Consider the following 56,165-nt stretch of genomic DNA (forward strand, 5'->3'; position numbering starts at 1 on the left):
GATCCGCAGTTGCGCCGCTGGGTGCGAAATCCCGCTTGATCGCGGGGGCTTAGCGTCTAGTCTGGCACAACAAATGCCAGTGCGGGGTTCCCGCCCAACGAGTGCATGTGGATGTCGCCAGCCCCCGGGTCGCCCCAGCCCGCCGAGCCGTCTGCCGTTCTCTCCGTCAAAGGCCTGAGCATCGCGGTCCACGGCCGTGAGCGCTCCACGACGCTGGTGGAAGACGTTTCCTTCTCGCTCGCGGCGGGCCGCACGCTTTGCCTCGTGGGTGAAAGCGGCTGCGGCAAGAGCCTGACCTCGCTCGCCATCATGGGCCTCCTGGCCTCCCCGCCGCTCACGATCACGCAGGGCGAGATCCTGTTCGAGGGCCGCGACCTGCGCGGGCTCGACACCCGCGAGCGGGCGGACCTGCGCGGCGACCGCATGACGATGATCTTCCAGGAGCCGATGACGTCGCTGAACCCGGCCTTCACGATCGGCGACCAGATCGCCGAGGTGGTGACGCGGCACCGCGACGTCACGCCCGAGCAGGCCAGCGGGGTCGCGCTGGAAATGCTCAGGAAAGTGCGCATTCCCGCGCCCGAGAAGCGGCTCGGCGAGTTCCCGCACCAGCTCTCGGGCGGCATGCGCCAGCGCATCATGATCGCGATGGCGCTGGCCAATGCGCCGCGCCTGCTGATCGCGGACGAGCCCACCACGGCGCTGGACGTCACCATCCAGGCGCAGATCCTGTCGCTGGTGCGCCAGCTCCAGCGGGAGACCGGCTCGGCCATGCTGCTGATCACGCATGATCTCGGCGTGGTCGCCGAAGTCGCGGACGACGTGGCGGTGATGTATGCGGGCCGGGTGGTGGAGCGCGCGCCGGTCGACAAGATCTTCGACGATCCGCAGCACCCCTACACGATCGGGCTGATGGGCTCCCTGCCCTCGCTCACCGGCCGCGACGAGCGGCTGGCCACCATCCCGGGCAGCGTGCCCGCGCCCGAGCGCATGCCGAAAGGCTGCCGCTTCGCGCCGCGCTGCCCCTTCCGCATCGAGGCCTGCGACGCCGCCCAGCCTCCCCTGATCGAGGTGGCGGCGGGCCACGAGGCCGCCTGCATTCGCGCGCCGCTCGAACTGCACGTCACGGAGGCCGCGTGAGCGCCATCCTGCAGGCCGAGGGCCTGAAGAAATACTTCAAGACCGGCGGAGGGCTGTTCAGCCAGGCCACCGTGGTGCGGGCCGTCGATGACGTGTCGTTCTCGGTCGAGAAAGGCGAGACCCTCGCGATCGTGGGCGAGTCCGGCTGCGGCAAGTCCACGGTCGGGCGCATGCTGATGCGGCTGATCGAACCGACCGCCGGAACGGTCCGGTTCGAAGGCCAGGACCTCGGCGGCCTGGGCGAAACCGGCCTGCGCAAGCTGCGCGGCGACATGCAGATGGTGTTCCAGGACCCATTCTCTTCGCTGAACCCGCGCATGACGGTGGCCGACATCGTCGGCGAGCCGCTCTGGCTCCATGGCCAGGGCTCCACCCGCGAGCGGCGCGAGAAGACGCTGGAGCTGCTGCGCACCGTCGGGCTGCGGCCGGACCTCGCCGATCGCTTCCCGCACGAGTTCTCGGGCGGCCAGCGCCAGCGCATCGGCATCGCGCGCGCCTTGGCGAGTTCGCCGCGGCTGGTGATCGGCGACGAGCCCGTGTCCGCGCTTGACGTATCGATTCAGGCTCAGGTCATCAACCTGCTGGAAGACCTCAAGGAACGCTTCGCGCTGACGCTGATCATCATCGCGCACGACCTCGCGGTGATCCGGCACATGAGCGACCGCGTGATCGTGATGTATCTCGGCTCCATCGTGGAGGTCGCCCCCACGGCGGCGCTCTACGCCGAGCCGCTGCACCCCTACACGCGGGCGCTGTTGAGCGCGATCCCGCTCCCCATCCCGGGCCACCGCGCCGAGCGCAAGCTGCTGGAAGGCGACATCCCGAGCCCGGCCAATCCGCCATCCGGCTGCCGCTTCCACACCCGCTGCCCCTATGCGCAGAAGCGCTGCACGGACGAGATTCCGTTGCTCCGCGACGCGGGCGGGCGCACCGTGGCGTGCCATTTCTACGAAGACCTGCCGCCCGAAACGGCGGGCCGGGCCCTTGGCCCCGCCGATAGCCCCGCCAAGGCGAAGCGGCTGGCGCTCTACAAAGATCACCGCCGGCGCCAGGACGCCGTCGTGACGGAGAAAGCTTCCGCAAGCATGACGGAAGCGGGAAACAGGGGAAGATGATGAGCAAGACCGCCTATCGCCAGAGGCTCACGGGCCTCGTCTCCGCCACGGCCCTCGCGGCCGGGCTCGTCGCCTTCGCGGGCGCCGCGCAGGCGCAGCAGTCGCTGCGCATCGGCCTCGCCGAGGATGCGGACGTGATGGACCCGCACCAGGCCCGCACCTTCGTGGGCCGCATCGTCTTCACGTCGCTCTGCGACAAGCTCGTGGACGTGACGCCGGACCTGAAATTCGTGCCGCGCCTCGCCACCTCGTGGGAGTGGGCGCCGGACAACAAGTCCCTCACCTTCAAGCTGCGCAGCGGCGTGAAATTCCACGACGGCGAGCCCTTCGACGCCGAAGCGGTGAAGTTCAACATCGAGCGCGCCCAGACGCTGCCGGAGTCGCGCCGCAAGAGCGAGATCTCGTCGGTGTCCTCCGTCGAGGTCATCGACCCGATGACCGTGAAGCTCGTGATGAAGCAGCCGGACGTGACCGTGCTGGCGCAGCTCTCCGACCGCGCCGGCATGATGGTGTCGCCGAAGGCCGCCAAGGAGCTCGGCGCGAACCTCGGCACGAAGCCGGTCTGCTCGGGCCCTTACAAGTTCGTTGAGCGCGTCCAGAACGACCGCATCGTGCTGGAGCGCTTCGCCGACTACTGGAACAAGCAGGCCTTCTCGTTCGACAAGATCACGTTCCTGCCGATCCCCGACTCCACCGTGCGGCTCGCGAACCTGCGCTCCGGCGACCTCGACATGATCGAGCGGCTGGAGCCCACCGACGTGAAGACCGCCAAGGCGGACGCGAACCTGACCACGACCTCGGCGGTCGGCCTCGGCTATCAGGCCATAAACATCAACGTCGCCAACGGCGACCGGGCCAAGACGCCCATCGGCCAGGACGCTCGCGTGCGCCAGGCCTTCGAGCTGACGCTGGATCGCGACGCGATCAACCAGGTGGTGTTCGAGGGCCAGTTCAGCCCCGGGAACCAGTATTTCTCGCCCAAGAACTTCTACTACACGGCCGGCGTGCCGATCCCGGCGCGCAACGTCGACAAAGCCAAGGCGCTGCTGAAGGAAGCCGGCGTGACCCCGCCGGTGAAGTTCGAGGTCACCATGTCCAACAGCCCGCGCTCGCAGGCCGTGATGCAGGTGGTGCAGTCCATGGCGGCGGAGGCCGGCTTCGACATTTCGCTGCGGGCCACCGAGTTCGCCACGATGCTGAACGAGGGCACCAAGGGCAACTTCGCCGCGAATCAGTATGGCTGGTCCGGCCGGCCCGATCCGGACGGCAACATCCACGCCTTCGTGACCTGCAAGGGCAATTTGAACGACTGGAAGTACTGTAATCCGGAGATCGACAAGGTCTTGGACGAGGCCCGCACGCTCTCGGACGTGAACGAGCGCAAGAAGCGCTACGACGCGGCCGAGACGATCCTCGCCAAGGACCTGCCGATCATCGTGATCTATCACGAGAGCTGGATCTGGGGCGTGAAGAAGAGCGTCACCGGCTTCCAGCCCCACCCGGACGGCATGATCCGCCTCGAGAACGTGAAGAAATCGTGAGCCTGACGGTTCTTTGCACTGTCTTCGCGCGCCCCTTCTCCCCCCGGGAGAAGGCAGCCGCGGAGCGGCCGGATGAGGGACTGACGGCCAGTGTCCCTCCCCATCATTGCGAGCGCAGCGAAGCAATCCAGGCGGTCGGCGTCGGGCTCGATGACCTGCCTCTGGATTGCTTCGTCGCTCCGCTCCTCGCAATGACGAGTGTACGGGACCAACACGCATGCTGAGCTTCATCGGGCGGCGCATCCTGATCGCGATCCCGACCATCATCCTGGTCTCGATCTTCGTGTTCACGCTGCAGAAACTGCTGCCTGGCGATCCCATTCTGGTGCTGGCCGGCGAGGAGCGCGATCCGGCCGTGATCGAGCTCCTGCGCGAGAAGTACCGGCTCAACGATCCGCTGCCGGTGCAGTACATCGCCTGGGCCGGGCAGGCCCTGCAGGGCAATCTCGGCATGTCGCTGCGCACGGGCGTGCCGGTGTTGCAGCTCATCAAGGACAAGCTGCCCGTGACCCTGCAACTCGCCGCCATGGCGATGAGCTTCGCGCTGCTGATCGGCATTCCGGCCGGCGTGATGGCGGCGGTGCGCAAGGGAAGCGCCTGGGACTATGGGGCCACCGCGCTGGCGCTGTGGGGACTATCGATCCCAAACTTCTTTCTCGGCATCCTGCTGATCTTCCTGATCTCGGTGCAGCTGAACTGGCTGCCGGCCTCCGGCTACGTGCCGCCCAGCGAGAGCCTGTCGCAGAACCTGAAGACCATGATCATGCCGGCCTTCGTGCTCGGCAACGCGCTGGCGGCCTCCATGATGCGCCACACCCGCAGCGCCATGCTGGGCGTGCTGAAGCAGGACTATGTCCGCACCGCGCGGGCCAAGGGTCTGCTGGAGCCGCGCGTGATCCTGAAGCATGCGCTGCGCAACGCGCTGATCCCGGTGGTGACCATCGGCACGCTGCTGTTTGGCGAGTTGCTGGCCGGCGCCGTGCTGACCGAGCAGATCTTCACCATCCCGGGCTTCGGCAAGCTGATCGTGGACGCCGTGTTCAACCGGGACTACGCGGTGGTGCAGGGCGTCGTTCTGTGCACCGCCATCGGATATATCGGCCTGAACCTGCTGGCGGACGTGCTCTATGTCGTCCTCAACCCCCGCCTGAGGGCCCGCTGATGACGCTCGCGCTCGACACGGCCGAACAGGCCGCCGTTCCGGCCCCGCGCAGCCGCGTCTGGGGCAAGCTCTTGCGCAACCGCTCGGCGCTGATCGGCGGAACCGTCGTGGTCGCCTTCGCGCTGATCGCATTCCTGGGGCCGCTCGTGATGGCGGCCGACCCGATCAAGACGTCGTGGTCGCTGGTGCGCAAGGCGCCCTCCTGGCTGAACTGGTTCGGCACGGACGACCTCGGCCGGGACGTGTTCGCCCGCGTGGTTTACGGCGCGCGCGCCTCGCTGCTCGCCGGCATCGTGTCGGTGACCATCGCGGTATCGATCGGCGGGCCGCTGGGGCTGATCGCCGGCTATTTCGGCGGCTGGATCGACGCCATCATATCGCGCTGCACGGAGGCGATGCTCGCCTGCCCGTTCCTGATCCTCGCCATCGCGCTCGGCAGCGTGCTGGGGGCCAGCCTCACCAACGCGATGATCGCGATCGGCATCGCGGCCGCGCCGATCTTCACCCGCCTGACGCGGGCGCAGACGCTGGCGGTGAAAACCGAGGACTATGTGGAAGGCGCCCGCGCGATCGGGCTGCCGGACCGCTGGATCCTGGCGAAATATATCGTTCCCAACATCTTCGCGCCCATTCTCGTCCAGGCGACGCTGATCATCGCGCAGGCGATCATCGCGGAGGCGAGCCTGTCGTTTCTCGGGCTCGGCCAGCAACCGCCCGCGCCGAGCTGGGGGTCGATGCTGAACACGGGCAAGAACTTCCTGCAGCAGGGGCAGTGGTGGATGTCGATGTTCCCGGGCGTCGGGATCTTTTTGACCGTGCTCGGCTTCAATCTGCTCGGCGACGGGTTGCGCGACGCCCTCGATCCGCGCGAAACATGATTTTTAGCCCCCCGAAAACTTAGGCGTACCTCCTCATGTTCACCACCCGCCCCGAGATTTTGGGGACATTCGGCGTCGTCACCTCCACGCACTGGATCGCCTCGGCGGTCGGCATGGCGGTTCTGGAAAAGGGCGGCAACGCCTTCGACGCCTGCGCGGCGAGCGCCTTCGTGCTGCAGATCGTGGAGCCGCATCTGTGCGGGCCGGCCGGCGAGGCGCCGGCGATCTTCTATTCCAAGCGCACCGGCAAGGTGGAGGTGCTGTGCAGCCAGGGCGTGACGCCGGCCGCCGCCACCATCGAGGAATACAAGCGCCGCGGGCTCGACATGATCCCGGGCTCCGGCCTCCTCGCCACCGTGGTGCCGGGCGCCTTCGACGGCTGGATGCTGCTCCTGCGCGAGCACGGCTCGCTGCCGCTGCGCGACATCCTCGCGCCGGCGATCGGCTACGCCCGCGACGGCCACCCGATGCTGCCGCGCGTCGCGGACGCGATCGCCGCGCAGGCGGAGTTCTTCACCAAGGAATGGCCGACCTCGGCCGCGACCTGGCTGCCGGGGGGCTCGCCCCCCAAGGCGCGGGCGCTGTTTCGCAATCCCATGCTGGCCATCACGTATGACCGCATCCTGACGGAGGCCGAGAGCGCCGGGGGCGACCGCGTGGCGCAGATCGAGGCGGCGCGCCACTCGTTCATGAAGGGGTTCGTGGCCGAGGCGATCGACCGCTTTTGCCGCACCACCGAGGTGATGGACGCCAGCGGCCAGCGCAATGGCGCGGTGCTGACCGGCCAGGACATGGCCGAGTGGCAAGCGAGCTTCGACGAGCCGCAGACCTATGACTACCACGGCTGGACGGTGTGCAAGCAGCGGCCCTGGGGTCAGGGTCCTGCCCTGCTGCAGTCGCTGTCGCTGCTGAAGGGCTTCGACATCGGCAAGATGTACCCGACTGGGCCGGACTACATCCACACCGTCGTGGAGGCCATGAAGCTCGCCTATGCGGACCGCGAGGCCTATTACGGCGACCCCGATTTCCACGACGTGCCGATCGACCGGCTGCTTTCGGACGCACACGCCGATGAGCGCCGCAACCTGATCGGCGACACGGCCTCGATGGAGCTGCGCCCCTCCGTGCTGCCCGGCTTCGAGGAGCAGGTGCGGCGCACGCTGGAGAACCTGGCGCGCACACGCGGCCACGGCACCGGCGTCGGCGCGGGCGAGCCCACGATGGCGCACCTCAAGACCGCCAAGCGCGGCGACACGGTGCATATCGACGTGATCGACCGGTGGGGCAACATGATCTCGGCCACGCCCTCGGGCGGCTGGCTGCAATCCTCGCCCGTGATCCCGGAGCTCGGTTTCCCGCTGAACTCGCGCGCCCAGATGTTCTGGCTCGAGCCCGGCCTGCCGACGAGCCTGGAGCCGCGCAAGCGCCCACGCACCACGCTGACGCCCTCGCTGGCGCTGGAGGACGGCCGCCCCGCGCTGGTGTTCGGCACGCCGGGCGGCGACCAGCAGGACCAGTGGCAGCTCTCGCTGTTCCTGCGCCGGGTGCATCACGGCTTGAACCTGCAGGAGGCGATCGACCTGCCGCTGTTCCACACCGGGCATTTCCCGTCGTCGTTCTACCCGCGCGAGGCGCGGCCCGGCCATCTTATGGTGGAATCCACGGTCGGCGAGGCCACCATCGCGGAGCTGCGCCGGCGCGGCCACGCGCTGGAAGTCGCCGAGCCCTGGACGGTGGGCCGGCTTACGGCCGCCGAGAAGGACGACGCCGGCCTCCTCCACGCCGCCGCGACCCCGCGCCTGATGCAGGCCTACGCGATCGGCCGCTGAGCGCCTCGCCGTCATTGCGAGCCGGAGGCGAAGCAATCCAGTCTAGAGGCTGGGCCTTAAGCCCTACGCCCGGCCTCTGGATTGCTTCGCTGCGCTCGCAATGACGGCAGGGTGGCGCAACGGTCGCGCCCCTCGCCGTCATCCCCGGCGACCTGCGCAGCAGGTTGGGAAGGGGATCCAGGGGTGAGCGCCTTTGCCCCTGGATCCGCTTCCCGGCGCTTCGCGCCGCCGGGGTCGACGGAGAGAACGAGCCCTAGAGCTTCAGATCCACCCAGATCGGTACGTGGTCGGAGGGCTTCTCCCAGGCGCGGACGTGCTTGTCGACAACGCAGGTCTGCAGCTTGTCGGCGGCCTGCGGCGACAGGAGCAGGTGGTCGATGCGGATGCCGTTGTTCCGCTGCCAGGCGCCCGCCTGGTAGTCCCAGAACGTGTACTGGCCGTCGCGGTCGTCGCAGGCCCGGAAGGCATCCGTGAAGCCGAGCGCCAGCAGCTCGCGGAACTTGGCGCGCGTGCGGGGCAAAAACAGCGCGTCGGTCTCCCAGGCGGCCGGGTTGTGCACGTCGCGCGCGGTCGGGATGACGTTGTAGTCGCCGGCCAGCACCAGGGGCTCCTCCAGCGCCAGCAACCCCTGCGCGTGGGCGGTGAGCCGATCCATCCAGGCGAGCTTGTAGTCGTATTTCTCGGTCTGGGGCGGATTGCCGTTGGGCAGGTAGATCGACGCCACCCGCACCGCGCCCGATTCGGTCGGGATCTCGGCCTCGATGTAGCGGGACTGCACATCCTCGTCGCCGCCCGGCAGGCCGCGCATCACCTCGAACGGGCGCTTCGACAGGATGGCGACGCCATTATAGGTCTTCTGCCCATGCGTGGCGACGTTGTAGCCCAGCGCCTCGATCTCGGCCGCCGGAAACGCCTCGTCGACACATTTGATCTCCTGCAGGCAGACCACGTCCGGATCGCACTGCTTCAGCCAGTCGACGAGATGGCCGATCCTGGCCTTGACCGAATTGACGTTCCAGGTGGCGATGCGCATGCAGGGCTCCGTCGATGCTGGGTGCAGGTTTCGCATCGCGGCGGCATGGAGGCAATCCGGGCTTTGCGGGCCGGAGCACGGGAGAGACGCGGAGCATGCCCACCTGGTTCGTCACCGGCCACGCAATCGTCTCGGATGACGATTGCATCGCGGACGCGCAGGGCCGCATGCCGGCCGCCCTGCGCAACGAGGCCGACTGGGCGCTGTTCCAGGCCGAGCTCGACCGCTCGGACCTGACCGTGCTCGGGCGGCTCGGCCACGAGGCGCACGGCAATCCCAAGCGCCGGCCACGCATGGTCGTCTCGGCCGCCGCCGCCGGGCTGGAGCGCCGCGCCGATGCGTGGTGGTGGAACCCCGCCGAGGTGGATTGGCCGGAAGCGGCGTCCCGCGTCCTCCCGGCCGGCGGGCGGATCGCGGTGCCGGGCGGCCAGGGCGTGTTCGACCTTTTCCTGCGGCTCGGCTACGACGCCTTTCACCTCACGCGGGCGATCGGGGTGCGCGTGCCGGGTGGACGCCGGCTGTTCGGGACGGCGGCCCCAAGCGAAACAGCCGAATCCGTGCTGGCGCGCCATGGCCTCGCGGCCGGCCCCGCGCAGGTGATCGACCCGGCCGGTCCGGTGATCCTGACGGATTGGCGGCGAGGCTGATGCGCCGCATGTATGCTCCCTGCCGAGCCATCCGAATCGAACCATGCGCCCTGCCCTGCTAAATCCGCTTTTCGCGCCCGTCGCGACACTCCCCGGCGTCGGGCCGAAGATGGCGCTGCTGTTCGACATACTGCTCGGCGAGCCGGGCCGCGGCGCGCGCGTGCTCGACCTCCTGTTCCACCTGCCGCACGGCGTCATCGACCGCAGCGCCAAGCCGCGCATCGTCGAGGCGCCGCTCGACACGATCGTGACGCTGGAGGTCACCGTCGAGGAGCATCGCCCGCCGCCGCCGAACAGGCGCAACGGGCCCTACCGGGTCATCGCATCGGACGGCACCGGCGACGTCGCGCTGGTGTTCTTTCACGCCAGCCAGCGGCGCATGGAGCAGCTGCTGCCGCTGGGTGAAAAGCGCTGGATCTCCGGCAAGCTGGAGCAGTGGGACGGGCGGCTGCAAATGGTGCATCCCGACCGCGTCGTGGACGCCGCCGGGCTCGCCGCCATGCCGGCCTTCGAGCCCGTCTACGGCCTAACGGCTGGCCTTGGCCCTCGCGTGGTCGCCAAGGCGGCCGCGGCGGCGCTGGAAAACCTGCCCGAGCTGCCAGAATGGCAGGACGAGGCCTGGATGCGGGCGCGCCGCCTGCCCACCTTCGGTCACGCGCTCGGTGACCTCCACCGGCCGATCTCGGCCGCCGCGCTGGCGGCGGACGTCAAGGCCAGGCAGCGGCTCGCCTATGACGAGTTGCTGGCGAGCCAGCTCGCGCTGCTGCTGGCCCGCCAGCACATGAAGAAGGCCGCCGGCCGCTCGCAGGTCGGCGACGGCCGCATTGCGGGCCGCATCCTGGCCGCCCTGCCCTTCTCGCTCACGGGCGCGCAGACGGCCGCGCTGGAGGACATCCGCCGCGATCTCGCGACGCCCGAACGCATGCTGCGGCTGCTGCAGGGCGACGTCGGATCGGGCAAGACCGTAGTGGCGCTGCTCGCCATGGCGAGCGTGGTGGAGGCCGGGCGGCAGGCGGCCCTGATGGCCCCCACCGAGATCCTGTCACGCCAGCACTACGAGAAGCTGAAGCCGCTGGCCGAAGCCGCCGGGCTGCGCACCGCGCTGCTGACGGGCCGCGACAAGGGCACGAGCCGACGCACCACCCTGGAGGCGCTGGCGGCCGGGGACATCGACATCCTGTTCGGCACGCATGCGCTGTTTCAGGAGGAGGTCGCCTTTGCGGATCTCGGCATGGCGGTGGTGGACGAGCAGCATCGCTTCGGCGTGCACCAGCGCCTCGCTTTGTCGCGCAAGGGCGAGGCCGTGGACGTGCTGGTGATGACCGCCACTCCCATTCCGCGCACGCTGGTGCTGTCCTATTTCGGCGACATGGACGTCTCGGTGCTGCGCGAGAAGCCGGCCGGCCGCCAGCCCATCGACACCCGCATCGTGCCGCTCGACCGGCTGGACGAGGTGGTGGCCGGCGTCGGCCGGGCGATCGAAACAGGCGCGCAGGCCTATTGGGTGTGCCCGCTCGTGGAGGAGAACGAGGAGCTCGACCTCGCCGCCGCCCAGGAGCGCTTCGAGACGCTGACCCGCATTTTCGGGCCGCGCGTCGGGCTCGTGCACGGCCAGATGAAGGGCAAGGAGAAGGACGCCGCCATGGCGGCCTTCGCGGCGGGCGAAACCTCCGTGCTGGTCGCCACCACGGTGATCGAGGTCGGCGTGGACGTGCCGAACGCCACCATCATGGTGATCGAGCACGCCGAGCAGTTCGGCCTGGCGCAGTTGCACCAGCTGCGTGGCCGCGTCGGCCGGGGCTCCGGCAAATCGAGCTGCCTGCTGCTGTATCGCGGCCCGCTCGGCGAAGTCGCCAAGGCGCGGCTGGAAACCATGCGCCGCACCGAGGACGGCTTCGAGATCGCCGAGGAAGACCTGAAGCTGCGCGGCGAAGGCGACGTGCTGGGCACGCGCCAGTCCGGCATGCCCGGTTTTCGCCTCGCCATCCCGGAGCTGCACGGCGAGCTGCTGCAGGCCGCTCGCGACGACGCCAAGCTGGCGCTCGCGACGGACCCGGACCTCGCCGGCGACCGCGGCCAGGCCCTCCGCGTGCTGCTCTATCTGTTCGAACGCGACGCCGCGATCCGGCTGCTCCGGGCGGGGTAAGGCGCGCGGCCTTCGTCAACTCAGTATTTTAAGGCTCGACTCTCTCCGTCATCCCCGGCGGCGCGAAGCGCCGGGAAGGGGATCCAGCGGTGAGCGCCTTTGCCCCTGGATCCCCTTCCCGACCTGCTCCGCAGGTCGCCGGGGATGACGGCCCATCCAGTCGGACGCTTGCTTTCAACGTTGAGGCCACCCTCCCGTTATTGCGAGCGAAGCGAAGCAATCCAGAGGTGCGGCGTCGAGCTTCATGCCCGGCGCCTGGATTGCCGCGTCGCTGCGCTCCTCGCAATGACGGGGAGGATTCCGGGCTCATCCCGACCTGCTCCGCAGGTCGCCGGATGAAGGCCCATCCAGTCGGACGCTTGCTTTCAACGTTGAGGCCACCCTCCCGGCATTGCGAGCGCAGCGAAGCAATCCAGGGGCCCGGCGTCGAGCTCCATGCCCGGCGCCTGGATTGCCGCGTCGCTGCGCTCCTCGCAATGACGGGGAGGATTTCAGGCCGAGCGGCCGTACACGTCCGTGATGCGGACGATGTCGTCCTCGCCCGTGTAGCTGCCGACCTGGACCTCGATCAGCTCCAGCGGGATCTTGCCCGGGTTGGTGAGGCGGTGGACGCAGCCGAGCGGCAGGTAGACGGACTCGTTTTCCTGCAGCAGCAGGACCTCAGCGTCGCGCGTGACCTCGGCGGTGCCGCGCACCACGACCCAGTGCTCGGCCCGGTGGAAGTGCTTCTGCAGCGACAGCTGGGCGCCGGGGCGCACCATGATGCGCTTCACCTGGAAACGCGTTCCGATGTCGACGCGCTGGTACCAGCCCCAGGGGCGGTGCATGCGCAGGTGCTCGGTCGCCTCGGCGTGGCCGGAAGCCTTCAGGCTCTCGACGAGATCCTTGACCTGCGGCGAGGCGGCACGACTCGTCACCAGCACGGCGTCCTGGGTGGTGACCACCACCACGTCGTCCAGTCCGAGAACCGCCGTCAGCATGCCTTCGCTGTGCACAAGGCTGTTGTTGGCGTTGCGCACATGGACGTTGCCGGAGAGCGAGTTGCCGTTGGCGTCGCGCTCGGAATTGGCCAGCACGGCGTCCCATTCGCCGAGGTCCGACCAGCGGAACGACACAGGGAGAACGGCGGCCTTGCGGGTGTGCTCCAGAACCGCGTAGTCGATCGACTTCTTGGGCGCGGCCGCAAAGGCCTCGGGGGCGAGGCGCAGGAAATCGAGGTCGCGGGTGGCTTGGGCGACAGCCGCCTCGGCGGCGCGGCGCATGTCGGGCGCGAACTGGCTCAACTCGTCCAGCATCACGTCGGCGCGGAACAGGAAGTTGCCGCTGTTCCAGAGATAACCCTGCTCGACATAGGTCTTGGCCGTGGCGAGATCGGGCTTCTCGACGAAAGCCTCCACGGCAAGCGCGCCGCCCGAACCGGTGGCCCGCGACGGGCGGATATAGCCATAGCCGGTGGCCGGGCCGGTGGGCGCGACGCCCAGCGTCATGATGAACCCGTCCTGCGCGCCCTTGGCGGCTTCCATGCAGGCGGCCGTGAATTCTGCGGCGTCCGGGATGAGATGGTCGGACGGCAGGATCAGGACGAGACCGCGCTTGTGGCGGGCGCCCGCCAGAACGGCCGCGACCGCGACGGCGGGGCCCGAGTCACGGGGCGACGGCTCCAGCACGATCTCGGCCTGCGTGTCGATCTCGCGCAGCTGCTCGGCGACCACGAAGCGGAACTCGTCGCTGGTGACCATGATGGGGGCCGCGAAGCAGTTCGCATCGGACACGCGCTTGACCGTGTCCTGGAACATCGAGAGCGGGCCGGTGAGCGGAATGAACTGCTTTGGCATGCATTTGCGCGACGCAGGCCACAGACGGGTGCCAGACCCTCCACACAGAATGACGGGTGTGATCAACGCGTCGGAAACGGCCTGCGGCATGACGATCTCTCTTGCAATGGTCGCGGTCGAACGCCGCTTTCGGCCGGACGATAGGCTCGAATTCTCTGGAATTCGTTTCGGCTTATTGGACAAGATGCACCTAAAGCCTACGTCTATTGGGGGCGTCTACTGCGCAGCTTCGAGCGGCGCCTCCGCCTCCGGGACATGCCGGCGAGTCTTCGCGGCTTCGGCGAGCTTGGCGAGGCGACGCTGGCCGTCGGGCTGGATCAGGCCGGCCGACATGATCAGCTTGGCGCCCTCGTCCACCGAGATGGATAGCTCGATCACCTCGGCGCGCGGCAGGTAAAAGAAGAAGCCGGTGGTCGGGTTTGGAGTGCACGGCATGAACACGGCGACATGTTCGTCGCGTCCCGGCATGCTCTCGGCCAGCTCGCCCTGCGGCGGGGTTGAGAGAAACACGATCGACCACATGCCCTTGGCCGGGAACTGCACGAGGCCGACGGTGCGGAACGAGGTGCCGGACTGCGAGAACACGGTCTCGAAGATCTGCTTCACGCTCTTGTAGAGCCCGCGCACGACCGGCATTCGTCCGAGCAGCGTCTCGCCGAAATCCAGCAGCGAGCGGCCGACAAGGTTGGCGGTAAGGAAGCCCAGCAGCGTCAGCCCGAACAGCGCGACAATGAGGCCAAAGCCCGGGATCGGGTATTTCAGATAGGTCTCGGGCAGGTAGGCGACCGGGATGAACGGCTTCACCCAGCCGTCCACCAGGTTGATGAACCACCAGGTGATGTAGGCCGTGATAGCCAGCGGCCCGGCCACCACGATGCCGGTGAGGAAATAAGCTCGCAGCCGATGCCGCGCCGTTCGTTTCGGCGGCGGAACGGGCGCGATGAAGGGCGACGCCGCCAGGCTCGGCTCGGGGGTCTTGGCCGGCTGGGTGGTCATGCGAACGGTTTCTCCTGCGCCAATGCGTCGCCGCATCCTGCGAAATGGCGGCCGATTGCGCAATGCACAAGAGCGGGGCTTGGACGGGCGCAGGTGCGGCGGCGGCGTTGAAGAGCTCCCCGTCATCCCCGGCGGCGCGGAGCGCCGGGAGGGGATCCAGGGGTGAGCGCGGCCGCTCTGGATCCACTTCCCGACCTACTGCGCAGGTCCCGGGGATGACGGCGAGCAGGAGGGCGAACGGGAACTGGATCGGGCCCGCCGCTACTCCACGGTGACCGACTTGGCCAGGTTGCGCGGCTGGTCGACGTCCTTGCCGAGCGCGACGGCGGCGTAATAGGCGAGGAGCTGCACCGGGACCGCGTAAACGATCGGGGCGAAGTCCGGCCCCATGGCGGGCATCACCACGCTCTCCAGCCCGGAGAGGCCGGACTCGGCGGCCGCGTGCTCGTCCGAGATCAGCACGATGCGGCCGCCGCGCGCGGCGACTTCCTGCATGTTGGAAACGGTTTTCTCGTAGATGGCGTCGCGCGGCGCGATCACGATCACCGGCATGGTCTCGTCGATCAGCGCGATGGGGCCGTGCTTCAGCTCGCCGGCCGCATAGGCCTCGGCGTGAATATAGGAGATCTCCTTGAGCTTCAGCGCGCCTTCCAGCGCCATCGGGTAGCTGGTGCCGCGGCCGAGATAGAGCACGTCCGTGACCTTGGAGATGTCGCGCGCCACCTGCTCGATCGCGGGCTCATGCTTGAGTGCATCGGCCATCAGGCCGGGCGTGGCGATGAGCTCGGTGACGAGGCGCAGGCCCTCGGCTTCCGACAGCGTGCCGCGCTCCAGGCCGGCCGCCACCGCCAGGCAGGCCAGCACGGTGAGCTGGCACGTGAACGCCTTGGTGGAGGCGACGCCGACCTCGACGCCCGCCAGCGTGGGCGCGACCACGTCGCTTTCGCGCGCGATCGAGGAGGTCGGGACGTTGACGACGGAGAGGATCTTCTGGCCGTTCTCCTTGGCGTAGCGCAGGCTGGCCAGCGTGTCGGCCGTTTCGCCGGACTGCGAGATGAACAGCGCCAGCCCGTTCTTGGGCAAGGGCGCCTCGCGGTAGCGGAACTCGGAGGCGACGTCGATCTCCACCGGCAGGCGGGCGAAGCGCTCGAACCAGTATTTGCCGATTATGCCCGCGATATAGGCGGTGCCGCAGGCCGTGATCGTGATGCGGTCGAGATCGCGCCAGCTGAACGGCGTCTCGAACGGCAGGCGCACGCGCCCGGTCGCCATGTCCATGTAGTGGGCCAGCGTGCGGCCGACTACTTCAGGCTGCTCGTGGATCTCCTTGGCCATGAAGTGCTTGTGCGAGCCCTTGTCGACCAGGAAGGCTCCGGCCGCGCTCTTTAGCTTGGCGCGGGTGACGACGCGGTTGTTCTCGTCGCGGATCTCGGCGCCGTCGCGGCGCAGGATCACCCAGTCGCCCTCTTCCAGATAGGTGATGGTGTCCGTGAAGGGCGCGAGCGCCAGGGCGTCGGATCCGAGATACATCTCGCCCTCCCCCCAGCCGATCGCCAGCGGCGCGCCGCGGCGGGCGCCGATCAGCAGGTCCTCCTCGCCCTCGAACACGAAGCCGAGCGCGAAAGCGCCGCGGAACCGGCGCAGCGAGGCCGCAACGGCCGCGATGGGGTCGTTGGTGCGGCGCATCTCGCGGGTGACGTACTGGGCGACGACCTCGGTGTCGGTCTCGGACTCGAACCGGACGCCGTCGGCCTCGAGCTCGGCGCGCAGCTCGCGGAAATTCTCGATTATGCCGTTGTGCACCACCGCGAGCTTGTTGGTGGCGTGGGGATGGGCGTTGCGCTCCGTGGGCTTGCCATGCGTGGCCCAGCGCGTGTGGCCGATGCCGATGAGCCCGTCCAGCGGCTGCTCGCGCAGGCGCGCTTCCAGGTTGCGCAGCTTGCCCTCGGCGCGGCGGCGCTCGAGATGGCCGTGCTCCAGCGTGGCGACGCCGGCGGAGTCATATCCCCGGTATTCCAGGCGCTTCAGCCCGTCCACGATCATGGAGGCGACCGGCGTTGTTCCCAGAATTCCGACGATGCCGCACATATGGCTGCTCCATGCCCGTTGACCCTGCGCCGAGGCTTAAGCTCTCGGCCCGCGTCGCGCAAAATCACTTTGGGTGACACTTGGTAACGGAACCGTCTGCATGGGCGGCGACGAGCCCTTCTCCCCGGAACGGGGAGGAGGTGGCCGAGCGCAGCGAGGTCGGATGAGGGGGATGCCGGGATCGGACGCGAGAACCCTCATCCGGCCCTTCGGGCCACCTTCTCCTCGTGCCGGGGAGAAGGGTAAAGCCGCCCCGCCTTGACGCCTCATCCTGAGCGCCGCAAAAGAAACGCGCAGCCGGACCCGCCCGCATGACCGCCGTCACCCTGATCGACAACTACGACAGCTTCACCTGGAACCTCTACCACGACCTCGGCAGGCTCGGGGCCAGCGTGACCGTGGTGCGCAACGACCAGGTGACGACGCGCGAGGTGCTGGCCGGCGGCCCCGACGTGATCGTGCTGTCGCCAGGGCCCGGCACGCCGGGCGAGTCCGGCATCATCCTCGACGTGATCGACAAGGCGGCCGGCGAGGTCCCGATCTTCGGCGTTTGCCTCGGGCTGCAGGCCATGGGCCAAGCCTTCGGCGGGCGCGTGGTGCGCGCGCCGCTGCCGATGCACGGCAAGGTGTCGACCATCCACCATGGCGGCCAGACGGTGTTTCGCGGCATCAACGGGCCGTTCCGGGCGACGCGCTACCACTCGCTCGTGGTGGAGCGGGACGGCTTTCCGGCCGACCTCGCGATCACGGCGGAGAGCGAGGACGGGCTCGTGATGGGCCTCTCGCACAAGTCCCTGCCCGTCCACGGCGTGCAGTTTCACCCCGAGAGCATCCAGTCCGAGCACGGCCTGCTGATCCTCAAGAATTTCCTCGACCTCGCATCCGAATGGAATAAGACGAGACGCGGGCGGGCGGTCGCCTGAGCCGCTGCGGAGCCTCGCCATGGACGCTTTCAAGCCCATCATCGCCAAGGTGGCCGCCGGCAGCCCGCTGTCGCGCGAGGAGGCCGAGGACGCCTTCGACACGATCCTGTCGGGCGGCTCGACGTTGGCGCAGACCGGCGCGTTCCTGATGGCGCTGCGCGTACGCGGCGAGACCGTGGACGAGATCGCGGGCGCTGTCGCGACCATGCGGGCCAAGATGCTGCGCGTGCAGGCGCCGGCCGACGCCATCGACATCGTCGGCACCGGCGGCGACAACTCCGGCAGCTACAACGTGTCCACGCTGGCCGCCATGATCACGGCCGCGTGCGGCGTGCCGGTCGCCAAGCACGGCAATCGCGCGGCCTCCTCCAAATCGGGCGCGGCGGACGTGCTGGCCGCGCTCGGCGTCAAGGTCGGCCTCGAGCCCGAGAAGGTGACGCACTGCATCGCCGAAGCCGGCGTCGGCTTCATGTTCGCGCCCACGCACCACGCCTCCATGCGCCATGTCGCGCCGGTGCGCGTCGAGCTCGGCACCCGCACGATCTTCAACATCCTGGGCCCGCTCTCCAACCCGGCGAGCGTGAAGCGCCAGGTTCTGGGCGTGTTCTCCGAAAGCTGGCTGCAGCCCATCGCCGAAACCCTCAAGGTGCTCGGCTCCGAGCGCGTCTGGGTGGTGTATGGCCGCGACGGCCTGGACGAGATCACCACCACGGGCGAAACCGCCGTTGTTGCGCTGGAGGATGGCGAGATCCGCCGCTTCGTGATCACGCCCGAGGAAGCCGGGCTGGAGCGCGCGCGCCCGCAGGACCTGAAAGGCGGCGAGGCCGACCACAACGCCGCCGCGCTGCGCGCAGTGGTGTTCGGCGAGAAGACGCCCTATCGCGACATCGCGGTGCTGAACGCCGCCGCCGGGCTCGTGGTGGCCGGCAAGGCGCATACCTTGCGCGAGGGCGCCGGCATGGCCCAGCAGGCGATCGACAGCGGCGCCGTGAAGGGCGTGCTGGACCGGCTCGTCACAGCCTCCAACGCCTGAGCGCCATGTCGGACATTCTCGCCAGGATCGAAGCCTATAAGCGCCGCGAGATCGAGGCCGCCAAGGCCCGCGTGTCGCCGGCCGAGATCGAGCGCCGCGCCCTTGCGGCGGCCCCTCCCCGCGGCTTCGTGCGCGCCATCGAGGCGCATCTCGCGCAGGGCCGCCCGGCCCTGATCGCCGAGATCAAGAAGGCGAGCCCGTCCAAGGGGCTCATCCGGGCCGATTTCGATCCGCCCTCGCTGGCCAAGGCCTATGCGGAGGGCGGCGCGAGCTGCCTCTCGGTGCTCACGGACGAGCCATCCTTTCAGGGCAAGCCCGAATACCTCGCCCAGGCGCGCGAGGCCTCCGGGCTGCCGGCCCTGCGCAAGGATTTCCTGTTCGAGCCCTACCAGGTGTTCGAGGCCCGCGCCTGGGGCGCCGATTGCATCCTGGTGATCATGGCGAGCCTTTCGGATGCGGATGCGCGCCTCCTGACCGACACCGCGCATGCGCTCGGCATGGACGTGCTGGTGGAAGTGCACGACCGCGCCGAGCTCGACCGCGCCCTGCCGCTCGGCACGAGGATGGTCGGCGTTAACAACCGCAACCTGCGCACCTTCGAGGTGAGCCTTTCGGTGTGCGAGGAGCTCGCAACGCATATTCCGGCGGACCGCATCATTGTGGGCGAGAGCGGCATCTTCACGCATGCGGACACGCGGCGGCTCTCGGCCTCGCGCATCGACACGTATCTGGTGGGCGAGAGCCTGATGCGGCAGCCCGACGTGGCCGCGGCCACGCGCGCGCTGCTGTTCGGTGACCAAGTCGCGGGCGGAAAAGCCGGGGCCGCCACGCAGGCCGGCGCCGCATGAGCGAGCTCACCCACATCGACGCCAGCGGCGCGGCCAGCATGGTGGACGTCTCCGAGAAGGCCGTGACGTCGCGCGTCGCGGTGGCGGAAGGTCGTGTCGTGATGCTGGCCGAAACCGTGGCGCTGATCCGCGCCGGCGACGCCAAGAAGGGCGACGTGCTCGGCGTCGCGCGCGTGGCCGGCATCATGGCGGCCAAGAAAACCCACGAGCTCATTCCGCTCTGCCACCCGCTGATGGTCTCCAAGGTTGCGGTGGAGCTCGTTCTCGACGATACGCTGCCCGGCGTCCGCGTTTCGGCCACCGTGAAGGTGTCCGGGCAGACCGGCGTCGAGATGGAGGCGCTCACGGCCGTGTCGGTCGCCTGCCTCACCATCTATGACATGGTGAAGGCCGCCGACCGCGGCATGCGCATCGAGGGCGTGCGCCTCCTCGAAAAGGACGGCGGCAAATCCGGGACCTGGCGCGCCGACGCTCCCACCGCCGGGCCTCGCTGAGCGTGGCGGCCGAACCCCTCCTGGCCGTCGACGAGGCGCTGCGGCGGGTGCTGGCCGCGGCCGCCGAGCCTTTGCCGGCCGAAGAGGTCGCGATCGCGGAAGCGCTCGACCGCACTCTGGCGGCGCCGCTCGCCGCCACCCGCACCCAGCCGCCCTTCCCGGCCTCCGCGATGGACGGCTACGCGGTCCGCGCCGCCGACGCCTTCGTGGGCGCGACCCTGCGGGTGATCGGCAAGGCGCCGGCCGGCCGGGCCTTCCCGGGCGCGGTGGGGCCCGGCGAAGCCGTCCGCATCTTCACGGGCGCGCCGGTGCCGGAGGGCGCGGACGCGATCCTGATCCAGGAGAACGCGACGGCCGACCGCGACGCCGTGACGGTGCGCGAGGCCGTGCAGGCGGGCGCCTTCGTGCGGCCGGCCGGGCTCGATTTCAGCGCCGGCGAAGAGCTTCTCGCCGCCGGGCACAGGCTGAACCCGCGCACCGTGGCGCTGGCGGCCGCCATGGGCCTGCCGCGCCTCTCCGTTCGCCGAAAACCACGCGTCGCCATCCTGGCCACGGGCGACGAACTCGTGCGCCCCGGCGCAGCCGCGCGCCCGGACCAGATCGTGACGTCCAACTCCTACGCGCTCGCGGCGATCGCCCGCCGGGCCGGCGGCGAGCCCATCGATCTCGGCATCGCGGGCGACAGCTTCGCGGCGCTGGAAGGCGCGATCGAGACCGCGCTCGCGCAAGGCGCGGACGTGCTCGTCACGCTGGGCGGCGCATCGGTCGGCGACCACGATCTCGTCCAGTCCGCCCTCACCCAGCGCGGCATGCAGCTTGGTTTCTGGCGCATCGCGATGCGGCCGGGCAAGCCGCTGATCTTCGGCCAGATGGGCGCGATGCGCATTCTCGGCCTGCCGGGAAACCCCGTCGCCTCCATCCTGTGCGGGCGCCTGTTCCTGGTTCCGCTGTTGCGCGCCCTGCAGGGCGACCCGCAAGCGGGCGATGACCCGACCGAGCCCGGGCTGCTGGGCGTCGACGTGCCGGCCAATGACGGTCGCCAGGACTACCTGCGCGCCAGGTTCGAGCCCGGCCCCGATGGACGCCCGGTGGCCTATCCGGCCGCCGTCCAGGACTCGTCCATGCTGCGCATCCTCGCGCAGGCTGACGGGCTGGTGCTGCGCGCGCCGCACGCCCCCGCCGCAAAGGCCGGCGAGCCTTGCCGCGTGATCCGCTTCTGATCGACTCGGGTTGGCGAAATTGCAACTTTTGAACCAGCACGATTGCGGAACACAGAATGAACATGTATGGTTTGTTCGTGATTTGTTTTGACTGAGTCGGGCGCAGGCGCCCGATGGTCCATCAGGGCGGGATCGGGCGATGTTGACGCGAAAGCAGCATGAACTTCTGCGCTTCATTCATGACCGCCTGCGGGAGGACGGGGTGCCGCCCTCCTTCGACGAGATGAAGGAAGCGCTGGAGCTGCGCTCCAAGTCTGGCATCCACCGGCTCATCATGGCGCTGGAGGAGCGTGGCTTCATTCGCCGCCTGCCCAACCGGGCGCGCGCCCTCGAGGTGCTGCGCATGCCCGAGCAGTCCCTGCCCGGCGCAGCGCCGCGCGGACGGTTCAGCCCGAGCGTGATCGAGGGCAATCTCGGCAAGGTGCGCCCGAAGTCGCCGCTGGGCGAAGAGGCGAACCAGAACGTGGCGGTGCCTGTGATGGGACGCATCGCGGCCGGCACGCCGATCTCGGCCATCCAGTCGCGCAGCCACACGATCAGCCTCCCGCCGGACCTCCTGTCCACGGGCGAGCACTACGCCCTCGAGGTGCGCGGCGACTCGATGGTGGACGCCGGCATCCTGGACGGCGACACCGTGGTGATCCGCAAGCAGGACAACGCCAACAGCGGCGACATCATCGTGGCGCTGATCGACGACGAGGAAGCCACCTTGAAGCGGCTTCGGCGCAAGGGATCGTCCATTGCGCTGGAGGCCGCCAACCCGGCCTACGAGACGCGGGTGCTCGGCCCCGACCGGGTGCAGATCCAGGGCAAGCTTGTGAGCCTCGTCCGGAAATACTGAGGCGCGACGCCCGGCCTCGGCAGCGCGCCAGGCCGACTGGCGGGAGCCTTACACGGTGAGCGCCGGTCAAGCGCGGTCTGGCTCACGGCTCCGCCGGCGGGCCGGGATCGTCAGGATCGTCGACGGCTGGAGCGGCTCCGCCGCCGGGCGTCGCGGGCGCTGAGCGTGCAGCTTTCGCCGCCGCTGCCGTGGGTTCAGCCGGCTTCCTGACCGGAGGGTGCGGCAGCCACGGCCGGTCCCGCAACGCCGTGCGTTCGCTCGCCGCCATGAAGCCGTCCGCCGTTGCGGTGAGCGCCGTGGCGCCGGCGACCGAGAGGCGGGTGCGGTCCATCACGAGCGGCTTGTCGCACCAGGGCGGCGCCTGCAGCGGCGTCACGATCACGGCCGCGCGGCGGCAGTCCTCCTCGAAAGCCCCGGCGACCAGCACTTGCGACACCGCGCGCCCGTCCGGCAGGCGCACTACGCAGCCGAGCGGGTCGCAACGCGCGCCCGCGCCCAGCGTGGCGTCGCCGGCGTTTCGCACGTCTCCGTCGGCGCGCAGCCACTGCTCGGTCACGAAGGCGCCGGCCTGCCGGCCGACCAGCACGAGGCGCCCGTCCGGGCCGCGCACCGCCAGGGCGCGGCCATCGCGCGCCATCACGATGTCGGGCGCCTGCGCGGAGGCGGCCAGCCCGGCCCCGAGCAGCGCCAGCGGAACGCTGGCCCAGCGCAGGGCGGTGCGCCATAGCGTCAGCCACAGCAGCGCCATCGTCAGGCAGAGCACCGCCGCCATGCCGAAGGCGGGGATGGCCTGGGTGGAGCCCGGCCAGGCGCGCACCCTCGCGGAAATGCGCAGCATGCCCTCCACGCCGAGGCCCATGATCTGCCAGATCGGCCCATCGAGCCCGAACGGGTAGGCGATCGCGCCCAGCAGCGCGGCCGGCATCACCACCAGCGACACCAGCGGCAGCGTCAGGGCGTTGCCGACCAGCCCGAAGGGCGTGTAGCGCTGGAAATGGTAGAGCCCATAGGCGCCCGTGGCGGCCTCAGCGACGAGGGTGGACAGCACGGTGCCGACCGCATGGTGGCGCAAGCCGTCCAGGATTCTCGCCGGCCAGCCCTTCGCGGGCGCCTTGGCGGGCGGTGGGGCGAGACCCAGCCCGACAAAGGTCCCGGCCTCGGGATCCGAGCCGGCCCCGCCCGGCCGCTCGAAAACGGCGATCAGCGCCGCCACGGCCGCGAATGACATCTGGAAGCCGGGCGCCAGCGCGCTCTCGGGCTCGATCAGCAGGAGCAGCAGCGCCGCAAGGGCAAGATTGCGCATGGAGAGCGCCGGCCGGTCCACCAGGATGGCGCCCAGCAGCACCAGCGTCATCACGAGCGAGCGCACGGTGGCGACGTCGCCGCCCGCGAACACCGTGTAGCCGGCGCCGGCCAGCATGGCGCAGAGCGCGGCCCATTTCTTGATCGGGCGGCGCAAGGCCAGCCCCGGCGAGAGCGCCAGGGCGGCGCGCACCAGCCAGAACACCATGCCGGCGGCCAGCACCAGATGAAGCCCCGAGATTGACACCACGTGGTAGATGCCGGCGGCGCGCAGATCGTCGTTGACGGCCTCCGGGATGAGCCCGCGCTTGCCCGTCACCAGTGCGGCCGCGACGCCGCCCGCCGCCCCGCCGATGCTGCGGGCGATGCGCTCGGTCATGTCGTTGCGGGCGCGGTCGATGGCCGCGAAGACACGCAGGTCAAGCGGAAGGGCCGCCGGCGCCGGGTCGAGCTCGATCTTGCCGGCCAGCGAACCCACCGCCCCGATCGCGCCGAAAAAAGCGTCGCGGGCGAAATTGTAGCCGCCAGGGCGCGACGGCTCGGGCGGCGGCAGGAGCCGGGCGGTGGCGCGGATCGTTTCGCCGGGCTTCACGGTCGGGTGGTTCGGGGTCGTCACCCGCACGCGGTAGGGCAGCGCGGCGGGCTCCACGCCTTCCATGGCGATGACGCGGATCATCAGCCTGCCGCCGGCGATGCGGGTGTCCATGCCCTCGACGACGCCCGTGAGCTTTCCGACGCGGACCCGGTCGAGCACGGGCGCGGCCATCAGGCGCGTGCGCAGCGTCGCGGCGAAAAAGCCCGCCGCCACGGCCAGCAGCGCGATCGCGACGCCGGAACCGGCGCGCGAGCGAAGCCGCAGCGCCATCGCGGCGCCGGCCGCGATCGCTGCCGTGACTCCCGGCGCCCAGAGCGACGGCTCCTGGTCGGCCGAGAAGTACAGCAGCACGCCGAGGCCGACCGCGACGGGCAGCCACAGGAAGAGCCGCCGCTCCTCGATCTCCTGCTCGAACAACCCGCGGATATGCGCGAGGCCGCCCGCGACGGCCTCGCCCCAGGCGGCCCAGCCGCCGCCGACGCCGGACAGCCGCCCGCCGCGCAGCGCCTGCGCGGCAGCCCTGCCCCGGCCCGATGGCCAGCCGCCCTCCCCCATGCCCGCAAGCCCCGCGCGCGGCGCCCTTAACCTCGCCGGACATTGATGCTACAGCACCGCCTCTTGCGGACCAGCGACGGGCAGTTGCATCGTCCGCCATCCTCTTTTTTTAGAGACGCTCCGCCCGATGTCCGCACCCGTCGTGACCCGCTTCGCCCCCTCGCCGACCGGCTTCCTGCATATCGGCGGCGGCCGCACCGCCCTTTTCAACTGGCTCTACGCCAAGCGCCTGGGCGGCAAGATGCTGCTGCGCATCGAGGACACCGACCGGGAGCGCTCCACCGAGCCCGCCATCGCGGCGATCATCGACGGGCTGCAATGGCTCGGCATCACGTGGGACGGCGACGTCGTGCACCAGTTCGCCCGCGCGGCGCGCCATCGCGAGGTGGCCGAGAAGCTGCTGGCCGAGGGCAAGGCCTACCACTGCTACGCCAGCCAGCAGGAGCTCGAGCAGATGCGCGAGGCCGCGCGCGCCGAGGGCCGGCCCATGCGCTATGACGGCCGCTGGCGCGACCGCGACCCCAGCGAGGCCCCGGCCGGCGTGAAGCCGGTGATCCGCCTGAAGGCGCCTACCGAGGGCGAGACCGTGGTGGAGGACCAGGTCCAGGGCCGCGTCACCTGGCAGAACAAGGATCTCGACGACCTCGTGCTGCTGCGCTCGGACGGCAACCCCACCTACATGCTCGCCGTGGTGGTGGACGACCACGACATGGCGGTCACGCACGTGATCCGCGGCGACGATCATCTCACCAACGCGGCGCGGCAGACGCAGATCTACCAGGCCTGCGGCTGGGACGTGCCCGTGATGGCGCATATCCCGCTGATCCACGGCGCGGACGGCGCCAAGCTCTCCAAGCGGCACGGCGCGCTCGGCGTCGACGCCTACCGGGCGCTCGGCTACCTGCCGGCCGCCCTGCGCAACTATCTCGTGCGCCTCGGCTGGAGCCATGGCGACCAGGAATTCTTCTCCACCGAGGAGATGATCGCGGCGTTCGACCTGTCGGGCGTCGGCCGGTCCCCGGCGCGCTTCGATTTCGCCAAGCTGGAGCACCTTAACGGCCACTACATGCGGGCGAGCTCGGACGAGGAGCTGGTCGCCGCCATCGAGGTCATCCTGCCGGAGGTCGGCCCCGCGCGCGGCGCGCCGACGAAGCTCGATCCCGCCTTGCGCGCCAAGTTCGTGGCCGCGATGCCGGGCCTCAAGGAGCGGGCGAAGACCCTGATCGAGCTGATCGACAGCGCCTACTACCTCTATGCGAGCCGGCCGTTGAACCTCGAGCCGAAGGCCGAGCAGCTGCTGGCCGATGGCGGTCGCGAGCGCATCGCGGCGCTGCTGCCGCAATTGCGGGCGCTTGGCGAGTGGACGGCCGCCTCCACGGAAGCCGCCGTGCGCGCCTTCGCGGAGCAGACCGGGGCCAAGCTCGGGCAAGTCGCGCAACCCCTGCGGGCAGCCCTTACGGGCCGCTCAACTTCCCCGGGTTTGTTCGACGTGTTCGCGGTGCTGGGCCGCGACGAGAGCCTGGCGCGGCTGGAAGGCCAGGCCGCCAGGGCCTGAGCGTCCGCAGGCCCGCGCCCGACGCGCAGCCGCCCGACTTTCGGTGTGGTTGAACGGCCTTCGCAATTGCGATAGCAACCATTAGGCTTCAGGCGAACTTGCGATCTTGGGACCGGGTTTTGTCTCCCTTTCGGGGCATTTCCGGACCGTCGACAGCCGCCTGATCTCGCCGCCGCCGCCATGCGCCTCGTTTGGCGGCTGCTGCCACGCCGTGACGTCTTGGCCGAAGGATGACCGCCTATGAGCGCGCCCGCTAACCTTTCGATTTCCGGAAAGACCGTCGAATTTCCTGTCAAATCCGGCTCGATCGGTCCGGACGTGCTGGATATCGCCAAGCTCTACGCCCAGACGGGCATGTTCACGTATGATCCGGGCTTCACCTCCACGGCGAGCTGCGAGTCCAAGATCACCTATATCGACGGCGACGAGGGCGTGCTGCTGTATCGCGGCTACCCGATCGACCAGCTGGCCGAGCACGGCGACTTCCTCGAGACCTGCCACCTGCTGCTTTACGGCGAGCTGCCCACCGCCGCCCAGAAGGCCGATTTCGACTACCGCGTCACGCGCCACACGATGGTGCACGAGCAGATGATGCGGTTCTTCCAGGGCTTCCGCCGCGATGCGCACCCGATGGCCGTGATGGTGGCCAGCGTCGGCGCGCTGTCGGCCTTCTACCACGACTCCACCGACATCTCCGATCCGACGCAGCGCATGATCGCCAGCATGCGGATGATCGCCAAGATGCCGACGCTCGCCGCCATGGCGTACAAGTATTCGATCGGCCAGCCGTTCGTGTACCCGCAGAACGACCTCGACTACACGTCGAACTTCCTGAAGATGTGCTTTGCGGTGCCGTGCGAGGAGTACAAGGTCAACCCCGTGCTGTCGCGGGCGCTGGACCGCATCTTCACGCTGCACGCCGACCACGAGCAGAACGCCTCCACGTCCACGGTGCGGCTCGCCGGTTCGTCGGGCGCCAACCCGTTCGCGTGCATCGCGGCCGGCGTGGCCTGCCTGTGGGGCCCGGCGCATGGCGGCGCCAACGAGGCGGCGCTGAAGATGCTGCAGGAGATCGGCACGGTCGACAAGATCCCGCACTTCATCGCCCGCGCCAAGGACAAGAACGACCCGTTCCGCCTGATGGGCTTCGGTCATCGCGTCTACAAGAACTACGATCCGCGCGCCAAGATCATGCAGAAGACCACGCATGAGGTGCTGAACGAGCTCGGCATCAAGGACGATCCGCTGCTGGACGTCGCGATCGAGCTCGAGCGCATCGCGCTGCACGACGAATATTTCATCGAGAAGAAGCTCTATCCGAACATCGACTTCTATTCGGGCATCACCCTGAAGGCGATGGGCTTCCCCACCTCCATGTTCACGGTGCTGTTCGCGGTCGCCCGCACGGTCGGCTGGATCGCCCAGTGGAAGGAGATGATCGAGGACCCGTCGCAGCGCATCGGCCGTCCGCGCCAGCTCTACACCGGCGCTCCGCTGCGCGAATACGTGTCGATCAACCAGCGCTGAGCCGCAAGGCCTCCTGGCAAGACTTGGAAATCCCCGCTTCGGCGGGGATTTTTCGTTGCAGACCGCATGGCGAGGCGGGAAGCTCTTTCACCCTCCCGTGCGGACGTCGCCTCCTATGCCTGAGCCCTCCCCTTTCCGAATCGCGCCCGTGCGCACCGCAGACGATCTCGCGGCGACGATCGCGCTGTTTCGCGCCTATGCGCGGTCGCTGGATGTCGATCTCTGCTTCCAGGATTTCGAGGGCGAGATGGCGGCCATGCCGGGCAAATATGCGCCGCCGCGCGGCGAGCTGCTGCTGGCGCGCCTCGCGGACGGGACCCCGGTCGGCGCGGTCGCGCTCCGGCCGCTCGACGAGCCCGGCGCCTGCGAGATGAAGCGCCTCTACGTCGCCCCGGAAGGGCGCGGCATGAGGCTGGGCGAAGCGCTCGTCCGTGAAACCATGACGGCCGCACAGAGTCGCGGCTACGACGCGATCCTGCTCGACACGCTGCCGAGCATGACGGCGGCGCAGAGCCTCTATCGCAAGCTCGGCTTCAACGAGATCGCGCCCTACTACGACAACCCGGTGGTCGGCGCGTTTTTCATGCGCCGGGCGCTCGCGTAGCGCTTGGCTCAATCTCCTCAGATGGCTTTTTATCCTCTCCTGAGGCGACCACCCGCAGGTCGGAAGCTCCCCAGTCTCTCGGTAATCCTTCGCTTAACGCTCAACGCCCCTCGTCCTGAGGAGCCATGCAGAGCATGGCGTCTCGAAGGACGAGGGGTCCAGAAGGCTGCAATCGTCGTGCAGGCTGAATCCCTCGTCCTTCGAGACGCAGGCCCAAGCGAGCCTGCTCCTCAGGATGAGGGTATCGAGGGTGTTTGAAAGACTCTTGGGCCAACCCGCTCAGGAGGAGGGGCCTTGAGCTCAACCTAGTCCAGGCCCTCAGCTTGGCGCGTCCCCCGTCATCTTCGGGTCGACGCTGTTCTTCTCGAAGCGGAAGGCGGCCGAGCGCGGATAGGCGACACGGCGGGCCCGGTTCACCGCCCCGAGCGGCCGATGCGCCGCCAGGCCGTGCCAGGGACTGAAGGCCATGCCGTCGTCGATCTCGCGGGCCAGCGCCGGGCTCCAGCTCTCCTGCGGCTCCACGGTGATGCGGGCGACCGCCACGTGCGGGCTCTCCGCTTCGGGCCAGACCACCGAGGCGTCCTCGATCGGCATGGTCTCGATGTCCATGCAGAGCTGCGCGCGCAGCTCCCAGGTTCCGCCCTCGCGGGCGAACAGCGCCAGCATGGCGCTGCGCACGCCGTCGTGGTCGTCGCCGATGTCTATAGGCGCACCGGTGAGGGCCTGCAGGTTCGGCGAGGCCGGCGCGGCCGACACCTTGGCGATGTAGTCGCCCCAGAGCAGCGGCGTCTGGCTGTGGTAGGTCTCGCCGGCCGGGTTGGTTTGCGGCTCGCCTCCCATGGTCTTGAGCAGCGCACTCTGCCCGCCGAATGCCTCGAGCACGCGCTCGGCGCCGCCGGCCACAGTGGCGACGGCTCGCTTCAGCGGCTCGACCCTGTCCGTGGTGGCGGCAAGGAGCTTGAGAGTGGACAGAAAGGCCTCCGGCGTCGGGGCGCTGAAAGCAGGGCCGTTCACGAGCACGAAGTCCTGGTCGTCGCCGGTTGCGCCCGGCAGGCGCGGCCCCGGCGCGCCGAGGATCTTCAAGGACAGGCCCCGCGGCGTCGAGATGCTGTCGGGCAGGATGTCGCCTGGAACTGACGAGAACCGCATCACCACCGGGTAGCTCCCCGGCTTGCTGAACAGCCCCTGCGCGTAGGCCGCCGGCAGTCCGCCGAGGATCTCGATGCGCCCGCGCACCAGCGCGTGGCTCTTGGCGTGGACGCTACGCAGCCCGTGGCCGCCATCCGCGAAGGTCTTGCGGCTGATGCCCACCATGGTCTCGGCGATTTCGGCCGCGACGCGCGCTTCCTTTTCGGCGTCGACCTGCTCGAGGGAGGGCTGGAAGGGGATGGGGGTGCGGGGGTCCGACATGCAAGCGTTCCTGATCCTGAGATCGAGGTGAACGCGGGCCGGCTTCGGGTCGTTGCCTGACGGGGCGTGGTCCACGCCGTCCATTCTTCTGGCGCCTGCGCCAACCCCTCAAATGAAAACCCCGCCGGTTCGCGGCGGGGTTTCTTGCAGGCGGAGATGACGTGGCGCTTGTTACTGCGTCTCGTCGTCGAAGTTGCTGGACGCCACGGAGGCGACCGGCGTCGCGCCAAGGCCATCCTTGTTGTAGATGTCGTCGCGGAACTGCACGACGCCCTCGGGCGTCGCCCAGGCGGTGATGTAGACCCAGTAGACGGCGACCGGCGAGGCCAGGCGCGCGTCGACGCGCTGGCCGGATTCAATCGCGGCGTCGATCTGCTCGCGGGTCCAGCCGGGCGTGTCCTTGAGCAGCCAGGTGATGTAGTCGCGCACGTTCTGCACGCGCATGCAGCCCGACGACACGAAGCGGAAGTCGTCGCCGAAGATGCCCTTGGCGGGCGTGTCGTGCATGTAGACGCCATACGGGTTGGCGATGTTGATGCGCACCACGCCGAGCGAGTTGAAGTCGCCGCCCGGATCCTGTCGGAACATGTAGTGGGTCGCCTCGTCCGAGCGCCAGTTGATGGCGGTCGGGGCGATCTCCTGCCCGGCCTTGTTGTAGATCCGGATCTTGTTCTCGGTCAGGTAGTTGGCGTCCGCCTGCATCTTCGGGATCAGATCCTTCTTGATGATCGAGGCGGGCACCGTCCAGAAGGGGTTGAAGTTGATGTCGGTCGCCCGGGTGGTCATCACCGGCGACTGGCGGTCGATCTTGCCGACGCCTGCGGCGTGGCGGGTCATGACCTGGCCGTTCTCGACGGTCTCGACCAGGGCGGCCGGGATGTTGGCCACCACGAAGCGGTCACCCAGGTTGCCCGCATAGGAGCGCAGCCGGACAATGTTGGTCTCGAGCTGGCGCAGACGCACGGCGGCCGGCACGTTCATGGCCGTCACGGTGTTCTGGTTGACGATGCCGGTCGGCATCAGGCCGTGGCGCTCCTGGAAGCGCTTCACGCCGGCCTCGACGAAGCTGTCGAACACCTGCGAGCCGCCGGCGTTCTGGTCGAGGTCGCCGGATGCAATGAGGCGGCGGCGCAGGGCCACCACGGTCGCGCCCTTGGAGCCGAGCTTGAGGTTGGCCGACGGCATGGACGGGAAGCCGCCCTGGGCGACGAGCTGGCGATAGACCTCGATGGTCTGCTCGGTGGCCTGGAGCGTCAGCGGCGAGAGCACCGGGGTCGTGGAGCGCGCCACCTTCTGGGAGGTCGCGGCGTCATAGTTTTGCTTCCACTCGGCCTGGCCGAATGCGCTCTGCGCGAAGGCGCTCGAGAACGCGCCGGACGAGGCGGCCATCAGGGTCGCCAGTCCCGTCAGGGCGAAGTCGCGGCGAGAGATCGATTTGAATGCGCTCATGATGCGTTTTCAACTGCAGTTGCGTGAGGGGGACGTCGAACATGATCCTTGAGGGATCAGCGTAAACGAACCGTTCTCACTTGGATTGCCCCGGGCTTATGGGATCGGAAATGCAAGTTCCAGTCCGGCGAATTTAAGGCGGCGCGGCCATGCTTTCGCAGGCTGGCGAGGCACTGTGGCGGGGGCGCCACGTTTCGGCGGCCGCATAGGAAGGCAGCGTGAGCGCTGCGGAGCTACGCAGCGCTTCTGCGTAGTCGGACCGGATCGAGGGAAAGCCTGGGCTGCGCCATAGTGAGCCTCAGAAAACGGCGCACGCGGAGGACATCATGCTCGCACTCAACCAGGCCAATCTCGCCAACTCTTTCGCTTCTCAAGAAGACGTGATCGTGACCGAGTTGCGGCTGCGCCTGTTCCAGGTGGAGCAGCTGATCGAGCGGCTTTCGCCGCACATGCGGGCCCAGCAGGATGCGCCCGTGCGGATGCTCGGCGCTCCCGCCCCGGCGCTCTCGTCGGAGGCCGTGGACGCGATCGAGCGCCTGCAGGCCGCCGCCAGCGCCCTGCGCAAGGGCATCTCGGAGCTCAGCCGCGCCGAGCAGGCCTGAGTCTCAGGACCCAGAAGCTTTGGTACAAACAGAAAAAGGCCGGGTTTCCCCGGCCTTTTGCGTATTGGAGGGTGCAGCGCGCCGCCTCAGAGGCGGTAGCGGATGTGGTCCGTCCAGAACCGCTCGAGGCGGGTCAGGGCCGTGTTCACCAGCTTGAATTCGTCGGACGAGATGCCGCCGATCTGCTCCACCGTGCGAACGTGCTTGTCGTAGAGGCCCTTGACGATGTCGTGGATCTCGCGGCCCTGCTCGGTCAGGCTGATGCGCACCGAGCGGCGGTCAACCCGCGAGCGGGCATGGTGGAGATAGCCCATCTCGACCAGCTTCTTGACGTTGTAGGACACGTTGGAGCCGAGATAGTAGCCGCGGGTGCGCAGCTCGCCGGCGGTCAGCTCCTTGTCGCCGATATTGTAGAGCAGCAGCGCCTGGACGCTGTTGACGTCCGAGCGGCCGCGGCGGTCGAACTCGTCCTTGATCACGTCGAGCAGGCGGCGATGCAGCCGCTCCACCAAGGTGAGCGCTTCGATGTAGAGGGGCTTCACTTCGGTCGAAGAGGACGCCCGGTCCTGGACCTCGATGGTTTTCACTGCCGACTGCATTGCTTTGCCTCGCTGCTATCCCTGTACGCCGAGTTTTCCCGGCTGCGTTGATAGCAAACTTAGCCCCTGCTTCTAAAAGCCAGTTTAAACAACGAGATGAATCGAATGTTCACTTTTTTCAGGTGAATCGAACTTAAATGCGATGCAATACGTTGCTTGATCCTTTGTTTACCGAGCCAAATTCAAGCCTCGCGCGCGGCCAACCATGAGAACACGATATAGGCCACCACGGCCGAAGCTTCGGCGACGACGCCGCCGACGCCGAGCAGATGCGAGCCCAGCGGCGCGACGCTGCCGATCAGCAGATGGCTCATCACGGCCAGCAGCCACATCACGCCGCCCCACGTGCTGGTCAGCCAGAGGCCGACCGCCGCCACGAGGTCGAGCACCGCGAACACCACCACGACGGCGCGGGCCGGCGGCGGCAGCGACTCGAAGGTCGCGACGCCCGGGATAGCGATCCCGAGCAGCGTCACCCAGTAGGACAGCCCCTTGGCGAGCCAGAGCGCCGCCATCAGGCGCATGAAGATCACCAGCACCCAGTCCCACGCGATGGTTCTGCGCGCCGCGGTCTCGGGGAGCGCCTGGCTGCGATGCTGTTCGACGTTCACGAGGCGGCGCCCTGCATGTCGAGCTCATGCTCCAGCGGGGCGAAATAGGCGGCCACGCGCGCCTCATCCACCTGCGCGAGGGCGGCGGGCGACCAGTTCGGGGACTGGTCCTTGTCGATCACGGCAGCGCGCACGCCTTCGTAGAAATCGGGCGTGTCCACCATGCGCGACACGATGCGGTACTCGGTTCGCATCGCCTCGGCGAAGTTCAGGCCGCGGCCGCGCCGCATCTGCTCCAGCGCGACAGCCAGGCTGGTCGGCGACTTGGAGCGGATCACGGCCGCCGCGTCGGCCGCGAAGGCCGAGCCGGCCGCGGCCGCGCCGTCGAGCCGGTCCAGGATCTCGCCCACGCTGGCGCCCACGAAGCAGCGGTCGATGTCGCCCCGGTTGGCCGAGACGGGCGCGTCGCCGGGCGCATGCGCATGGGCGGCCAGCACATCGTCGACGGGCTTGCCCGCCGCGAGATCGTCCAGGATGGCCGGGAAGGCGGCCGAGGGCGCCGCGTGGGTGGCGAGGCCGAGCGCCACCGCGTCGGCGGTGCGTACGCGGGCGCCCGTCAGCGCCAGCCAGGTCCCGGCCTCGCCGGGCAGGCGCGGCAGCGCGAAGGTCGCGCCCACGTCCGGGAAGAAGCCGATGCCGACCTCCGGCATGGCGAACAGGTAGCGATCGCCGGCCACGCGGTGGCTGCCATGCAGCGACACGCCAACGCCGCCGCCCATCACGATGCCGTCGATCAGCGCCACATAGGGCTTGGGATAGGCATGAATGAGCCCGTTCAGCACGTATTCCTCGCGCCAGAACACCAGCGCCTCGTCCTGCCGCCCTGCCCTGCCGAGATCGTAGAGCTGGCGGATGTCGCCGCCGGCCGAGAACGCCTTCTCGCCCGCGCCGCGGATCACCACCCGGGTAACGGCGGGATCCTCCGACCAGGCGTCCAGCGCCGTCCGGATGGCGCGCACCATGCCGAGCGTCACGGCGTTCAACGCCTTGGGCCGGTTCAGCGTGATCACGCCCGCGGCGCCGCGGATCTCGCAGATCGCCTCCGGCTCGGCGTGGGTCTCGGCGGGTGCGGTCGGCGATTCGGACATGCGGGGCTCACGGTTGGGCGAAGGCGGCGGAGTGAAGCTTGCGGGGGCATGGGCGTCAACGCACCCATGCGTAGAAATGCTGGCGCGGCCCTTGGCCGCTTTCGGCCGGGCACGGTTGGTGTTACTCCGATGTTCAGAACGTTTCCAAGATAGCGTCCCCGCTCTCGCAGCGATTACCGGAGGACAACGCCAATGGCGTCCCGGGTCACACCGTTCCAGACACCCGCTTCGCGATCCGAGCCCGCCCGCGCGCCGGCCTCGCCGCTCGACCTCTCGCACCGCCCCCGCCGCAACCGCAAGGCCGAGTGGGCCCGCCGCCTCGTGCGCGAGAACGTGCTGACCGCCAACGACCTGATCTGGCCGCTGTTCATCGTCGAAGGCCAGAACACACGGGTGCCGGTCGCCTCCATGCCGGGCGTGGAACGGCTGAGCATCGACGAGATTGTGCGCGAGGCCGAGCGCGCCGCCGCGCTCGACATCCCGTGCATCGCGCTGTTCCCCTACACCGACAAGGCGCTGCGCTGCCCCGAGGGCGCCGAGGCGCTGAACCCCGAAAACCTCGTCTGCCGCGCCGTGCGGGCCGTGAAGAAGGCGGTGCCGCACATCGGCATCCTCACCGACGTGGCGCTCGACCCCTACACCAGCCACGGCCATGACGGGCTGATGGACGGCGACGACATCCTCAACGACGAAAGCGTCGCCGTGCTGGTGCGCCAGGCCCTGAACCAGGCGCAAGCCGGCTGCGACATCGTCGCGCCCTCCGACATGATGGACGGGCGCGTCGGCGCGATCCGGTCGGGCCTCGACGCGGCGGGCCTGGGCGACGTGCAGATCATGGCCTACGCGGCAAAATACGCCTCCGCGTTCTACGGCCCGTTCCGCGACGCCGTGGGCAGCAACGCGCTGCTGAAGGGCGACAAGCGCACCTACCAGATGGACCCTTGCAACTCCGACGAGGCGCTGCGCGAAGTCGCGCTCGACCTCGACGAGGGCGCCGACATGGTGATGGTGAAGCCCGGCATGCCCTATCTCGACATCGTCCGGCGCGTGAAGGACACCTTTGCGGTGCCGACCTTCGCGTACCAGGTGTCGGGCGAATACGCGATGATCCAGGCCGCCGCCCAGAACGGCTGGCTCGACGGCGAGAAGGCCATGATCGAGAGCCTCCTCGCCTTCAAGCGCGCCGGCGCGGACGGCATCCTCACCTATTTCGCCGCCACAGTGGCCGAGAAGCTGAAGAAGGGCTGAGGGCGCTCAGCTCTCGGCGTCTTTCGGCTCCATCCTGTGGACCGTGATCGAGGGCTCGGCCCGGTTGCGCACCTGCGCCAGATCATGGGCGGACTGCATCCGCAGCCAGGCGTCGGCCGTGCTGCCGATGCCCATCTCGAGCCGCACGGCCATCTCGGCCGACACGCCGCTCTGCCCGTTGATGACGCGGTAAAGCTGCTGGCGGGTGACGCCGAGGTTCCTGGCCGCATCCGCGACGCTGTAGCCGAGGCTGTCCAGTTGATCCTTGACGATGCGGCCGGGGTGGGATGGGTTCTTCATCCGCATGCTTGCCTCAATGGTAATCCACGAGATCCAGGTTGGACGCCTCGCCGTCCCTGAACTGGAAGATCAAACGCCAGTTCGCGTTCACCTTCGCTGACCAATAGCCTTTCAGATCGCCCGATAGCGCGTGGACGCGATAGGCCGGCAGCTCGAACTGCTCGATCGACGTTGCGGCATCCAACGCCGAAAGGAGGTTCTCCAGCCGCTCCGCCAGCCCGGCGGACACGCCCGATCGGTCGCCCGTCGTGAACAGGGGCTTGAGCCCCTTGTGCCTGAAACTAACGATCATTTTGTCGCACGTAACGTTACATGTGTCAATCACTCGTCCGGGCCAGCTTGCACGATCTCCGGGGGCACGTCCGCCAACTCACCGCAACCTTCGCGGGGCGCGTGACACGCGCCCGGCGCGCGGTATCCTGCGGTCATGTCCCGCCTGTCCGCCGCGTTGCTGGCGATTCTCCTTGTCGCCATAGCCGGTTGCGCGACCCTGATCGACGCCGACCAGGCGCGGCTGTGCCGCATGGCGATCCCGGCGTTGAACCCGGCCGGGACCGCGATCACGCTGGGGCGGATCACCCCGGCCGAGGACAAGCGCGGATTGCGGATCGTGTACCGGGCGGAGCCGCTGGGAGAACCGGCCCGGACGCGGTTCGTAGCCTGCCGTTTCGCCGGCGACGCCCTGTCGCGCAACCGGCAGGACCTCGTCGCGGTGATCACCGAGCAGGGCCAGCTGAGCGAGGCTGGCTTTTACTTCCTGCGGCGGTTCTATCTCACCCAGCCTGAGGCGCTGCAGAGCGACCCCGGCGGGCTGCAATCGATCGACCTTCCCTCCGCGCCGCGCGCCGTGGCGTATGGGTTGCAGCAGGCGCTCAACGCGCTGCCGCAGGCGGCCGTGTATGGCCTGGTGGCGGCGGCCTATTCGCTCATCTACGGGCTCGTCGGCCGCATCGTGTTCGGCTTCGGCGAGCTCGCGGCGCTGGGCGGCTACGGGGCCCTGCTGGGCGTCACCCTGATGGTGCAGCTCGGCTTCCGGGATCCGGCCGCCGGGCTGGCGCTGGCCTGCGTGTTTTCGCTCTACGGCGCGGCCGCGACCGGCATGGCGAGCGGCAGGCTCGTGGTGGCGCCGCTGATCGCCGGGCCGGGACTGCCCATCCTGATCGCCACCACCGGGCTGATGATGAGCCTGTCCGAGGTTCAGCGGCTGGCCCAGGGCAACGACCTGCGCTGGACCTCGCCGGTCTTGAACGCGCCGCTCTCGCTGCTCCGCTCCGGCGATTTCGTCACCACGGTGACGCCCATGGCGCTGCTGGTGACGCTCGCGGCGTTGCTGGCCGGCGCCGCGCTGCTGCTGGGCATGCGCTACACGGGCTTTGGCCGCTCCTGGCGGGCCTTCGCGGACGACCCGCAGACGGCGGCGCTGTTCGGGGTCGACCGGCGGCGGATCTTTCTGCTCACCTTCGGGGTCTCGGCCGCGCTGGCCGGCCTCGCGGGCTTCATCATCACGGCCTATTGGGGCGGCGTCGGCTATGGCTACGGCCTCACGCTCGGCCTCAAGGCGCTGGTGGCGGCCGTGATCGGCGGCATCGGCTCCGTCGGCGGCGGGCTGGCAGGCGGGGTCGTGATCGGGCTAGCGGAGGCGTTCTGGTCGGCTACCATGCCGCTGGAGAGCCGGGACATCGCCATCTACGCCCTGCTCAGCATCACGCTGGCCCTGCGCCCCGGCGGGCTCTTCGGCTGGCGCGACCTCCTTCCCAGACGGGTATGAGCCGATGACACAGCACTGCATCACACTGGACGACGTCCGGGCCGCCGCCGCGGTGATCCAGGGGCAGGTGCAAAAGACGCCGATGCTGCCCGTCCCTCGCCTCTCGGCGCTCACGGGCGCGAACGTGTTCGTGAAATACGAGAACATGCAATCCACCGGCTCCTTCAAGGAGCGGGGCGCGCTGAACCGCCTGTCGCAGCTCACCCCGGAGGAGCGCGCGCGCGGCGTCGTCACCATGTCGGCCGGCAACCACGCGCAGGCGGTGGCCTTTCACGCCGGCCGGCTCGGCGTGCCGGCCACCATCGTGATGCCGGCCACCACGCCCATCGTGAAGGTGGAGAACACCCGCTCCTACGGGGCAACGGTGGAGCTCCACGGCGAGACGCTGTACGAGGCGCGCGAGCGCTGCGAGGCGATCCAGCGCGAGCACAACCTCACGCTGGTGCACCCTTACGACGACCCGGCCGTGATCGCCGGCCAGGGCACCATCGCGCTCGAGATGCTGGCCGAGCGGCCGGATCTCGACATGCTGGTGATCCCCATTGGCGGCGGCGGGCTGTGCGCCGGCAACGCGGTCGCCGCCAAGGCGCTGAAGCCCGGCATCCGCATCGTCGGCGTCGAGGCCGCCCTCTACCCCTCCTTCGTGAACGCCATCGCGGGCGGGGACCGGCCGATCGGCGGCCCGACGCTGGCCGAGGGCATCGCGGTGAAAACCGTCGGCACGCTGACGCTGCCCATCGTGCGCGACCTCGTGGAGGACATCCTGCTCGTGGACGAGCCCGCCATCGAGCGGGGTGTGAGCTGCTTCGCCACGCTGGCGCGCAGCATGGCGGAGGGCGCGGGCGCGGCGGGGCTCGCCGCCATGCTGGCCGAACCGGCGCGCTTCGCGGGGCTGAATGTCGGGCTGATCCTGTGCGGCGGCAACATCGACGCGCGGCTGCTCGCCTCCATCATGGTGCGCACGCTGGAGCGCGAGGAGCGCATCGCATCGCTGCGCATCACCACGGCGGACCGCCCGGGCCTCCTCGGAGCGATCGCGTCGCATCTCGGCGAGCTCGGCGCCAACATCCTGGAAGTGTCGCATGGGCGGCTGTTCCTGGACGTGCCCGCCAAGGGCGTCACCATCGACGTCACGGTGGAGACGCGCGGGGCCGAGCATACGCGGCAGATCCTGGAGGCGCTCGCGGCCGACGGCCTCGCGCCCAAGCGCATGGACCGGCGCAGCTGATCGCGCGCAACCTTGAATGCGCGCAACCTTGAATGCGAGGGCTGCCGGGGCCACATCTCGTCCGGCTCGGCTTTGAGCCTCGAAAGGACTGCGATGACCCCTCAGCCCGTCGTCTACACCGCCGTTCCGGCCAGCGACACGTCCGGCGTCCTCAGCGGGCGCATGGGCGCGTGGATCGTGGACTTCTTCGTGATCGGCGCGCTCTGGGCCGTGTTCGCGGTGGCGTCGCTGGTTCTCGGCGTGCTCACCTTCGGGCTCGGCTGGATGATCCTGCCGGTGCTGTGGCCCATCGTGGCCGTGATCTACAGCGGCGTCACCGTCTCGGGGCCGCGGCGCTCGACGATCGGCCAGCGCATGTTCGGCGTCGAGCTGCGCACGGTCACGGGCCAGACCGCGCCCTTCATCGTCGCGGCCGTGCATGCGGTGTTCTTCTACGTCAGCATCTCGACGCTGACCCCGCTCGTGCTGCTGTTTGGCCTCGTGCGCGCCGACCGGCGCATGCTGCACGATCTGCTTTCGGGCTTGATCGCGGTGCGTCGCGGAACCTGATCGCCCACGCGCCAGCCTCGGGGCTTGAGGCTGGCGCTCCCGATGCTATCCTGAGGTGCGCGCCCGCAAGGGCCTCCGACGTGCGGTTCGCGCGCGCCGGGACTGGTCCGGAAGAAGGCAAGGAAGCTCGGATTGACGACCCAGTCCCGCGACCAGCCGCAATTCTACCTGACGGCCCCGACCGCCTGCCCGTATCTGCGCGGCAAGCTCGAGCGCAAGGTGTTCACGCACCTCATCGGCAAGCGCGCGCCGGAGCTCAACGACGTCCTCACGCATGGCGGCTTCCGCCGCTCGCAAACCATCGCGTATCGGCCCGCCTGCGACGGCTGCCGCGCCTGCATTTCGGTGCGCGTGCTGGTGGACGACTTCTCGCCCTCGCGCAACATGCGGCGCGTGTCGGACGGCAATCGCGACCTTGTCGGCGAGATGCGCGAGAACACGCCGACCTCCGAGCAATATTCGCTGTTTCGCCACTACCTCGACTCGCGCCACGCCTCCGGCGGCATGGCCGACATGACGGCGCTGGACTTCGCCATGATGGTGGAGGACTCCCATGTCGAGACCAAAGTGATCGAGTACCGCCGGCGCGGCCCCGACACGGCCATAAACGGCCGCGGCGTCGGCCCGCTGATCGGCTGCGCGCTCACGGACGTGCTCGGGGACGGGCTGTCGATGGTCTACTCGTTCTTTGATCCCGACGAGGCCGAGCGCAGCCTCGGCACCCACATGATCCTCGACCACATCGCCCGCGCGCGCCGCCTCGGGCTGCCTTACGTGTATCTGGGATACTGGGTCGAGGGCTCGCCCAAGATGGCCTACAAGGCGCGCTTTACCCCGCAGGAGCGGTTGGCTCCGCATGGGTGGCAGCGGGTGGAGTGAAGTCTGCGGCCGTTTGGGCTGGCTTGTTTTAGTACTGAAAAGTGATACTATATGGCGTTCAACAGCAAGCATCGCGCGACGCTGGCAGCGATCTACGGCGATCCGATGCGGGCCGGTGTTGTGTGGCGCGACATCGAGAGCCTTATGACGGCGTGCGGAGCCGAAGTGAGCGAAGGGAGCGGCTCGCGGGTTCGCGTCGCGTTGAATGGCGTGAGGGCCACCTTTCATCGCCCTCACCCGCAGAAGGAAACCGACAAGGGAGCGCTGAAATCGGTGCGCCGCTTCCTCGTCGAGGCCGGGATCGAGCCATGAACACGATGTCTTACAAGGGCTACGAGGGATTGGTGGCCTATGATGAGGACGCCGAGATCTTTCACGGCGAGGTGATGAACCTTCGCGACGTGATCACCTTCTCGGGCCGTTCCGTAAGCGAACTGAAGCAGGCGCTCGAAGCGTCCGTGGAAGACTATCTCGCCTTTTGCCGCGAACGCGGCGAAGAGCCCGAGAAACCCTATTCCGGCCAGTTCGTCGTCCGGGTCGACCCTCCCGTGCATCGCGCCGCCGCGACGGCGGCCAAGCGCGCCGGCGTCAGCCTGAATAAGTGGATCGCGAGCATGATCGAGCGGGAAGCGGTGCGCTGATCTACGGGGGCGCACCAACCTCGACGCACCCGTCTCTTACCCCCCAAACTTGTTGTTCTTCGGGAAGCCCTTCGGCGGCAGCCGACCCGCCTCCGCGCGGTTGCCGATCCACTCGGTCAGCTCGCCCGCCGCCACCGTCCAGGTGCGGCCGGAGGTGTCGCGCCAGGTCAGGCCGTCGGCCAGCGTGAAGACTTTGGCGTCCGAGACGCCGCCGTCCTTGTAGCGCTGGAGGCGCACGCCCTTGCCGCGCGACATTTCGGGTGTCTGGGCGGTTGGGAACACCAGCAGCTTGCGGTTCTCGCCGATGATCGCGACGTGGTCGCCGTCGGCCGGGGCGGCGAACACCGCCTTCTGGCCGGCGTCGACGTTGAGCACCTGCTTGCCCTTCTTGGTGTTGGCGACGACGTCGTCCGAGGACGCGACGAAGCCGCGGCCTTCGCTGGTGCAGAACAGGAGCTTGCCGCCCGGCTTGTGCTGCCAGACCTGGATGATCTCCGCGCCCGCGTCGATGTCGGCGATAAGGCGGATCGGATCGCCGAAGCCGCGCCCGCCCGGCAGGCGCGAGGCCTCAAGGGTGAACACCTTGCCGTTGTCGGCCAGCACCAGGATCTTCGCGCCCGTGTCGGAGAAGAACGAGGTCTGCAGCGCGTCGTCGCCCTTGAACTGCAGGCCCGAGAGGTCCTGCACGTGGCCCTTGAGGGCGCGGATCCAGCCTTTCTGGGTCACCACCACGGTGACGGGCTCGCGCTCCACCATGGCCTCGGCGAAGTCGACGTCCGAGAGGTCTGGTGCGTCCGCGAAGCTGGTGCGGCGCTTGCCGATCTTGGTCTCGGGGCCGAAGGTCTTGCGGACCTCACGGATCTCCCACGAGATCGTCTTCCACTGGGCGGCCTCCGAGCCGAGCAGCGTCTCGATCCGGCCCTTTTCGGCCTCCAGCGAGGTCAGCTCGCGCTTCAGCTCCATCTCCTCCAGCTTGCGCAGCGAGCGCAGGCGGGTGTTGAGAATGGCCTCGGCCTGGTTCTCGGTGAGCTCGAAGAACCGCATCAGCTCGACCTTGGGCTCGTCCTCCTCGCGGATGATCTTGATGACGCGGTCGAGGTCCAAATAGACGATCAGCATGCCCTGGAGGATCTCCAGGCGCTTCTCGATGTGGTTCAGCCGGTGGCGCGAGCGGCGCAGCAGCACGGTGCGGCGGTGGTCCAGCCACTCGCGCAACGCCTCGGAGAGGCCGAGCACCCGGGGGATCACGCCGCCCGAGAGCACGTTCATGTTCATGCCGATGCGGTTTTCCAGCTCCGACAGGCGGAACAGGCTTTCCATCATCATGGAGGCGTCGACCGTGCGCGAGCGCGGCTCGATCACGACGCGCACGTCCTCGGCGGATTCGTCGCGGATGTCGGCGACCAGCGGCAGCTTCTTCTCGTTGATCAGCTCGGCGAGCTTCTCGATGAGCCGGCCCTTGGAGACCAGGTAGGGGATCTCGGTGACCACCACCACCCAGGTCCCGCGGCCGGTCTCCTCCTTCTCCCAGCGGGCGCGCAGGCGAAAGCCGCCGCGGCCGGTTCGGTAGGTCTCGGCCATGCTGGCGCGGGTTTCCACCAGCACGCCGCCGGTGGGGAAATCGGGCCCGGGCACAAAGGTGAGCAGCTGCTCGGAGGTCGCCTTGGGATGGCTGATCAGGTAGAGCGCCGCGTCGCAAAGCTCGGCGGCGTTGTGCGGCGGAATGGAGGTCGCCATGCCAACCGCGATGCCCTGCGAGCCGTTGGCGAGCAGGTTCGGGAAGGCGGCCGGCAGCACGACGGGCTCGTCGTCCTCGCCGTTGTAGGTGTCGCGGAAGTCGACCGCGTCCTCGTCGATGCCTTCCAGCAGCAGCCGCGCGACCTCGGTGAGGCGGGCCTCGGTGTAGCGGTAGGCGGCCGCGTTATCGCCGTCGATGTTGCCAAAATTGCCCTGCCCGTCCACCAGCGGGTAGCGCTGGGCGAAGTCCTGCGCGAGGCGCACCAGCGCGTCGTAGACGGCCTGGTCGCCATGCGGGTGGAACTTACCGATCACGTCGCCGACGATGCGAGCGCATTTCTTGAACGCCGTGCCGGGATCGAGCCGCAGCAGCCGCATGGCGTGGAGGATGCGCCGGTGCACGGGCTTCAGCCCGTCGCGCGCATCCGGCAGGGCGCGATGCATGATGGTCGAGAGCGCATAGGCGAGATAGCGCTCTTCCAGCGCCTCGCGCAGGTCGATGCTCTCGACGTCCTTGCCTGACGGTGGGTCGACCGGCTTGCCCATCACGATCCTCGTTGGTCGTCCAAATCCGGGACGAACGCCGTGAACGCTTAGCGAACACGGCCTTGCGCCGCAAGGCTGGGGCGGCCTTATCCCCAGGCTGAGCCTCGCCGTGTCCCAAGGCCGCTGCAGCGCGTCCCCTCTCCCCTGCAGGGGAGAGGGACAGGGTGAGGGCCGGTCGGGCCCTTGACCTCGACAAGACCGCCGCGGAGGCGGCGGCGCCCTCACCCCAACCCTCTCCCTGCGCCAGGGAGAGGGGGCGCGCTGCGGCAAGGCGTCGACCGTCCAGCGCGCTGCGAACGCTAACTCGCGTCGCGAGACTGAGCCGAAAGAACGGCCGCGATGAACGACGCCCGCACGTCCGGGGCTGGCGTTCCCCTTGGTTCGTAGACGTGACGGTTCAGGAAGTGGCCGGTGAGCGCAAAGGCGGCGGCGAGTTGGGCGGGGCTCGGCAGCGCCCGGCCCTGCCCCTCGTGCAGGAACGGCGGCAGGGCTAGCAGCTTGTCGCGCCAGGGCTCGCCGGCCGCGGCCGACACGGCGCGGCCGGTTTTCGGCGACACGAAGACGAGGTTGTCGCGCGAGCCGGTGGCGGCGCATTCGGCGAGATCGAGGCCGAAGCCGAGTTCGCTCAGGATCGCGAGTTCGAAGCGCACCACCAGCGGGCCGGCCAGCGCCGGATCGTCCAGCGCGCCCAGCACCAGCTCCAGCGTCTCGTGCAGCGCCGGGTGCGGATCGCGCTCCGGCAGGAGACGCACGAGGCCGCCGAGCACGCCGAGGCCATAAAGCGCGGCGGGCGAATCCATCAGCCGCGCGGCGCGTTGCACCGTGGGCTCGACCTGAAACGAGCCGAGATGCTCGTCCAGCCGCGCCCGCCACGCGACCGACACGGAGTTGCCGGCCTGCAGCACCGGCTGCATCCGGGCCGAGCGCCCGCCCCGCACGAGGCCAAGATGGCGCCCATGCTCGCGCGTCAGGAGCTCCAGCAAGACGCTGCCCTCGCCGTGCCGCCGGACCCCGATCACGATGCCTTCGTCGCGCCACTCCATGGGGGCGGTTTAGCACAGGCGCCCGGCGGACGTCCCCGGCGCGCGCGTCGCGCCTACCCGCCGCGCGGGAACTCCAGGCCCATCTCGCGGTAGCGCTCCGGGTCGTCGGCCCAGTTCTCACGCACTTTCACGAACAGGAAGAGGTGCACCTTCACTTCAGCGGCCTCGGCGATGTCCTTGCGCGACATCTCGCCGATGGCCCGGATGGTTTGGCCGCCCTTGCCGAGCACGATCTTGCGCTGGCTCTCGCGGGCCACGAAGATCGTCTGCTCCACCCGGGCCGAGCCGTCCTTCATCACCTTCCACTGGTCGGTCTCGACGGTGGATTCGTAGGGCAGCTCGTCGTGGAGGCGTTCGAACAGCTTCTCGCGGGTGATCTCGGCGGCCAGGATGCGCAGCGGCGCGTCGGAGATCTGGTCCTCCGGGTAAAGCCAGGGGCCCGGGGCCATCATGGCGCCCAGCGATTGCCGCACCTTGTCGACGCCGTCCCCCTTCAGGGCGGAGATCATGTAGGTCTCCTTGAAGGCATGGCGGGCGTTGATGTCCTGCGCGAGGCCGAGCAGGCGCGTGCGGTCGATCATGTCGATCTTGTTCAGGATCAGCAGCTTGGGCCGCTTCAGCTCACCCAGCTTGGCAAGAATGGCCTGGACTTCCTCGTCCACGCCCTTGCGGGCGTCCACCAAGAGCGCCACCGCGTCGGCGTCGCCGGCGCCGCCCCAGGCGGAGGTCACCATGGCGCGGTCGAGCCGGCGCTTGGGGGCGAAGATGCCGGGGGTGTCCACGACGATGATCTGCGCCGCGCCTTCCAGCGCGATGCCGCGCACCAGCGCGCGCGTGGTCTGCACCTTGCGCGAGACGATCGACACCTTGGCGCCCACGAGGGCGTTGATCAGCGTCGACTTGCCGGCGTTGGGCGCGCCGATCAGGGCCACGAAGCCGCAGCGGGTCGGTTCGCGCGGCGCGTCCGGGGCGTCCTGCGGCTCGTCGTCGTGCGGGGCGGGCGTGTCGGTCATCGGGAATCCTTCAGCACGCCCTCACGGCGCAGAAATGCCTCGGCGGCGGCCTGCTCGGCGAGGCGCTTAGATGGCCCCTCCCCTTCGCAGTCCTTGAAGCCCTCGACTCGCGCCGCGATGCGAAACTGCGGCGCGTGGTCGGGACCGGAGCGGTCGCGCTCCTCGTACACAGGCACGGGGCGGGCGAGGCCCAGCGCCCATTCCTGCAGCATGGATTTCGGATCGCGCGTGGCGCGGCCGGGTTCGCTCATCTTGGGCCCGAAATCGCGCTCCACCAAGACCCGCGCGGGCTCGAAGCCGCCGTCGAGGTACACGGCCGCGATCACGGCCTCGCAGACGTCGCCCAGGATGGCGGTCTTGTTGCGCAGGCCGGACTGGTTCTCGCCGACGCCCAGGCGAATGTGCGGGCCGACATCCCACAGCTCGGCGACTTCCGCGCAGGTCTCGTGCCGCACCAGATGGCCGAGGCGGCGGGAGAGCTCGCCCTCGCCGGCCCTCGGGTAGGTCCGGTACAGCATCTCGGCGACCACGAGCCCGAGGACGCGATCGCCCAGAAATTCCAGCCGCTGGTAGTGCGGCCCGTTGCTGGGCGTGCCCTTGAGCGCGCTGATGTGGGTCAGGGCGCGCTCCAGGTGGGCGCGGTCCTTGAACGAATAGCCGATGCTCTCTTCCAGGACGGAGAGGCTGGGCTTTGGCCGGCGCGCCATCAGCTCAATGCACGGGCTTGAACAGGCGGTTCCAGCGCACGGTCCAGGGCCACTCCCACACCTTCCAGGCCGCGCCCTCCTCCGACACCGAGAAGAAGATCACCTCGGCGCGGCCGATCAGGTTCTCGAACGGGACGTAGCCGACGCCCTGGGAGGTCATGTCGCGGCTGTCGAGCGAGTTGTCGCGGTTGTCGCCCATCATGAAGAAGTTGCCGGGCGGCACCTGGTAGACGGGCGTGTTGCGGCCGAGCTTGTTGCCGTAGATGTCCAGTTCCTGGATCACGTAGCTGATGCCGTTGGGCAGCGTCTCGCGATAGAAGGTGGCGCGGTCGCGGTAGCCCGCGCCGGCGTTGACGTCCTCCTTGCCGACCGCCTGCTTCTTCAGCGGCTGGCCGTTGATGTGGAGGATGCCGTCGATCATCTGGATGCGGTCGCCCGGCAGGCCGATGACGCGCTTGATGTAGTCGGTGGAATTGTCGCGCGGCAGCTTGAACACCGCGATGTCGCCGCGCTGCGGCTCCGCGGCCCAGATCCGGCCGCTGAACAGCGGCGGGCTGAACGGGATCGAATATTTCGAATAGCCGTAGCTGTATTTCGAGACGAACAGGTAGTCGCCGATCAGCAGCGTGGGGATCAGCGATCCGGACGGGATGTTGAACGGCTGGAACAGGAAGGTCCGCACCACCAGGGCGATCAGGAGCGCCTGGACGACGACCTTGATGGTTTCGAGGACGCCGCCCTCGTCAGCGGATGTGCTGGTGTTCGCCACGCGGGTGGGCTCCGTCATCTCACGTCCTCAAAACGCAGCGTCCGGCGACCCATTTTCGGGCGCGCCGGCCGCCCCCGGGCCGCCTGCGAGCGGTATAGACCTCGGGGCAGGCCAAGGCAACGAAACGGCGGCGCGCTCAGCGGTTGCTGCCGGTCGGGTCACGCCCGGGCGGCAAGCCGACGCCGTTGGGATTGGTCGGGAAGAAGCGCTGGGTCGGCTGGCGCGGCGCCACCGGCACGCCCTGCGGGGCCGCGACGCCGATCTGCCCGCCGCCGGCCGGCGCCGCCGGAGCCGGAACGGTGTAGAGGCCACCCGTTCCGCCATTGGTCTGGGCGCGGCGCTGCTGGCGCTGCTGCTGCTCGGAAACCTTGGGCTCGGGCTGCGTCGGCTTCAGCGGGTCGATCTTGTCGGGATCCACCGGATCCGGGATCACGTCCTTGCCGCCTTTGCAGGTCGTCAGCCACACGTCGTAGATCGGGTGCTCGATGCCGTGCAGGCCGGGGCTCGATGCGAAGATCCATCCGCCGAAAATGCGGCGGTATTCGTTGTTGAACGTCACCTCGTCCACTTCGATGAAGGACGTGGTGTTCTGCGGCTCGGTCGGCGGGCGCGTGTAGCAGACACGCGGCGTGATCTGGAGCGCGCCGAATTGCACCGTCTCGTCGACCTGCGCCTCGAAGGAGATGATCCGGCCCGTGATCTTGTCGAGCCCGGCGAAGATCGCGGTCGGGTTCTTGATCTTGTCCGCCTGGGCGGGACCGGCCGCGAGCGCCATCGCGCAGCCGAGAACGGCCGCGATCGGGGCGGGGCGACGAAGGATCGTAACGATCGGCAAGACAGGCATGAACACGCGCAAGAGGCTCCACGCCGCGATTCGAGGCCGCGGTCGCCCAACGGGCCGGGTGCTTAACACGCCAAAGTGGGCGGAGAAAGGGCGGGCGCGCCTTTGCGCCGCCCCGTGTGGCGCTTCATGGCCTTTCGGCTCAGCTGTCGCCGCCTTGCTGGCTCTCGATCGTGGGTTCGCAGCGCACCGGGCAGTTCACCGAATTGGCGACGAAGCAGTAGCGGTGCGCCTGCTCGTGCAGGGCGCCGGCCTTCTGTGGATCGCCGGCCACGATGCGGACATGGGGCCGCAAGGTGACGCCCGTGAAGCGGCCGCCCTCCGGCCCCTCCTCCATCACGCCCTCGGCCTCGTCCTCATAGGCCGCCACCACGATGCCGGACACGGCCGCGAGATGCAGGTACCAGAGCATGTGGCAGGCCGACAGCGAGGCGACAAAGAGGTCTTCGGGATTATGGCGCGTCGGGTCGCCACGAAAGGCGGGATCGGACGAGCCCAGGATGTCGGGCTTGCCGACCACCCGCACGGCGTGGTCGCGCCCATAGCTGCGGTAATCGGCGGTTCCGGAGCCGAGATTGCCGGTCCACACCGTGGTGGTGCGGTAGCGATGTTCGCGCATGCGCGTCTCCAGGCCAACCCGATCAAGCCCCCAGGCCGACCCTACAACGAAAAACGCCGCCCGGAAGGCGGCGTTTGCGTTTGGGCTGGCGGAGAGCCGGGTCGGCAGAGCCGGGTCAGGCCTTCTCGCCGGTCTCGATGCGCCGCTCCTTGGGCGCGCCGCCCGGAACCCAGGCATCATAGTCGCCGGTGGCGGCGGGGCGCTCGTTCTGGTTCAGGATCGAGCCCTTGGGGCGGTACGCGAAGGGCGTGCCGGTCATGTTGGGCTGGTGCGGCCGCTCCCACTCGCGCGGCGTGTAGGGCTGAACGGACGGCGGCTCCACCTGCGTGTTGCGCAGCCAGCCGATCCAGCCGGCCGGCACCAGCGTGGCCTCGGTGCGGTCCTTGTAGACAACCCAGCGGCGCGGCACCCCGATGGTCGGGTCGATCTTGCCGCCGGCGGTCTGGTAATAGACGTTGCCGAACTCATCCTCCCCCACCCGCTCGCCGAAGCGCCAGGTGAAGAAGCGCGTGCCGATGGTCTGGCCGCTCCACCAGGTGAAGAACTGCAAGAGAAAGGGCTTCATCGCCATGGGAGGGCCTTTGCGCAGGGCCCGCATGGGCCTTGGTCGGCGGGCCACCGAAGGCCCGGGCATTCTGGCGCGGACTATACGATTGCGGGGGCGCCTGTCCAGCCCGACCGTGGTCGCGGGGGGCGCCGGCTGCGGCTTTCAGAATGGCGCGATGGCAAGATCGGTGGCCGCGAAGTCGCGCCCCTTGAACAGGATCGAAGCGCCAAGCGACCGGGCGCACGCGTAGGAGAAGCAGTCGGCGAGATTGAGCTTCGCCCGGGTTCCGCGTCCCTTTCCGAAGCGCTCGAAAGCGCGAGTGGCCCCCTGCCCCATGTCGTCCGTGATGGAAACGACCTCGATCGCGGCCTCGGTCAGGATCGCGTCGAAATCGAGCGCGACGTCCGTTGGCGTGCGGTCGAGCCTCGTCGCGACGACCATGCAGGTTTCCAACCTGACCAGCGGCGAGGTCACGCGTCGGGCCGCGCCCTCGATGGCGGCCGCAAAAAGATCGGCCTCGGGCTCCCGGCACAGGATCGCGACGAAAACCGAGGTGTCGATGAAGATCACCGCGTCCACATCGCGTCGCGATCGTCGTCCGTGAGGTCGCGAGTGTTGGGTCCGGCCTTTGCGCAGGATTGCTCGCCTATGGCGGCGAGCCGGCGCGCCAGGGGCGTGGCGGCGCGCTCGCGCGCGAGTTCGGCCTGCAGCGCGCCGACCACCGCATCCGTGATGCTGATCCGGCGCCGCTCGGCCAGTTCCCGCGCCAATTCACGCGCCCGGGGATTTCGGATGTTCAGGGGCGCGGAGGATGGATTGGCAGACATGGCGGTTCCTGCGGAAGAGCCCTGTAAAGATGCGATCACGTCCGCGTAAAGGCAAGCACGGGCGCGCCGATTCGCGTCCGGTCCTCGCGGCCGCGCGACGGAGCCTCTGGATGCCGATTCCACCCCAACCTCAAAGCCTGCCTCATTTCGGCCTCAACCGCGGCGCCACCCGCTCAACTTTCGCGCGAGTCAAGCCTGCGCGGGTCCGTGTGGGCGAGTCTTCCACGATTCCGCAACGCCCCAAGGCGCCGCCACGACCTCCGATGGCTAAAATTGAATCGATTCTCGTAAGTGAATCCGAGGCTTATGCGACAGCGTTGCATCATCCCCACTGTTCACACCCCTGTTACAACATCTTGCGTCAGCAAAGACCCGGAGGCACTAATCCTTGACGTTCTGGCTCCCCGGGGCCTAGGTTATGGACGTGTCGCACGGGGCTGCGGCGGCGCCGCTTGACGGTTCGCCGCAGCCCGGCGAGGCCCCCTTCCCGGCCCCCCTCAACCAGGACCGGAAGGGAACGCCCGCAACGCCGCGGCAGCATCGGGATGCAGGTTCGACCCGCCGAGAGTTGGCCGCGTTCCTCAGGGGCAGATAACAGATTTGGGCAAGAGGCCGGAACTCGACCGGCCCGGCGGACCGTTGTTGTCCGCCCTAAAGGGGATGACGATGCGGATCGAACGTCGCTACACCAAGACCGGCCAGTCGCCTTACGCCGCCATCGCGTTCCGCTCCGTCACGAGCGAGATCCGCAATCCGGACGGCTCCATCGTGTTCCGGCTGGAAGGCATCGACGTGCCCCAGCAGTTCAGCCAGGTCGCGGCCGACGTTCTCGCCCAGAAATATTTCCGCAAGGCCGGCGTGCCCACCCGCCTGAAGAAGGTCGAGGAGAACGACGTTCCGTCGTGGCTGTGGCGCTCCGTGCCGGACGAGGCGGCGCTCGCCGCCCTGCCCGAGAACGAGCGCACCGGCTCGGAGATGTCGGCCAAGCAGGTGTTCGATCGCCTCGCCGGCTGCTGGACCTATTGGGGCTGGAAGGGCGGCTACTTCACCTCCGAGGAGGACGCGCAGGCGTTCTTCGACGAGCACCGCTACATGCTGGCCATGCAGATGGTGGCCCCGAACTCGCCGCAGTGGTTCAACACCGGCCTGCATTGGGCCTATGGCGTGGACGGCCCGGCCCAGGGCCACTTCTACGTCGACCACAAGACCGGCAAGCTGACGCGCTCCAAGTCCGCCTATGAGCACCCGCAGCCGCACGCCTGCTTCATCCAGTCGGTCGCCGACGACCTCGTGAACGAGGGCGGCATCATGGACCTGTGGGTGCGCGAGGCGCGCCTGTTCAAGTACGGCTCGGGCACGGGCTCCAACTTCTCGGCGCTGCGCGGCGAGGGCGAGAAGCTCGCCGGCGGCGGGCGCTCCTCGGGCCTGATGAGCTTCCTGAAGATCGGCGACCGCGCCGCCGGGGCCATCAAGTCGGGCGGCACCACGCGCCGCGCCGCCAAGATGGTGGTGGTGGACGTCGACCATCCGGACATCGAGAGCTACATCGACTGGAAGGTGAAGGAGGAGCAGAAGGTCGCCGCGCTGGTCACCGGCTCCAAGATCCTGCAGAAGCACCTCAAGGCCATCCTGAAGGCCTGCGTGAACTGCGACGGCCCCGGCGACAGCTGCTACGACCCGGAGAAGAACCCGGCGCTGAAGCGCGAGATCAAGCTCGCCCGCCGCTCCATGGCGCCCGACAACCTGATCAAGCGCGTCATCCAGTTCGCCAAGCAGGGCTACACCGAGATCCAGTTCGACAGCTACGACACCGACTGGGATTCGGAGGCCTACCTCACGGTCTCGGGCCAGAACTCCAACAACTCGGTGCGCGTCACCGACGCGTTCCTGAACGCCGTGGAGAACGACGGCGACTGGGATCTCACGGCCCGCATCACCGGCAAGCCGATCAAGACGCTGAAGGCCCGCGACCTGTGGGAGAAGATCGGCCACGCCGCCTGGGCGTCGGCGGATCCCGGCATCCAGTTCCACACCACCATCAACGACTGGCACACCTGCCCGGCGTCTGGCGAGATCCGCGCGTCGAACCCGTGCTCGGAATACATGTTCCTGGACGACACGGCCTGCAACCTCGCCTCCGCCAACCTGCTGCAGTTCCGCAAGGCTGACGGCGAGTTCGACGTGGAGAGCTACGAGCACGCCACGCGGCTGTGGACCATCGTGCTCGAGATCTCGGTCATGATGGCGCAGTTTCCGTCGAAGGAGATCGCGCAGCTTTCCTACGAGTTCCGCACGCTGGGCCTCGGCTACGCCAATATCGGCGGCCTGCTGATGACGGCCGGCATCCCGTACGACTCCGAGCAGGGCCGCGCCATCTGCGGCGCGCTGACGGCGATCATGACGGGCGTGGCCTACAAGACCTCGGCCGAGATGGCGGGCGAGCTCGGAACCTTCCCGCGCTACAAGGAGAACGCGAAGCACATGCTGCGCGTGATCCGCAACCATCGCCGCGCCGCGCATGGCGAGACCTCCGGCTATGAGGGGCTCAACATCGCGCCGCTGCCGCTCGACCACGCCTCCTGCCCGGACCAGAAGCTCGTCCAGCACGCCCGCAAGGCCTGGGACGACGCGCTGGCGCTTGGCGAGAAGAACGGCTTCCGCAACGCCCAGTCCACCGTGATCGCCCCCACCGGCACGATCGGGCTGGTGATGGACTGCGACACCACCGGCATCGAGCCCGATTTCGCGCTGGTGAAGTTCAAGAAGCTGGCCGGCGGCGGCTACTTCAAGATCATCAACCAGGCGGTGCCGGAGGCGCTGCGCACGCTCGGCTACGGCGAGGCGCAGATCGCCGAGATCGAGGCCTACGCGGTGGGCCACGCCTCCCTGGCGCAGGCGCCGGGCGTGAACCACACCACGCTCAAGGGCAAGGGCTTCGGCGACGCACAGATCGCCGCGGTGGAGAAGAACCTGGCGTCGGCCTTCGACATCAAGTTCGTCTTCAACAAGTGGACGCTCGGGGAGGACTTCCTCGTCAACACCCTCAAGGTGCCGGCGGAGAAGTTGGCGGATCCCTCCTTCGAGCTCCTCGCCTTCCTCGGCTTCACCAAGGGTGAGATCGAGGGCGCGAACATCCACGTCTGCGGGGCGATGACGCTGGAAGGCGCGCCGCACCTCAAGCGTGAGCACTACCCGGTGTTCGACTGCGCCAACCCGTGCGGGCGCATCGGCAAGCGCTACCTCTCGGTGGAAAGCCACATCCGCATGATGGCGGCGGCGCAGCCCTTCATCTCGGGGGCGATCTCCAAGACCATCAACATGCCCAACGACGCCACCGTCGAGGACGCCAAGAACGCCTACACGCTCTCGTGGCGCCTGGCGCTCAAGGCCAACGCGCTCTACCGCGACGGCTCCAAGCTCTCCCAGCCGCTGAACTCGCAACTCATCGCCGACGAGGACGAGGAGGACGAGGTCGAGGCGCTCATCGCCCAGCCGGCCACCGCCCGGGCGGCCGCGATCTCCGAGAAGATCGTGGAGCGCGTGGTGGAGCGCATCGAGCGGATGCGCGAGCGCGAGAAGCTGCCGGACCGGCGCAAGGGCTACACCCAGAAGGCCATCGTGGGCGGCCACAAGGTGTATCTGCGCACCGGCGAGTACGAGGACGGCCGCATCGGCGAGATCTTCATCGACATGCACAAGGAGGGCGCCGCCTTCCGCAGCCTGATGAACAATTTCGCCATCGCGATCTCGCTCGGCCTCCAATACGGCGTGCCGCTGGAGGAGTACGTGGACGCCTTCACGTTCACGCGCTTCGAGCCGGCCGGCTTCGTGCAGGGCAACGACGCCATCAAGAACGCCACCTCGCTGCTCGACTACGTGTTCCGCGAGCTCGCGATCTCTTACCTCGGGCGTAACGACCTCGCGCATGTCGCGCCGGAAGCCACCGTGTTCGACGCGCTCGGCAAGGGCGACGACGAAGGCAAGGCCCCGGCCAACCACGCCTCGCGCGTCGTCTCCAAGGGCCTCGTGCGCGGCAAGGCCACCAATCTGATGGCCATCGCGGGCGGCTTCGACAGCCGCCCGGCCCCGGCCGCCGGCGCCGCCGTGACCACCGCCTACGCCACCCAGGGCGCCACCGCGCTGAAGCAGGATGTGCGCGAGGAAGTCGCCGAAGAGGTCGAGCGCGTCATCGGCGAGGACGGCCTCGGCAACCTCGCCTTCGCGCCTCCTGCTCCGCGGGAGCAGGCGCAGGCTCCTGCCCCGACCGGCGCGGCCAAGCGGGCCGAGGCGCTCATGAAGGGCTACCAGGGCGACGCCTGCGGCGAGTGCGGCAACTTCACGCTGGTCCGGAATGGGACCTGCTTGAAGTGCGATACTTGCGGTGGGACGACGGGGTGTAGCTGAGGGGCGATGTATATCATATTACACTAGTTGAAGAGACAATGGGGTCTGGACGGCCCCATTGTCTTCCATGTTATTAGCGCAAGATAACACAATGATTACAGACGTTTTCTTCGATAGATATTCATCCCGGGTCGTGTGGGCAACGTTCAATGAGCCCGAAAGACGACTTTGCGCCCAAGCAGCAAAGCTTATCACAGAGCAGTTGTTTCCTCGTCAGCCAGATAGCACTTTGAACAAAATCTACCAGAAGCATCTATGGTCGGTGCACGATGCTCTATGCACAGAAATGGGTCTTGATATACTTAGTAACAAATACTTTATTCATAATAATTTGCCCTTTGAGAATGATATTCAAGCTATAATAAGCAATTTTCTTAATCAACAGTTCCAGCCGAATTTTTCTCCTGATCTTTACATGAAGTATCGGATCAGCCTCATCGAATTGGCTTTTCGACGCAAATCGAGCCTATTATCATTCAGTAACTCGGATTATGCGGCCTCCCCTAGTGGGGGATTGATAGCTCAATTCCTCAGCGAGTCTTCAACTAAAGGAAATGAGGAATTTAGATCTTTAGTTGATGAACTTAATATTCGTCTTTCCCGATCAGGGGCACCGCTAAACTATCATAACGGATTTATCCAGCTTGTTTCGGATGATCTCATCACCGAAAAAATTGAACGACCGTTTTGGGGTTTGATCGCGGATACAAAATGGAAGAATGTAGATATTGACCTAAAGCTCGCGTTCGACTTACGGGATTCAATGGGGCGCGATCCAGCATGGTACGGAGCGCGTGCTTTGGAAAGCGCTATCAAAATCATAGTAAGCGATTTAGAATGTGCTACAAGAAAAGAAAAATCTGCTTACAACTATATTGATAGTCTTTTAAGTGATAGATCCGGAAACTTTATAAAGAAGTGGGAAGCCGATTCACTCAAGCTTTTCTTTGAGCATGTTAGAAATCCTTTGGGTCACGGCCCAGGCAAGGAAGACATGCCCGAATTGACAGACGAGCAGACCGACTGGGCGCTTGAATATTGCATGACGTGGATTCGCAATCTGATCCGACGCATGAACCGGCTCAGCAACACCAATGCAAGTGGTTCAATTTCGTGATTCTTTTGTAAATCAGTCCGCTTTCTAGCTCTGTTGACAAGGGCTGTTTGGCAGTCGGCCTACACGCTGAGCCCCGCCGGCCTTCACTGGGAGGCGCTGGACGAGGACATCAGCATCGCCGCCCTCCTGGCCGGCCGCCGCGACCAGCCCCCCCCCCTCCCAACCGCGCCGCCTGACGCGCGCTCCCCTTCTCCCCCCGGGAGAACGCAGCCCGAAGGGTCGGATGAGGGTCTAGCGGCCGGGCGTTGCGCCGCGATGCGGGGGAGAAAGACCAAGCTTTAGTCCCTCATCCGTCGGCTCCGCCGACACCTTCTCCCGGGGGGAGAAGGGCCGCCCTTCACGATGGGCGCCGAGCAAAACGAACCACCCTCACCCTGTCCCTCTCCCTGTGCCAGGGAGAGGGGACGCGCACGGCCGTCCCGCGTCTCCCACCCTCACCCCTGCGGCTCTCCCACAAGCGGGAGAGGGAGGCGCGGCGGCGGGCGGGGGGCTCCCTCCGGGAGAAGGCCGCCATGCGCCCCCTCTCCCTGGAACAGGGAGAGGGCTGGGGTGAGGGCGGCGCCGGCGGGCTTGCGGGCGGTCGGTGGCGCTCCATGCCCGGCGGCCCTCACCCTGTCCCTCTCCCTGTTCGGGGGAGAGGGACGCGCACGGCCGTCCCGAGTCCCCCGCCCTAACCCCTGCCCCTCTCCCGCAAGCCGGAGAGGGACGCGCCGGCGCCGCGCTGGTCCACCGGCCCTATACCTGACCTTAACTTTCATCAGTCAATTGCTTTGCAGGTAGCAATTGCGCGGGGTTGCCCGCAAAGGTGGCAGACCATGCGGCTGATTGTCGGCACGATCCTGGTTTTCGTCTGTGTTTTCGGCAGCTACGCGATGATGGGCGGCCATCTCGAGGTGCTGTGGCAGCCCTTCGAGTTCGTGATCATCCTCGGCGCCGCCATCGGCGCCTTCATCATCGGCAATCCCGGACCGGTGCTGAAAGCCGTGCCATCCATGCTCGGCACGCTTGTAAAAGGCCCAAAGTACAAGCAAGACTGTTATGTCGAACTGTTGGCGATGCAATTCTCGTTATACAAGCTCGCAAAGCAGAAGGGCATGACGGCCATCGAGCCGCACGTGGAAAATCCGGGCGAGTCGACCCTGTTCAACGCCTTCCCGACTTTCGCCGCGAACCACCACGCGGTGGAATTCGTCTGCGATTACATGCGCATGGTCACCATGGGCGCGGACAATGTCCATGAGATCGACGCGCTCATGGACGAGGAGCTCGAAACCCATCACCAGGAACAGGAGCGCATCGTGGCCGCCATGCAGTCGCTCGCGGACGGCACGCCGGCGCTCGGCATCGTGGCGGCCGTGCTCGGTGTCATCAAGACCATGGGGGCCATCTCCGAGCCGCCCGAGGTGCTGGGCCACCTCATCGGCGGCGCGCTGGTCGGCACCTTCTTTGGCGTCTTCGTCGCCTACGGCTTCTTCGCCCCGATGGCGGCCTCGCTGAAGAGCACCTTCGAGGCCGAGTCCAAATACTACATTTCGCTCAAGGCGGGACTGCTCGCCCACATCAGCGGCCAGCCGCCGGTGATGTCGGTGGAGTTCGCCCGCAAGGCGCTCTTCAGCGAGGTCCGCCCGACCTACAGCGAAGTGGAGGCCGCCACCGCCGCCCTGCCAGCCGCCGCCTCACCCCATTCGCCAGCAGGATCCCCGATGGCCAAGTCCA

51 protein-coding genes (1 of these 51 running past the window's edge) are annotated in these 56,165 nt (G+C 68.2%); 29 read left to right on the plus strand and 22 right to left on the minus strand.

Annotated features, from left to right (window positions below; all coding sequences use genetic code 11):
* Window positions 1–111: 111 nt before the first annotated feature.
* The 6 genes from AC1DSZ_RS11210 (at window position 112) to AC1DSZ_RS11235 (ending at window position 7,665) form a co-directional block, all read left to right on the plus strand.
* A complete protein-coding gene (locus AC1DSZ_RS11210; RefSeq protein ID WP_476838442.1) occupies window positions 112–1,140 on the plus strand; it encodes an ABC transporter ATP-binding protein in 1,029 nt (342 codons plus the stop codon).
* The gene (locus AC1DSZ_RS11215) at window positions 1,137–2,255 is read left to right on the plus strand and encodes an ABC transporter ATP-binding protein (protein WP_476838443.1); all 1,119 of its coding nucleotides are present in this window, start codon (window positions 1,137–1,139) and stop codon (window positions 2,253–2,255) included. Before AC1DSZ_RS11210 ends, AC1DSZ_RS11215 begins: the two co-directional genes overlap by 4 nt.
* Window positions 2,255–3,796, plus strand: coding sequence for an ABC transporter substrate-binding protein (locus AC1DSZ_RS11220; RefSeq protein ID WP_476838444.1), 1,542 nt, complete (start codon window positions 2,255–2,257; stop codon window positions 3,794–3,796). Before AC1DSZ_RS11215 ends, AC1DSZ_RS11220 begins: the two co-directional genes overlap by 1 nt.
* Window positions 3,797–4,013: 217 nt before the next feature.
* Window positions 4,014–4,958 (plus strand): ABC transporter permease, encoded by a 945-nt coding sequence (locus AC1DSZ_RS11225; RefSeq protein ID WP_476838445.1) that lies wholly within the window; start codon window positions 4,014–4,016, stop codon window positions 4,956–4,958.
* Window positions 4,958–5,836 (plus strand): ABC transporter permease, encoded by an 879-nt coding sequence (locus tag AC1DSZ_RS11230; protein ID WP_476838446.1) that lies wholly within the window; start codon window positions 4,958–4,960, stop codon window positions 5,834–5,836. Before AC1DSZ_RS11225 ends, AC1DSZ_RS11230 begins: the two co-directional genes overlap by 1 nt.
* 35 nt (window positions 5,837–5,871) lie before the next feature.
* Complete coding sequence (locus AC1DSZ_RS11235) at window positions 5,872–7,665, plus strand: gamma-glutamyltransferase family protein (RefSeq protein WP_476838447.1); 1,794 nt, start codon at window positions 5,872–5,874, stop codon at window positions 7,663–7,665.
* A gap of 253 nt (window positions 7,666–7,918) precedes the next feature.
* Here AC1DSZ_RS11235 and xth read toward each other — a convergent pair whose 3' ends face one another.
* The gene (gene xth / locus AC1DSZ_RS11240) at window positions 7,919–8,698 is read right to left on the minus strand and encodes an exodeoxyribonuclease III (protein WP_476838448.1); all 780 of its coding nucleotides are present in this window, start codon (window positions 8,696–8,698) and stop codon (window positions 7,919–7,921) included.
* 95 nt (window positions 8,699–8,793) lie between these two features.
* On the opposite strand from xth, the gene AC1DSZ_RS11245 reads away from it, so the two are divergent.
* Together AC1DSZ_RS11245 and recG are read left to right on the plus strand one after the other, a co-directional pair.
* A complete protein-coding gene (locus tag AC1DSZ_RS11245; RefSeq protein WP_476838449.1) occupies window positions 8,794–9,345 on the plus strand; it encodes a dihydrofolate reductase family protein in 552 nt (183 codons plus the stop codon).
* 43 nt (window positions 9,346–9,388) lie between these two features.
* Window positions 9,389–11,491 (plus strand): ATP-dependent DNA helicase RecG, encoded by a 2,103-nt coding sequence (recG, locus tag AC1DSZ_RS11250; RefSeq protein WP_476838450.1) that lies wholly within the window; start codon window positions 9,389–9,391, stop codon window positions 11,489–11,491.
* Window positions 11,492–11,982: 491 nt separating this feature from the next.
* Here recG and AC1DSZ_RS11255 read toward each other — a convergent pair whose 3' ends face one another.
* The 3 genes from AC1DSZ_RS11255 to glmS form a co-directional block, all read right to left on the minus strand.
* A complete protein-coding gene (locus tag AC1DSZ_RS11255; protein ID WP_476838451.1) occupies window positions 11,983–13,416 on the minus strand; it encodes a mannose-1-phosphate guanylyltransferase/mannose-6-phosphate isomerase in 1,434 nt (477 codons plus the stop codon).
* Between the two features lie 126 nt (window positions 13,417–13,542).
* Window positions 13,543–14,322, minus strand: coding sequence for a DUF502 domain-containing protein (locus AC1DSZ_RS11260; RefSeq protein ID WP_476838452.1), 780 nt, complete (start codon window positions 14,320–14,322; stop codon window positions 13,543–13,545).
* Between the two features lie 261 nt (window positions 14,323–14,583).
* Complete coding sequence (glmS, locus tag AC1DSZ_RS11265; RefSeq protein ID WP_476838453.1) at window positions 14,584–16,410, minus strand: glutamine--fructose-6-phosphate transaminase (isomerizing); 1,827 nt, start codon at window positions 16,408–16,410, stop codon at window positions 14,584–14,586.
* A gap of 311 nt (window positions 16,411–16,721) precedes the next feature.
* Here glmS and AC1DSZ_RS11270 point away from each other — a divergent pair, with 311 nt between their 5' ends.
* The 6 genes from AC1DSZ_RS11270 to lexA all read left to right on the plus strand — a co-directional run bounded on the left by AC1DSZ_RS11270 (window position 16,722) and on the right by lexA (window position 21,769).
* Window positions 16,722–17,333, plus strand: coding sequence for an anthranilate synthase component II (locus AC1DSZ_RS11270; protein WP_476838454.1), 612 nt, complete (start codon window positions 16,722–16,724; stop codon window positions 17,331–17,333).
* A 19-nt stretch (window positions 17,334–17,352) separates the two neighbouring features.
* Complete coding sequence (gene trpD / locus AC1DSZ_RS11275) at window positions 17,353–18,366, plus strand: anthranilate phosphoribosyltransferase (RefSeq protein ID WP_476838455.1); 1,014 nt, start codon at window positions 17,353–17,355, stop codon at window positions 18,364–18,366.
* Between the two features lie 5 nt (window positions 18,367–18,371).
* The gene (gene trpC / locus AC1DSZ_RS11280; RefSeq protein WP_476838456.1) at window positions 18,372–19,214 is read left to right on the plus strand and encodes an indole-3-glycerol phosphate synthase TrpC; all 843 of its coding nucleotides are present in this window, start codon (window positions 18,372–18,374) and stop codon (window positions 19,212–19,214) included.
* Window positions 19,211–19,708 carry a cyclic pyranopterin monophosphate synthase MoaC gene (gene moaC / locus AC1DSZ_RS11285; protein ID WP_476838457.1) on the plus strand — a complete coding sequence of 166 codons (498 nt, stop codon included), beginning with the start codon at window positions 19,211–19,213 and terminating at the stop codon, window positions 19,706–19,708. Before trpC ends, moaC begins: the two co-directional genes overlap by 4 nt.
* Before the next feature lie 2 nt (window positions 19,709–19,710).
* Window positions 19,711–20,928 (plus strand): molybdopterin molybdotransferase MoeA, encoded by a 1,218-nt coding sequence (locus AC1DSZ_RS11290; protein ID WP_476838458.1) that lies wholly within the window; start codon window positions 19,711–19,713, stop codon window positions 20,926–20,928.
* A gap of 139 nt (window positions 20,929–21,067) precedes the next feature.
* Window positions 21,068–21,769: a transcriptional repressor LexA gene (gene lexA, locus AC1DSZ_RS11295; protein ID WP_188517280.1), complete on the plus strand. Its 702-nt coding sequence runs from the start codon at window positions 21,068–21,070 to the stop codon at window positions 21,767–21,769.
* Between the two features lie 82 nt (window positions 21,770–21,851).
* Here the strand turns inward: lexA and AC1DSZ_RS11300 are convergent, their stop codons facing one another.
* Entirely contained in the window at window positions 21,852–24,221 is a 2,370-nt protein-coding gene (locus tag AC1DSZ_RS11300) for a ComEC/Rec2 family competence protein (RefSeq protein ID WP_476838459.1), read from the minus strand.
* 127 nt (window positions 24,222–24,348) lie between these two features.
* On the opposite strand from AC1DSZ_RS11300, the gene gltX reads away from it, so the two are divergent.
* The 3 genes from gltX (at window position 24,349) to AC1DSZ_RS11315 (ending at window position 27,907) form a co-directional block, all read left to right on the plus strand.
* Complete coding sequence (gltX, locus tag AC1DSZ_RS11305; RefSeq protein WP_476838460.1) at window positions 24,349–25,776, plus strand: glutamate--tRNA ligase; 1,428 nt, start codon at window positions 24,349–24,351, stop codon at window positions 25,774–25,776.
* 240 nt (window positions 25,777–26,016) lie between these two features.
* Entirely contained in the window at window positions 26,017–27,303 is a 1,287-nt protein-coding gene (gene gltA, locus AC1DSZ_RS11310) for a citrate synthase (RefSeq protein WP_476838461.1), read from the plus strand.
* A 148-nt stretch (window positions 27,304–27,451) separates the two neighbouring features.
* Window positions 27,452–27,907: a GNAT family N-acetyltransferase gene (locus AC1DSZ_RS11315; protein ID WP_476838462.1), complete on the plus strand. Its 456-nt coding sequence runs from the start codon at window positions 27,452–27,454 to the stop codon at window positions 27,905–27,907.
* Between the two features lie 318 nt (window positions 27,908–28,225).
* Here AC1DSZ_RS11315 and AC1DSZ_RS11320 read toward each other — a convergent pair whose 3' ends face one another.
* Together AC1DSZ_RS11320 and AC1DSZ_RS11325 are read right to left on the minus strand one after the other, a co-directional pair.
* Entirely contained in the window at window positions 28,226–29,317 is a 1,092-nt protein-coding gene (locus AC1DSZ_RS11320) for a catalase family protein (RefSeq protein ID WP_476838463.1), read from the minus strand.
* Window positions 29,318–29,488: 171 nt separating this feature from the next.
* Window positions 29,489–30,766 (minus strand): L,D-transpeptidase family protein, encoded by a 1,278-nt coding sequence (locus AC1DSZ_RS11325; protein ID WP_476838464.1) that lies wholly within the window; start codon window positions 30,764–30,766, stop codon window positions 29,489–29,491.
* 326 nt (window positions 30,767–31,092) lie between these two features.
* Between AC1DSZ_RS11325 and AC1DSZ_RS11330 the strand changes: the two genes are divergently transcribed.
* On the plus strand, window positions 31,093–31,368 hold the full coding sequence (locus tag AC1DSZ_RS11330; RefSeq protein WP_476838465.1) for a hypothetical protein: 276 nt from the start codon (window positions 31,093–31,095) through the stop codon (window positions 31,366–31,368).
* A gap of 86 nt (window positions 31,369–31,454) precedes the next feature.
* Here AC1DSZ_RS11330 and ldtR read toward each other — a convergent pair whose 3' ends face one another.
* From ldtR to AC1DSZ_RS11345, 3 genes are all read right to left on the minus strand, one after another.
* Window positions 31,455–31,967 carry a transcriptional regulator LdtR gene (gene ldtR, locus AC1DSZ_RS11335; RefSeq protein ID WP_188517274.1) on the minus strand — a complete coding sequence of 171 codons (513 nt, stop codon included), beginning with the start codon at window positions 31,965–31,967 and terminating at the stop codon, window positions 31,455–31,457.
* 182 nt (window positions 31,968–32,149) lie between these two features.
* Complete coding sequence (locus AC1DSZ_RS11340) at window positions 32,150–32,578, minus strand: DUF6163 family protein (protein ID WP_476838466.1); 429 nt, start codon at window positions 32,576–32,578, stop codon at window positions 32,150–32,152.
* Window positions 32,575–33,666, minus strand: a complete 1,092-nt coding sequence (locus tag AC1DSZ_RS11345) for an enoyl-CoA hydratase/isomerase family protein (RefSeq protein WP_476838467.1) — start codon at window positions 33,664–33,666, stop codon at window positions 32,575–32,577. Before AC1DSZ_RS11345 ends, AC1DSZ_RS11340 begins: the two co-directional genes overlap by 4 nt.
* Before the next feature lie 192 nt (window positions 33,667–33,858).
* Between AC1DSZ_RS11345 and hemB the strand changes: the two genes are divergently transcribed.
* Complete coding sequence (gene hemB, locus AC1DSZ_RS11350) at window positions 33,859–34,914, plus strand: porphobilinogen synthase (RefSeq protein ID WP_476838468.1); 1,056 nt, start codon at window positions 33,859–33,861, stop codon at window positions 34,912–34,914.
* Window positions 34,915–34,920: 6 nt separating this feature from the next.
* On the opposite strand, the gene AC1DSZ_RS11355 is transcribed toward hemB, so the two are convergent.
* Together AC1DSZ_RS11355 and AC1DSZ_RS11360 are read right to left on the minus strand one after the other, a co-directional pair.
* Window positions 34,921–35,220, minus strand: coding sequence for a HigA family addiction module antitoxin (locus AC1DSZ_RS11355; RefSeq protein ID WP_476838469.1), 300 nt, complete (start codon window positions 35,218–35,220; stop codon window positions 34,921–34,923).
* 7 nt (window positions 35,221–35,227) lie between these two features.
* A complete protein-coding gene (locus AC1DSZ_RS11360) occupies window positions 35,228–35,506 on the minus strand; it encodes a type II toxin-antitoxin system RelE/ParE family toxin (RefSeq protein ID WP_476838470.1) in 279 nt (92 codons plus the stop codon).
* Window positions 35,507–35,641: 135 nt separating this feature from the next.
* On the opposite strand from AC1DSZ_RS11360, the gene AC1DSZ_RS11365 reads away from it, so the two are divergent.
* The 6 genes from AC1DSZ_RS11365 (at window position 35,642) to AC1DSZ_RS11390 (ending at window position 40,279) form a co-directional block, all read left to right on the plus strand.
* On the plus strand, window positions 35,642–36,982 hold the full coding sequence (locus tag AC1DSZ_RS11365; RefSeq protein WP_476838471.1) for a branched-chain amino acid ABC transporter permease: 1,341 nt from the start codon (window positions 35,642–35,644) through the stop codon (window positions 36,980–36,982).
* A 4-nt stretch (window positions 36,983–36,986) separates the two neighbouring features.
* The gene (locus AC1DSZ_RS11370; protein WP_476838472.1) at window positions 36,987–38,210 is read left to right on the plus strand and encodes a threonine ammonia-lyase; all 1,224 of its coding nucleotides are present in this window, start codon (window positions 36,987–36,989) and stop codon (window positions 38,208–38,210) included.
* 93 nt (window positions 38,211–38,303) lie between these two features.
* The gene (locus tag AC1DSZ_RS11375; protein WP_188517268.1) at window positions 38,304–38,759 is read left to right on the plus strand and encodes an RDD family protein; all 456 of its coding nucleotides are present in this window, start codon (window positions 38,304–38,306) and stop codon (window positions 38,757–38,759) included.
* Window positions 38,760–38,891: 132 nt separating this feature from the next.
* Entirely contained in the window at window positions 38,892–39,638 is a 747-nt protein-coding gene (locus AC1DSZ_RS11380) for an arginyltransferase (protein ID WP_476838473.1), read from the plus strand.
* Window positions 39,639–39,689: 51 nt separating this feature from the next.
* Entirely contained in the window at window positions 39,690–39,950 is a 261-nt protein-coding gene (locus AC1DSZ_RS11385) for a type II toxin-antitoxin system HicA family toxin (RefSeq protein ID WP_476838474.1), read from the plus strand.
* The gene (locus AC1DSZ_RS11390; protein ID WP_476838475.1) at window positions 39,947–40,279 is read left to right on the plus strand and encodes a type II toxin-antitoxin system HicB family antitoxin; all 333 of its coding nucleotides are present in this window, start codon (window positions 39,947–39,949) and stop codon (window positions 40,277–40,279) included. The genes AC1DSZ_RS11385 and AC1DSZ_RS11390 overlap by 4 nt, the downstream gene beginning before the upstream one ends.
* A gap of 36 nt (window positions 40,280–40,315) precedes the next feature.
* Here the strand turns inward: AC1DSZ_RS11390 and parC are convergent, their stop codons facing one another.
* From parC to AC1DSZ_RS11440, 10 genes are all read right to left on the minus strand, one after another.
* Window positions 40,316–42,562, minus strand: coding sequence for a DNA topoisomerase IV subunit A (gene parC / locus AC1DSZ_RS11395; RefSeq protein ID WP_476838476.1), 2,247 nt, complete (start codon window positions 42,560–42,562; stop codon window positions 40,316–40,318).
* Window positions 42,563–42,861: 299 nt separating this feature from the next.
* Complete coding sequence (gene recO / locus AC1DSZ_RS11400) at window positions 42,862–43,605, minus strand: DNA repair protein RecO (RefSeq protein WP_476838477.1); 744 nt, start codon at window positions 43,603–43,605, stop codon at window positions 42,862–42,864.
* Between the two features lie 53 nt (window positions 43,606–43,658).
* Window positions 43,659–44,618 carry a GTPase Era gene (gene era, locus AC1DSZ_RS11405; RefSeq protein ID WP_476838478.1) on the minus strand — a complete coding sequence of 320 codons (960 nt, stop codon included), beginning with the start codon at window positions 44,616–44,618 and terminating at the stop codon, window positions 43,659–43,661.
* Complete coding sequence (gene rnc / locus AC1DSZ_RS11410; RefSeq protein ID WP_476838479.1) at window positions 44,615–45,325, minus strand: ribonuclease III; 711 nt, start codon at window positions 45,323–45,325, stop codon at window positions 44,615–44,617. The genes era and rnc overlap by 4 nt, the downstream gene beginning before the upstream one ends.
* Window positions 45,326–45,329: 4 nt before the next feature.
* A complete protein-coding gene (lepB, locus tag AC1DSZ_RS11415; RefSeq protein ID WP_188517714.1) occupies window positions 45,330–46,094 on the minus strand; it encodes a signal peptidase I in 765 nt (254 codons plus the stop codon).
* 136 nt (window positions 46,095–46,230) lie between these two features.
* Window positions 46,231–46,938, minus strand: coding sequence for a DUF2155 domain-containing protein (locus AC1DSZ_RS11420; protein WP_476838497.1), 708 nt, complete (start codon window positions 46,936–46,938; stop codon window positions 46,231–46,233).
* A gap of 139 nt (window positions 46,939–47,077) precedes the next feature.
* Window positions 47,078–47,554: an OsmC family protein gene (locus AC1DSZ_RS11425; protein ID WP_476838480.1), complete on the minus strand. Its 477-nt coding sequence runs from the start codon at window positions 47,552–47,554 to the stop codon at window positions 47,078–47,080.
* A gap of 115 nt (window positions 47,555–47,669) precedes the next feature.
* Window positions 47,670–48,119 (minus strand): NADH:ubiquinone oxidoreductase subunit NDUFA12, encoded by a 450-nt coding sequence (locus AC1DSZ_RS11430; protein WP_476838498.1) that lies wholly within the window; start codon window positions 48,117–48,119, stop codon window positions 47,670–47,672.
* A gap of 144 nt (window positions 48,120–48,263) precedes the next feature.
* Window positions 48,264–48,680 carry a type II toxin-antitoxin system VapC family toxin gene (locus AC1DSZ_RS11435; RefSeq protein ID WP_476838481.1) on the minus strand — a complete coding sequence of 139 codons (417 nt, stop codon included), beginning with the start codon at window positions 48,678–48,680 and terminating at the stop codon, window positions 48,264–48,266.
* The gene (locus tag AC1DSZ_RS11440; RefSeq protein ID WP_476838482.1) at window positions 48,668–48,928 is read right to left on the minus strand and encodes a type II toxin-antitoxin system VapB family antitoxin; all 261 of its coding nucleotides are present in this window, start codon (window positions 48,926–48,928) and stop codon (window positions 48,668–48,670) included. Before AC1DSZ_RS11440 ends, AC1DSZ_RS11435 begins: the two co-directional genes overlap by 13 nt.
* Window positions 48,929–49,594: 666 nt before the next feature.
* Between AC1DSZ_RS11440 and AC1DSZ_RS11445 the strand changes: the two genes are divergently transcribed.
* The 4 genes from AC1DSZ_RS11445 to motA form a co-directional block, all read left to right on the plus strand.
* A complete protein-coding gene (locus AC1DSZ_RS11445) occupies window positions 49,595–53,332 on the plus strand; it encodes a vitamin B12-dependent ribonucleotide reductase (RefSeq protein ID WP_476838483.1) in 3,738 nt (1,245 codons plus the stop codon).
* Window positions 53,333–53,423: 91 nt separating this feature from the next.
* The gene (locus AC1DSZ_RS11450) at window positions 53,424–54,449 is read left to right on the plus strand and encodes an AbiJ-NTD4 domain-containing protein (protein ID WP_476838484.1); all 1,026 of its coding nucleotides are present in this window, start codon (window positions 53,424–53,426) and stop codon (window positions 54,447–54,449) included.
* A gap of 33 nt (window positions 54,450–54,482) precedes the next feature.
* The gene (locus tag AC1DSZ_RS11455) at window positions 54,483–54,731 is read left to right on the plus strand and encodes a DUF2442 domain-containing protein (protein WP_476838485.1); all 249 of its coding nucleotides are present in this window, start codon (window positions 54,483–54,485) and stop codon (window positions 54,729–54,731) included.
* Between the two features lie 533 nt (window positions 54,732–55,264).
* Window positions 55,265–56,165: the 5' portion of a flagellar motor stator protein MotA gene (gene motA / locus AC1DSZ_RS11460; RefSeq protein ID WP_476838486.1), read on the plus strand. It continues 854 nt past the right edge of the window; 901 of the gene's 1,755 nt are visible here — the first part of the coding sequence; its start codon is at window positions 55,265–55,267; its stop codon lies beyond the right edge, outside the window.

The organism is Alsobacter sp. P4_H11, from assembly GCF_056400925.1.

Excerpts from the sequence above, each read along its gene's own strand:
- AC1DSZ_RS11230 (WP_476838446.1), top strand. The coding sequence starts at position 4,958 with ATGACGCTCGCGCTCGACACGGCCGAACAGGCCGCCGTTCCGGCCCCG.
- AC1DSZ_RS11440 (WP_476838482.1), bottom strand. The coding sequence starts at position 48,928 with ATGTCTGCCAATCCATCCTCCGCGCCCCTGAACATCCGAAATCCCCGG.
- era (WP_476838478.1), bottom strand. The coding sequence starts at position 44,618 with ATGACCGACACGCCCGCCCCGCACGACGACGAGCCGCAGGACGCCCCG.
- AC1DSZ_RS11245 (WP_476838449.1), top strand. The coding sequence starts at position 8,794 with ATGCCCACCTGGTTCGTCACCGGCCACGCAATCGTCTCGGATGACGAT.
- AC1DSZ_RS11260 (WP_476838452.1), bottom strand. The coding sequence starts at position 14,322 with ATGACCACCCAGCCGGCCAAGACCCCCGAGCCGAGCCTGGCGGCGTCG.
- trpC (WP_476838456.1), top strand. The coding sequence starts at position 18,372 with ATGTCGGACATTCTCGCCAGGATCGAAGCCTATAAGCGCCGCGAGATC.
- AC1DSZ_RS11360 (WP_476838470.1), bottom strand. The coding sequence starts at position 35,506 with ATGATCGTTAGTTTCAGGCACAAGGGGCTCAAGCCCCTGTTCACGACG.
- AC1DSZ_RS11320 (WP_476838463.1), bottom strand. The coding sequence starts at position 29,317 with ATGTCGGACCCCCGCACCCCCATCCCCTTCCAGCCCTCCCTCGAGCAG.
- recO (WP_476838477.1), bottom strand. The coding sequence starts at position 43,605 with ATGGAGTGGCGCGACGAAGGCATCGTGATCGGGGTCCGGCGGCACGGC.
- AC1DSZ_RS11235 (WP_476838447.1), top strand. The coding sequence starts at position 5,872 with ATGTTCACCACCCGCCCCGAGATTTTGGGGACATTCGGCGTCGTCACC.
- AC1DSZ_RS11425 (WP_476838480.1), bottom strand. The coding sequence starts at position 47,554 with ATGCGCGAACATCGCTACCGCACCACCACGGTGTGGACCGGCAATCTC.
- AC1DSZ_RS11370 (WP_476838472.1), top strand. The coding sequence starts at position 36,987 with ATGACACAGCACTGCATCACACTGGACGACGTCCGGGCCGCCGCCGCG.
- AC1DSZ_RS11210 (WP_476838442.1), top strand. The coding sequence starts at position 112 with ATGTCGCCAGCCCCCGGGTCGCCCCAGCCCGCCGAGCCGTCTGCCGTT.
- AC1DSZ_RS11330 (WP_476838465.1), top strand. The coding sequence starts at position 31,093 with ATGCTCGCACTCAACCAGGCCAATCTCGCCAACTCTTTCGCTTCTCAA.
- glmS (WP_476838453.1), bottom strand. The coding sequence starts at position 16,410 with ATGTGCGGCATCGTCGGAATTCTGGGAACAACGCCGGTCGCCTCCATG.
- AC1DSZ_RS11420 (WP_476838497.1), bottom strand. The coding sequence starts at position 46,938 with ATGCCTGTCTTGCCGATCGTTACGATCCTTCGTCGCCCCGCCCCGATC.
- AC1DSZ_RS11300 (WP_476838459.1), bottom strand. The coding sequence starts at position 24,221 with ATGGGGGAGGGCGGCTGGCCATCGGGCCGGGGCAGGGCTGCCGCGCAG.
- AC1DSZ_RS11355 (WP_476838469.1), bottom strand. The coding sequence starts at position 35,220 with ATGCGGATGAAGAACCCATCCCACCCCGGCCGCATCGTCAAGGATCAA.
- parC (WP_476838476.1), bottom strand. The coding sequence starts at position 42,562 with ATGGGCAAGCCGGTCGACCCACCGTCAGGCAAGGACGTCGAGAGCATC.
- gltA (WP_476838461.1), top strand. The coding sequence starts at position 26,017 with ATGAGCGCGCCCGCTAACCTTTCGATTTCCGGAAAGACCGTCGAATTT.
- ldtR (WP_188517274.1), bottom strand. The coding sequence starts at position 31,967 with ATGCAGTCGGCAGTGAAAACCATCGAGGTCCAGGACCGGGCGTCCTCT.
- gltX (WP_476838460.1), top strand. The coding sequence starts at position 24,349 with ATGTCCGCACCCGTCGTGACCCGCTTCGCCCCCTCGCCGACCGGCTTC.
- AC1DSZ_RS11430 (WP_476838498.1), bottom strand. The coding sequence starts at position 48,119 with ATGAAGCCCTTTCTCTTGCAGTTCTTCACCTGGTGGAGCGGCCAGACC.
- AC1DSZ_RS11325 (WP_476838464.1), bottom strand. The coding sequence starts at position 30,766 with ATGAGCGCATTCAAATCGATCTCTCGCCGCGACTTCGCCCTGACGGGA.
- AC1DSZ_RS11385 (WP_476838474.1), top strand. The coding sequence starts at position 39,690 with ATGGCGTTCAACAGCAAGCATCGCGCGACGCTGGCAGCGATCTACGGC.
- AC1DSZ_RS11365 (WP_476838471.1), top strand. The coding sequence starts at position 35,642 with ATGTCCCGCCTGTCCGCCGCGTTGCTGGCGATTCTCCTTGTCGCCATA.
- xth (WP_476838448.1), bottom strand. The coding sequence starts at position 8,698 with ATGCGCATCGCCACCTGGAACGTCAATTCGGTCAAGGCCAGGATCGGC.
- AC1DSZ_RS11375 (WP_188517268.1), top strand. The coding sequence starts at position 38,304 with ATGACCCCTCAGCCCGTCGTCTACACCGCCGTTCCGGCCAGCGACACG.
- AC1DSZ_RS11450 (WP_476838484.1), top strand. The coding sequence starts at position 53,424 with ATGATTACAGACGTTTTCTTCGATAGATATTCATCCCGGGTCGTGTGG.
- AC1DSZ_RS11390 (WP_476838475.1), top strand. The coding sequence starts at position 39,947 with ATGAACACGATGTCTTACAAGGGCTACGAGGGATTGGTGGCCTATGAT.
- AC1DSZ_RS11270 (WP_476838454.1), top strand. The coding sequence starts at position 16,722 with ATGACCGCCGTCACCCTGATCGACAACTACGACAGCTTCACCTGGAAC.
- moaC (WP_476838457.1), top strand. The coding sequence starts at position 19,211 with ATGAGCGAGCTCACCCACATCGACGCCAGCGGCGCGGCCAGCATGGTG.
- trpD (WP_476838455.1), top strand. The coding sequence starts at position 17,353 with ATGGACGCTTTCAAGCCCATCATCGCCAAGGTGGCCGCCGGCAGCCCG.
- recG (WP_476838450.1), top strand. The coding sequence starts at position 9,389 with ATGCGCCCTGCCCTGCTAAATCCGCTTTTCGCGCCCGTCGCGACACTC.
- rnc (WP_476838479.1), bottom strand. The coding sequence starts at position 45,325 with ATGGCGCGCCGGCCAAAGCCCAGCCTCTCCGTCCTGGAAGAGAGCATC.
- AC1DSZ_RS11345 (WP_476838467.1), bottom strand. The coding sequence starts at position 33,666 with ATGTCCGAATCGCCGACCGCACCCGCCGAGACCCACGCCGAGCCGGAG.
- AC1DSZ_RS11220 (WP_476838444.1), top strand. The coding sequence starts at position 2,255 with ATGAGCAAGACCGCCTATCGCCAGAGGCTCACGGGCCTCGTCTCCGCC.
- AC1DSZ_RS11255 (WP_476838451.1), bottom strand. The coding sequence starts at position 13,416 with ATGCCGCAGGCCGTTTCCGACGCGTTGATCACACCCGTCATTCTGTGT.
- hemB (WP_476838468.1), top strand. The coding sequence starts at position 33,859 with ATGGCGTCCCGGGTCACACCGTTCCAGACACCCGCTTCGCGATCCGAG.
- AC1DSZ_RS11445 (WP_476838483.1), top strand. The coding sequence starts at position 49,595 with ATGCGGATCGAACGTCGCTACACCAAGACCGGCCAGTCGCCTTACGCC.
- AC1DSZ_RS11225 (WP_476838445.1), top strand. The coding sequence starts at position 4,014 with ATGCTGAGCTTCATCGGGCGGCGCATCCTGATCGCGATCCCGACCATC.
- lexA (WP_188517280.1), top strand. The coding sequence starts at position 21,068 with ATGTTGACGCGAAAGCAGCATGAACTTCTGCGCTTCATTCATGACCGC.